Raw genomic sequence first — 52,820 nt, forward strand, 5'->3', positions numbered from 1 at the left:
TCTTATGTCTTCCCTTTCGACTCCGGGCCGCAGGCGACCCTGCGCGAAAGCTCCAGAACCTGTCGCGGCTGACCAGGGAGCTTGCGCTTTTCTTATTCCATCGGATTATCAAAATCTAGTCACAGCTTTTCCAAGCAAGCAGATAATATCTAGAGATTGGTGATATAAAGTGAAACTTGCTCTAATTATGATTATATGCTGCCTTAATGTTTTATCGCTTATGGGAACCCGTCCAACCGTATCGTTATTTGCTTATGATCTTGGGGCGAGCGCTACGCATATTGGGTTGATAACAAGTTTATTTTCCTTTTTTCCTCTCTTATTTGCTATTCGGCTGGGGAAAAAAATAGACCATCTTCATTCAAAGCTGGCACTCATTATCGGCGGGTACTTAGGTGTAGCAGGCATCGCACTGCCTGGGATTTTTTCAAATATCTACAGCTTATATGCATCCCAAATCATAGCAGGATCCGCTCAAACCATCTTCATATTAGCTGCGCAAGATTATGTCGGAAGGATATCGAGCAATAATAACCGAAGTAAAAATGTTTCGTGGTTTAGTTTAGGGGTTGGCGTCGGTATGTTTCTCGGTCCACTTACCAGCGGGTTCGCTGCTGATCTAACAAACTATCAAATGACCTTTCTCATGTTAGCGGGAGTTGGTTTAATTGGCAGTCTCATTATTTCTTTTATTCCAGATGAACCACCGGCCGAAACGGACAAAAACGCCAACGACAAAGAAAACGGCTCCAATTCCTTTATGAAATTATTGCATATCCCAAGTTTGCGGCTGGCGTTGATTTTCAGTGCGCTCGTTTTGTTTTCCAGGGATTTATACATGACCTTTTTTCCGTTATTAGGTGTTCATTTTGAATATAGTGATTCTGTCATAGGCACCTTTATCGCTATCAATGGTCTCGCAGGGGTCATCATTCGGTTTTATCTTTCTCGTTTAATAACCATTTTAGGAAGCACGAAACTACTAACCGCAACCATGTTCGTAATCATTGTTGCTTTGGTTGGACTGCCATTTTCTCCGTCCCTTGTCGTAACAGGCATTTTAGTATTTTGCCTAGGAATCGGTCTTGGGATCGGCGCTCCATTATCCATTACGCTCACACTTGAATCCACGATAAAGGGACGCTCAGCAGAAACACTTGGACTGAGGCTGACCGTGACACGTATGACACAAGTAGTCACACCGCTTTTACTTGGAGCTGTGGCAAGCGCCATGGGCTTAGTTAGTATGTTTATTATTAGTGCATGTGCGATTTCGTTAGGCTTAGGCACTGCTTTTAAAGTAAGTAAAGAACCGAATGCTAGCGAAGATAATAATGAAAAAGTTAGTGATAACTAACAGCTCAGTATGTTTCACACTGCAAAATAGTGAAAAGATTAATCAATCGTTTGATTTAATAAATTCCTTATGAATAACTGCTCCTAACCAAAAACTTACAAGTTAGGACAAAAGGGTGTCCAATAACCTATATTTTCATTTTGAACAGGTTGTCCATTATATTATGGGCAGCCTTTTTTTGAAAGGTAAGAAATGATAAATGTTTGACGTTTTTGATAAGCAAAACTACGACTCCTGTCATTTGGACTTGGCGGTAAACCAAGTTTTTAATAAAACAAAATCTGTCCCGAAAAATTTTTTGACAATTAGTAATTATGTGTTAGAATAACATTAGTTCAATATAAAAAACTTAGTTTATAATAATAAACCAGAAGGAAGGAGGGGCGTCAAAATGCCTAAATATTGGGTTCCAGCTTTAGAAAGAGCAAATATTATTATTGATTTAATTGCTAATCATCCTTCTCAATTAAGATTAATTGACCTTTCCAACAAATTGGAAATTAATAAAAGCTCTATGTATTCATTACTGAACACATTAGAAACCTTAGAATGGATCCAAAAAGACAAAAGTGAAAAGTACACGCTCGGTCCTGCGTTAGGTTCTTTTAGTTCAGCATATTTTAGGCAGTTCGATATTTTGGAAACGTTTTCTATGGAGGCAGCAAAAGCGATTGAAGTAGTAGATGAACATATTCAATTGGGGAAACTCTATGATGCTGAAGTGTTTTATTTAGCAAGAGAAGAAGGGAGTTCGCCTGCTCGGTTAGTTACAGACCCAGGAATGCGGTTTCCGGCTCATGCATCTGCTATCGGAAAAATTCAATTAATCGACCACACATATGAAGAACTAATAGAGCTTTTCCCAGAAAAAGATCTGCCAAAGCAAACGAAAAATACGGTTGCTGACGTAGAGGAGTTGTGGAAACAGTTAAAACAAGCAAAAGAAGATGGTTATGTAGTGGAAGAACAAGAAGGCTCCATTGGATTTTGTTGTGTAGCGGCTCCGATTTACAACAAAGATAATCAAATTATAGCAGGTGTCAGTTTTACGATGCTTGAAAACAATTGGCCTGAAAAGAAACAACTTGCTGCTAATGAAATTATGAAACTAGCAAAAAAATTATCGACAAATCAAACATTGTAAAGATCAGAAGGGATGAAGAGTATGCATTTACTTACTTTTAAAGCAAAAAATGAATCAGAACAAGTTGGAATTCTGGACAAAGGTAACGTTTTCTCTTTGGATGGGTTAAGGCAAGTTTATAATTCTGAGAATGCCAAAAGTTTAGAAAAGAAAAATGATTTATTATCTATCATTCAATATCATGAACAAGTTCTTAAGGAAATTGAGGAAGTATGGGAATGGGCTCAGAATCATACAGATAAAGTTTCATCTTTCCAATACAACATTGAAGAGATAGATGTTAAAGAACCTATTTCCCATCCTGGTAAAGTTGTTTGCGTAGGTAATAACTATATGGACCATTGCATTGAACAAAACGTTGAGCCTCCGAAAAAGCCTATGATTTTCTCTAAATGGGCGTCGTGCTTAATAGGAGATGGTGATGAGATCGAACTGCCAGAAGAATCAGAACAAGTTGACTACGAAGTAGAATTAGCGGTAGTTATTGGAAAAAGGGCAAGAAACATAACAGAAGAGGAAGCTTTGGATTATGTGTTTGGTTACACAATTATGAATGATGTGAGTGCCAGGGATATTCAATTCGAAGATGTTCAATGGGTAAGAGGAAAATCATATGACACTTTTGCACCTATTGGACCAACAATCGTGACAAAAGACGAAATAGAAGATCCACATAACCTTGCTATTTCCCTAGAGTTAAATGGAGAAAAACTACAAGACTCCAACACAAAAAATTTAATATTCAAGATTCCTTATATTATCTCGTATTTGTCAAAAGGTTTCACCTTTGAACCAGGAGATATAATTGCAACCGGTACTCCGCATGGCGTTGGCGTATTTCGTGATCCAAAGGTGTTTTTGAAATCGGGTGATACGTGTAAGCTCGAGATCGAATCAATAGGTGTATTGGAAAATAACGTTCGATAACAGGAGGCTGACAATGAAAGTATTAGCATGGAATGGACCAAAACAATTAGATGAAGAAGAAAGAAATATTCCAGAACCAGGGGAAAAAGAAGTTCTTATAAAAGTTGATGTAGTCGGTATCTGTGGTTCAGAGATAGAAGGTTTTTTAGGTCATAATAGTTTAAGAGTTCCTCCATTAATTATGGGTCATGAATTTTGTGGACGTGTAGAAAGGGTAGGACAAGGAGTTAAACAAATCTCAGAAGGATCCAAAGTAGTCATTAATCCTCTAATAAATTGCGGTCATTGTACGAAATGCCGAAAAGGATTAGAAAATTTATGTGATCACCGGCAAATTGTTGGGATCCATCGTTCAGGTGCTTTTGCAGAATATGTGGCGGTTCCGGAGAGTACGGTAATTGAGATTCCAAGTTCTTTGGATTCGTATACTGCATCTTTAGCAGAACCATTGGCATGCTGCTTCAGAGCTGTTAGAAGAGCATTAGAAAACCGTCCCCTTTCAAACGTTTTAATTTATGGAGCTGGTACGATAGGTGTGCTGAGTGCTTTTGTCGCTGATATTCTTGGTGCAAACCGCATTATCATGACTGATATTAATGATGAAAGGCTGCAGACAGTAAAAGATGTAGGGATTAAGTATACATTAAACCCTGATAAAGAAGATGTAGAACAAACGCTTTCTGACATCGCCGGACCTAAAGGAATTGATGTGGTAATTGATGCTGCCGGCTTTTTGCCAACAAGAACACAAGCTGCTGATTTGGTGAATTCCGGGGGCGTCATTATGAATATTGGACTAGGAATCAATGAAACACCGCTGCCTATCAATAATTTTATAAGAGACGAGGTTACAGTATTAGGATCTTTTTGCTATTCGAAACAAGACTTTCATGATGCTGTTCAACTGTTAGTAGAAGGTGAGATAGATTCAAAAGGTTGGTCAGAAGTGAGGCAGCTCCATGAAGGCCAGCAAGCATTTATGGATTTAATTGAAGGTAAGGTGAAAAATAGTAAAATTTTTCTTCAAGTAAATCAATAAAACGTTTTGGGAGGTAAAGGAAGAATGGGAGTAACCGGACATAAGATTGCAAGTATACGAGCGTATGTTGTAAGCGGAGGGGGAGGCGACTATCATGATCAAGCCCAAGAGCATTGGATTGTAAAACAAATAGCCACTCCAATGAGTATCTACCCTGAATATAAACGAACACGTACAAGTTTCGGTATTAATGCATTAAAAACGTTAGTGGTAGAAGTAGAAGCAGACAATGGGGAAGTAGGAGTCGGGATTTCAACTGGCGGATACCCAGCTGCTTGGATTGTTATGAATCATTTAGACCGGTTTATCGTGGAGCAGCCGGTAGAGAACATTGAAAAAATGTGGGACCAAATGTATAGAGGTTCTCTTTTTTACGGCCGGAAAGGTATCGTTATGAATGCGATATCAGCGATCGATTTGGCTCTTTGGGATTTATTAGGAAGGTTAAGACAAGAACCAGTTTATGCCATGATTGGTGGAAAAGTACGAGAAGAATTACCATGTTATGCGACTGGACCCAGACCTGATTTAGCAAAGGAAATGGGCTTTATTGGCGGAAAAATGCCATTAAAATATGGACCAGGTGATGGAGAAGAAGGCCTTCGAAAAAACATGGAACAAGCGGAATCCATGAGAAATAAGGTGGGAGAAGATTTTTGGCTGATGTGGGACTGCTGGATGTCACTAGATTTGCCATATGCCCAAAAATTGATGCAAAAGTCGGCAGAATTGGATTTTAAATGGGTGGAAGAGTGTTTTAACCCCGATGATTACTGGGCGTATCGGGATCTAAAAAAACGAGCACCTAATAATATTTTAGTAACTGGAGGTGAACATGAAGCTACAAGGTACGGCTTTAAAATGCTGCTAGAGTTTTGTGACATGGACATTTTACAAGCTGATGTCGGCTGGTGCGGAGGATTAACGGAGCTAATCAAAATAGGAAATCTTGCTGAAAGCTATGGAAAATACGTTATTCCTCACGGCAGTGGTATTTATAGTTACCATTATGTAATGACAAAAACGAACAGTCCTTTTGCAGAATATCTCATGATGAGTCCAAAAGCTGATAAGGTGATCCCTCAATTTTACCCTTTATTAGAAGGGGAAACACTTCCAGAAAACGGAAAAGTGAAATTGCCTGATACACCTGGGTTTGGAGTAGAATTGAATCGAGATAACAATCTAGAACAGGTAGAAAAAGATTAGATTCATTACTGTAAGCGTTATCAATAATGTGAAGGAGTTGAAAAAATGAAAAAAAGCTTCATTTTTACATTGATGTTGGTACTCATATTGGCTTTAGCAGCATGCAGTTCCTTAACAGATGAATCCGGTGATGAGAATGAAACGGCTACAGGAGCAGATAGTGAAGAGACAGAGGATACGGCAGCTGAGGAACAAGACAGCGGTGAAAATGCTAATAGTGAAGAAGAAGAAATAAGTATTCGTCTTGGTTCTCATTTGCCGCCTTCCCACTCAGTAATTGCGGTGACAGAAAAATTTGAAGAGATTGTTGAATCTCAATCAAACGGACGCATCGGTGTCAATATTCATCCATCTGGTGAATTAGGAGGACAAAGTGAACTTATTCAATCGCTGCAAGTAGGTTCATTAGAGATGACAATTAATGATGCAGGAGTCTTATCAAACTTTGCTCCAAAAGTAGGTGTTTTAGACTTACCATACACTTTCAGCAGCTATGACCATGTGCATGATGTATTGGATAGTTCCGTTGCTGAAACATTAGAAGAGGAATTGGCTGCTGTTGATATTAAATCGATTGGCTGGGTAGACTCAGCGTTTCGCGATTTACTAATTAATGAAGAAATTAGTGGAATAGAAGATGTAGATGGAATGAGTCTGCGCGTACCGGATGCCCCGCAATATTCCCGTACGGTTGAATCCTGGGGAGCTTCCGCTACTTCTATACCTTGGGGAGATTTGTATAATTCTCTTGAAACAGGTGTAGCTGACGGATTTGAAGGATCAGCTGAAAGTATATATTCTGATGGTTTGCACGAAGTCGTTGAATATCGTGTTCCAACGGAGCATATCTTCACTGTCCTATCTTTGAACATCAGTCAGCAGTTCTATGATGAATTATCTAGTGAGGATCAAACATTAATTGAAGAGGCTGGGCGCGAAGCTGCATTGTACGGCCGTGAATTAGCGATGGAACGTGATGAAGAATATAAGGAACAACTATCAGAAGAAGGACTCGAAACACTAGACATTGATAAAAAGGAATTTCGTGAATCTGCTATGGAATTTGTAGAAAGCTATGCAGAAGAAGAAGGAATGACCGATCTATTAGAACAGATTGCTGAATTGGAGTAGAGAATTAGAGGCTGTCTCAAAAGGTTAGTTTAGGCTATGAAAATCATCTAAGCAGCTGGAATATGCGAGACTCCTGCGGGATAAGCGAAGATAAAGGAACTTCTACTAAAACCGCACACGTCAACGTAGAAGCCACCACTTCCTGTGAAAGTAAGACGTTTTTTCTCACGAGGAGGCTGAGCCGCCGCCCGCTGCAAAGAAGACACTACGAGAACGATCAAAGAGAGTTTGAGTAGATGTCGCACTTGTGCCCTTGAGGGTAAAAGCGAGCATATTCCAGTTGCGTTTTCTCAGAACTGACTTATGGGACAGCTCCTCCTTTCAAAAGGAAGGGATGAGGATTAATGGAGAAAGTGTTTAATAAAGGCGTAAGAGTAGTCTTAGTATCGCTATTTAGTATCATAACACTTTTAGCTGTACTGCAAATATTCACCCGATTTATTGGGTTTCCATTGAGTTGGCCTAATGAAGCGATGAGATTTTTGTTTATTTGGTTTGTAATGCTAGGTTCCGCTTATGCATTACGGGAGAAAAAACATATTGTAGTTGACTTTATAGGTGACTCTGTTCCGAGAAAAGTAACAAGGATCATAGATATCTTAGTGAATGTGACGATCTTAGTTTTTATTGGGATTTTAATTAAGTATGGTTTTCAGGTCGTAGAAGTGACAAGTATCCAAACATCTTCTGTATTAAGAATTTCAATGGGATATGTATTTCTTTCTATTCCGATTGGCGCGATACTTATGCTTTTATATACGGTGTTAAACATTATTGACTTAGTTAAAGAAAAGGGGGTAAGTTCATGACTTTATTATTAATGTTCGGGCTGCTGTTTTTATTACTCGTTTTACGAATGCCTGTTGCATTTGCCATCGGAGTTTCCTCTATTGCTACCCTTTTTTTAACTACGGATGTGACGCTTGCTCAAGTGATGCCGCGTATTGTAAATACATTAAACAGTTTCACTTTTTTAGCCATTCCTTTCTTTATGTTAGCTGGCTCTATAATGGAACATGGTGGTATATCTAACCGTCTTGTGCGCTTTGCTAATAGTTTACTAGGTCATATTAAAGGCGGTCTCGGGCATGCTACTATCTTCACAAGTACTACGTTTGCAGGGATTTCGGGTTCGGCTTCTGCTGATACATCAGCCGTTGGTTCTGTCATGATCCCATCCATGATACGCCGCGGTTATCCCAGAGGTTATGCGGCAGCATTAACAGCATGTGCTGGAGCGATTGGACCGATCATACCTCCCAGTATTATTATGATTATTTATGGTTCATTAACAGGATTGTCTATCTCAAAGCTATTCTTGGCTGGGGCTCTTCCTGGTTTGGTCATGGCAGCAGGTCTTTTAGTCATTAACTATGTAGGAGCAGTTAAACATAACCTGCCATATGAAGAAAGGGCAACTTTAAAAGAAGTATGGCAAAGTTTTTTAAGTGCATTCTGGGCGCTGCTGGCACCTATTATTATATTAGGCGGTATCTTGTTTGGAATATTCACAGCTACCGAAGCAAGTGTTGTCGCTGTTGTTTATTCGTTAATTGTAAGCATATTTATTTATAAAGAGTTGAAGTTAAAAGACCTTTATAAAGTGCTTGTTCAATCCACTCATACGAGTGTTATGGTATTATTTATTGCAGCCACAGCCTCGATATTCGGATGGATCTTGGCTAATGAACAAATTCCACTGCAAATATCTGCTTGGTTAAATGAGTTTACTGGTAATCCTTATTTATTGATGCTGTTGATCGTTATCATTTTATTAATTATAGGTTGTGTGATTGAAACTATTGCCGCTACAATCATCTTTATTCCAGTGTTATCTGTTATCGCAGAAACGGCAGGATTTGATCCTTTTCACTTTGCTACCGTCGTAGCGATCACTCTTATTGTTGGCGGTGTTACACCTCCAGTAGGAGTGCTGCTGTTTATTACCAATGGAATTGCAAAGGCCAATTTTAAAGAGACATTACGTTATTTATGGCCATTTTTCACGTTAATTGTCCTCGTGATCATGTTTGTAGCATATTTCCCGGATGTATCAACTTTTCTGCCTAGTTTAATTGATTAATAAAAAGAAGAAATCTTTGTTCATTTCTTTAAAAGTAAGAAATTATAAATATTTGTCGTTTTTGATGTCTAGCTTCAGCGCCCAGCCGCTCGGGATTTCTTCCCTTTCGACTCCGGGCCGCAGGCGACCCTACGCGAAAGCTCCAGAACCTGTCGCGGCTGACCAGGGCGCTTGCGCTTTTCTTATATTTGAACAAAGATTTTTGTGTGCTGCTTTATTCCTGCTCATCCCGATAAATAAAATATTTGCTTCCAAATGTTTTTGGCATGTCTTCTTTAATCGCTCGTGTAAACGAAATAATCAGCATCACCATAATAAAAATCAAAGGAAAGCCGCCGACAATACTAGCTGTTTGCAGCGTTTCAAGCCCGCCAAGAAACATAAGCACAAGCGATGGAGCGGCTAAAACAAACGCCCAAAACAACCGGTTCCAGCGCAATGGCTCGTCATCAATCTCTTTTTGCGTCACCGATGCTAAAATATAGGAACCAGAATCGAACGTGGTGGACAAGAAGATGATCGCTAAAATAACAAATATCGCAACAAACAAATTGCTTGCCGGCAGCTGGGCAATCGTTCCAATAATTGCAGCGGGCGCGCCTTGTTCGTTTAATACATCAACGACAGAATATTGTCCGCTTAACTGTAAATAAAGCCCGAAGTTGCCTAGAATGCCGAAATACAGGGCACAACCGATCGTACCGTAAACAAGCGTACCGACAATCATTTCACGAATGGTACGTCCTTTTGAAATACGTGCAACAAACAGTCCGACAAAAGGAGCATACACCAGCCACCAGGCCCAGTAGAAAACGGTCCATGCTTCTGGAAATCCCGTTCCTTCTACGCCGCCGACACCTGCAAAAGGCTCTGTCCACATACTCATTTTAAAAAAGTTATCAGCGAGCCTTCCAATGCTGTTAAACATCGTATTTCCAAGAAAAACAGTCGGTCCAACAATAAAAATAAAGCCTAATAAAACAAAAGAAAGCCAAAGGTTAATGTTACTTAAAATACGAATACCTTTACGCAGTCCGCTGTAAGAACTTACAGCAAAAATAATTGTACTTATAACGAGCACCACCGTATTTAAGGCCATATTTGGTTCTATCCCGGTAAAATAATTTACTCCCTGAGCGATCAATGGAGTAGCAAGAGCCATCGTCGTACCGGCACCACCGAGCAGACCAAACATAAATAAGATATCAACTATTATTCCAACTGGGCCATCTGCATATTTTTTCAAAACCGGACGGCACGCTTCGCTAATTTTTAAAACCGGTCGTTTACGCACGTAGTAAAAATAAGCGATTGGCAGAGCAGGCAAACAATAGATTGCCCAGGCAATCGGCCCCCAATGAAAAATGCCGTAGGTTGTCGCCCATTCCACTGCTTCTGCTGATTCAGCTTCCAGTCCAAATGGAGGTCCTGTATAGTAGTACGCCCACTCAATCGTTCCCCAATACAGAACACTTGAACCAATTCCAGCCGCAAAAAGCATCGCTGCCCAGGTAAGAGTATTAAACTCCGGAACCACCCCGCGACTCCCGAGAACAATTCGACCATAGCGGCTAAATGCAATGTAAAGTAAAAAAATAAACAAAACCATTCCAATTAATAGGTAAAGAACACCAAAGTTTTCGGTTACGAACGTGTTAGCCGCTGTTACCACGGCTTCTCCATAATCTGGAGTAATAACGAGCGGCGCTGCAATCACAATTAATAAAAGCAAAGCCCCAAAAAACGTTGGCCAATCCATGATATTTTTATCCATAGCAATCTCCTCACGTTTATATGTATTATTCAAGTTTCCCTGTCCGGCTCTGTAATATGTGTGTATACCAAAAAGAAGGAAAATGAAAAATGAAATTTTTTCTAAAGCAAAGGGAAAGGAATTTATAAGAGAATGTGGAAAGTTGTAGAATAAAAGGAGGGGAAGGGCATGCGTTTATTATATAAAGATGATGTAAAAAAAGACTTTGTCGATTACAATAAACATATGAATGACGCAGCTTATTTTAGAGTGTTCAGCATTGCTGGAGAGCATTTCACCAGTTCACTCGGGCTTGACGAAGAAGGACGAAATCATTACGGTGTCACTATTTTCACACTCGAAACCCATGTTGTCTATATAAAAGAAATATTAGAAGGGAAAGCGTTTCAAGTTTTAGGAAAGCTCCTTGATTATGATGAAAAACGTCTTCATTTGTTTTTGGAAATGCATAATGAAAATGGTGATAGGCTGGCGACTTGTGAAACAATGATGCTGGCTGTTAATCAAGCCGAACGACGAGCCGGACGCTTTCCAGAAAAGGTGCTGCAATTAATACATAAAGCAAAAGCCGAACATGAAGGAGAAGAATGGCCGCAAGAAGCTGGTCAGCGTATTGGAATTCGCAGCAAAAAAGAGAATGAACAAAATTAGGAGGGGTTCCTCCTTTATTTTAGATGGTCTAGACAACTATATTAACAGTTTGCTATCATGAAGGTAAACAGGTATAGACCAATCGTGTCCAAAAGAGGGGGTACTACAAGTGACGAAGTCCTTTTTACTTCGAAACGTTACCATCATAAACCCAGCGCAAGAATTAAAACACGCGTATATTTTCGTGGAAGACGGTAAAATTACGGCAATTGGTGATGATAAAAATGTTGAAAAAGACTTTAGCAAGAAAGAATGGAGCAGCATAAAAGAGATAAAAATAAACCCGGACACGGTTTTAGTACCGGGAATGATTGATGTGCACATACATGGTACAAATAATGCAGATACGATGGACGCGACACCTGAAGCATTAACAACGATTGCCAAATCCCTGCCATCAGAAGGCACGACGTCTTTTTTGGCCACTACACTAACGCAAAGTGAAGAGGCCATTACAGACGCATTAGAAAACGCAGCTGCTTTTGCCGAGAAACAGCAGCCATCTGATCTAGCAGAAATGCTCGGAGTTCATTTAGAAGGGCCTTTTTTCACCGAAGAAAAAGCAGGCGCTCAGCCAAAAGAGCATTTGTGCGAAGCCGATATTGAATTGTTTAAAAAATGGCAGGAGGCGGCAAAAGGGTTCATAAAGTGGGTCTCTCTTGCACCTGAAAAAGATCCAAATCATGAAGTTATTCGTTATTTAAAAGACACTGGAGTAATAGCATCGGCTGCTCATTCCAACGCTTCGATAGAAGAAATAGAACAAGCGATCGACCACGGATTGACTCATGTGACTCATTTATTTAACGGAATGAGCGGGCTGCACCACCGAGAACCGGGACTTGCAGCAGCAGCTCTTACTCGGGATGAATTGACAAATGAAATCATAGCGGACGGCGTTCACGTGCATCCTTCTATGGTAAACATGGCTTACCAAATGAAGGGGCCTTTCGGACTGTTAATGATTACCGATTCGATACGAGCAAAGTGTCTGCAAAACGGAGAGTATGACCTGGGTGGACAAACTGTCACCGTAAAAGGAAATCGTCCGTATTTAACGGATGGAACAATTGCTGGCAGTGTATTAAAGATGAACGATGCGATGAAAAATATCATTGATTTTACTGGCTGCCGTTTAGAAGAAGCAGTAGCCATGACATCGTGGAATGCCGCCTGCAAGCTAGGGGTTGAAAACAGAAAAGGAAATATTGCAGTCGGTAAAGACGCTGATTTTGTTCAGTTAGGCCCTGATCAAGAGGTTATTCGAACGTGGTGCCGCGGTACGCTTGCATACGAAAAGTAAGCATAAAAATTTGAAGGAGGTGGGCCGATTGGAAATTGTTCGGGTCACGAATTATAAAGAGATGAGTGAATATGCAGCCGAACTTCTTTTTAGAAAAGTACAGGCTCAACCTAACGTGGTCTTGGGCCTTGCGACAGGCGGTACGCCAGAAGGAACGTACGAAGCCTTTATCGAGAAAGCAAAACAGAATGATCTAGATCTTTCTCAAATAACAACATTTAATCTTGATGAATATGAGGGTCTCACGCCCGATCATCCGAATAGTTATCATGCATACATGAAAGAGCATTTGTTTCATCGATTGGATTTGAAAGCAGAGCAAACGCATCTTCCTAAAGGCAATGCTGCTGATTTAGAAGCAGAAGCCAATAGGTATGAACAATTGATTGATGAGCATGGCGGCATTGATTTACAGCTGTTAGGCATCGGAGAAAACGGTCATATCGGCTTTAACGAACCCGGAACACCTCATCACTCCCGCACTCATATCGTGGAGCTGAAGGAATCAACGAGAGAAGCAAATGCCCGTTACTTTGAAGATAAAAACGAAGTTCCAAAACGTGCTATCACCATGGGTATTGCTTCTATTATGGACAGCCGCCGTATCGTACTGCTCGCTTCAGGGGAACGAAAAAAACAAGCAATGAAAAATCTGTTGGAAGGCGATGTAGAAGAGGCATTTCCTGCATCCATTTTAAGAAGTCATCCGTATGTTACAATCATAGCGGATGAAGAAGCGCTTTCAGCTGTTTCAGAAAATGAATGGAAAAAACATGACAGCTTGAATGTTTTATAATGAAAAGAGGTGGAAACCGGATGATTGACAAAAGTTCACCGCTGCCCATTTATTATCAAATCCAAGAGATGATACGGAAAAAAATGAACGCCGGAGAGTGGGAGCCCGGAGATATGCTTCCATCCGAACGCATATTTGCAGAAGAATTTGAAGTGAGCCGTATGACGGTGCGCCAAGCAATTATAGAGCTTGTTAACGAAGGGCTGCTAAGGCGTGAAAAAGGAAAAGGTACATTTGTGGCAGAAAAAAAACTAGAACAAACGCTGCAAGGTTTAACGAGCTTTACTGAAGATATGAAAGCACGCGGGTTCGAACCCGGAAATATCCTCAACTATTTTCGTGAAACCCAAGCGAGCAGCGACGCAGCAAAAGCTCTAAACATTAACGAAAACGCCAAAGTATATGAAATGCAGCGTATTCGACTGGCAGACAAAGAACCAATGGCACTGGAAACCACTTATATTAATGCCAATTTAATAAAAGGACTGACCGAAGAGCATGCCGGTAAATCGCTTTATCAATATATTGAAAAGGAACTGAATTTAAAAATAGGTTTTGCCGATCAAACCCTTGAATCTGCTGTCGCTGGAAAAAATGAAGCAGTGCTATTAAATATAAAAAAAGGCGACCCTATTTTATGGATCTCCCGCCTGACTCATCTGCAAGATGACACACCATTTGAATACGTTAAATCCGCTTACCGAGGGGACCGCTATAAATTCAGCATTCATATGCCTAGAGATGAACATTCAAGCTAAAGGGATATGTCGCATACGAAAGGATCGGTCTAATGTTTTTAGATTATTTTCATGAAATCAAGCAGCTTATAGATGAAGTGGAAAGAAAGGAAGCGCAGACAATCCAAAAAGCTGCAAAACAAATAGCGGAAAAGGTGTCAGAAGGCGGATTACTCTATGTGTTTGGCTGCGGCCATTCGCACATGATGGCTGAAGAACTTTTTTACCGCGCAGGAGGACTCGTCCCGGTATATCCCATTTTTGAAGAGAACCTTATGCTTCATAAAGGTCCTGTGCAATCCTCGCAGCTAGAACGTAAAACAGATTACGCTGCTTCGTTTATGGAGGAGCTTCCGCTGACAGATAAAGATGTTCTCCTGGTCGTCTCTACTTCAGGCCGAAATGGAGTGCCCGTAGATGCTGCCTTGCTTGGAAAACAAAAAGGCACCACGGTAATTGCCTTAACATCAAAAACCTATGCAGCGTCCCAGCCATCAAGACATGATACCGGCAAACATCTCCATGATACAGCAGACATCGTCCTCGATAACCATATTCCTAAAGGTGACGCGCTGCTGCAGGCTGAAACAGAACCTGAGCTTCGGTTTGCACCAGGGTCTTCCCTGATTAACATCGCTATACTGCAAGGCATGATCGCTGAAATTCTGCACCTGCTCGAACAAACACAAACCGAACTGCCCGTCTTTAAAAGCGCGAACATCGAAGGCAGCGACGCACACAACAAACGTATGGTAGAACTATATAAAAACCAAATTCCGCTATTAGAGAGCTGAACGCCACTTGAGGCACAGCTCTTAATTTGTTTTGAAGCAGCATTCACCATCTGTGTTTGTGTGGGGCCAGACCCAGAGGAGGGGAAGTGCTGGATCAAGGGAAAGGGTGCAAAAGAAGGGAAAAGAGGATCATAACCAGGAGAAAGAGGTGCATAATATTGGGAAACCGCTCAACTCAAGGAGGAAAGAAAACATATAGAAGCCGTTCGCAGTTAATGCATTACAAAGTATGTGGGGCCAGACCCCGAAGAGGAAGATGTGTGGGGCAAGGCTGGCGCAAAAACAGTGGAAAGTGAATCATAAAAGTAGGAAGAGGACTCAGATCAAAAAAAAGATCAAAAAAAGGAACCCTGCAGAAAAGTGTTACAAAAGGTGTAGGGCCAGACCCCAAAACGGAAGACACCGAAAAGGAAAATTCTACATACGAAAATCATAAAAAATCTAACCAAAAGAGAAAGTTGTTCATATTTTAGCGTATTACACTTAAGAAGAATAACAACTCACAAATCTAACAAGGAAATAAGATCGTTGCAATGTCACTATAAATCATGTACCTTTATTGTAAACCTATATAAAAAATAAGTTTACATACAGGAGGTGCATACATATGACAACACATGTAACAAAAACACGAGAAGATGCAAAACAACCCTTTTCGCTAACTTCTACAGCTTTTTTTGAAAACCCTTATCCTTTTTATGATCATCTACGTTCTATTAATCCTTTATACAAAGGATCCTTATTGAAAAATGCAGGGTGGTATGTAACCGGTTATGAAGAAGCACTAGCTATTCTCAAAGATACGAGGTTTCAAAATCGAATCCCTCTTCCTCAAACATCCAAAAAGTATGAATTTCTTAAGCATATTCAAAACGACATGATGGTATACAAAAATCAACCTGACCATAAACGATTACGTTTTCTTGTCAGCAAGGCATTTACACCAAAGATGGTTGACAGTTATCGACCCTGCGTAGTAGAAACGGCTAATGACTTACTAAATGGTGTACAAAATAGAAAAAGAATGGACGTGGTTTCAGATTTTTCTTTTCCTTTAGCTAGTCTCATTATAGCTAAGATTTTAGGAGTACCAGCAGAAGATCGTTATCTATTTAGAGAATGGTCTATTATTTTACTGCAAACGATTGATTTCACCAGATCAAGAAAGGCATTACACAAAGGCAATAACGAAATAATAAAATTAATAGATTACTTCCGTGTTTTAATAAATAAAAGAAAACAAAATCCAAAAAATGATCTTATCAGTATGTTAATAAAAGAAGAGGATAAAGTAAGTAAGGAAGAATTATTGTCAACTTCTATTTTGCTTCTCATTGCTGGTCACGAGACAACGGTAAACCTTATTAGCAATTCCATTCTTGCGTTAATAAACCATCCTGACCAGTTTGAGAAATTAATAGAATACCCATCGCTAATAGAAAAAGCTGTGGAGGAATTTTTACGCTTTGAAAGCCCTACACAAATGATAGCTCGTTATGCCTCAGAAGACATCGAAATCAACAAAAAAACGATAAAAAAAGGGGAACAGGTTTACATCCTATTGGGTGCCGTTAATCGTGACCCGAAAAAGTTCATTGCTCCTAATAGGCTGGATATAACCAGAAAGTCTAATCCTCATCTTGCGTTTGGCCATGGTATTCATTTTTGTTTAGGTGCCTCATTAGCACGTATGGAGGCGCAAATGGCCATTCATACCCTCATACTTAGAATAACTGATCTTCAACTGGATGCGATTGAATTGCAATGGAGAAAACTTATGGGGTTTAGATCATTAGAAAAACTGCCTATTACTTTTGAAAACGTATAGTTAAATTGAAAAACAACCAATGAGGTTCATACATTATCCACTAATCTCTCAATCAACCAATAAACAAAAGGAGGCGTCTGAGCTACATTTTAAAGTGTAGAGGGCCGGCTTTGGAAACGGAAAGATATTAAAAAAGGAGATCAGTGCAAAAGAGACAGGACGTGAGTTATAAGTGAGAAAAAGCGGTGCATAAGACATGAAAAGTTAGTCATAAACAAAAAGAAATGGTTCACAAACTGGTAAAGCGGCTACAACCGCTCATAAAAGATAGAAAGTGATGCATATCTCTCAATCATCAGTGCATAGACGCAAAAAAGGAAATCAAACCATCATCAAAAAGAGACATAAATCAGTATGATCCCGGGTACTTCCAACAGGAGCATTACTTATACCCCGATCCCTGCAAACAGTGCGGCACATTTTGCAAACCGTGTCTTCATATTAACCTTCCTTGGATGCATAAAACGTCTAACACTGCTCATCCAAACAAAAAATGGGGGGTCTGGCCCAAACAAAAGAAACAAGGCCAGACCCCCGAAACGTTATGCAGTAGTCTATTTTGATTAATCTTCAGGCTTCGTTCGCCGCATCGCATCGGCAACAAATTCAACATCGGTGCCGACTATGATTTGCAAGTCAGTGCTGTTAATTTTCATCACCCCGCGGGCGCCGTTTTGCTTGATTCGTTCTTCATCGATTTTGTCCATATCATTTATTTTCAAACGAAGACGGGTGACGCAGTTGTCAATGCTATCGATATTTTCATATCCGCCAAGCGCTGCCACGTATTCATTGCCCATCACTTCATATTTGTCGTCACCTTCATTTGTGTTTGTCAGATCTTCTTCATCTTCACGACCGGGTGTCTTCAGGTCAAGTCCTTTTATTGCTGCATAAAAGACGATATAGTAAACGACAGCAAACACGATTCCAATCCCTGCTAATAGCAGTGGTTTCGTTGCGATATTGAAGTTTAGGAAATAGTCAATCGCACCGGCAGAAAACCCAAATCCATGCAGAGTGCCGGCAAAATAAGTGGCTACCATGGAAGCTGCTGTTAAAGCAGCATGAATGACATACAAGAGCGGAGACAAAAACATAAACGTAAATTCAATTGGTTCGGTAATACCGGTAAGAAATGATGTGAACGCAAGTCCTCCGAGAAGACCAGCCACCTGAGCCCGGCGTTCTGGTTTTGCAGCCACAATCATGGCTAAACATGCAGCCGGAAGACCAAACATCATAACCGGAAAGAAACCAACCATAAAGGTTCCCGCGGTCGGATCTCCTGCAAAAAAGCGGTCAAGATCTCCCGTTGCTCCTTCAAATGATCCAAATTCAAACCAAACGAGACTGTTTAGAACGTGATGAAGTCCAATTGGGATAAGCAAGCGGTTTAAGAAGCCATACGCTCCAACTCCAACTGCTCCTGCGTCAATAATCCATTGGCCAATACCGTCAATGCCCGCTTGAACAGGAGGCCAGACAAACCCGAAAATCCCTGCCAAAACAACCATCGTAGCAGCCGTTACTATCGGAACAAAGCGCCTTCCGCCAAAGAAACCAAGCCAGTTTGGAAGTTTCACGGCGTGAAAGCGGTTATATAAAAGCCCCGCAACAACACCAGACAGAATACCGCCAAGAAATGCCATATCAATCTCTTCATTAACAGCAGCTGTTCCTTCCTGCAGCACCAAGAAACCTATCGCCCCGGCAAGGCCGGCCGCCCCATTTCCATCTCGTGACAACCCAACAGCAACACCAATAGCGAAAATAAGCGGTAAATGGTCAAATAAGGCCGATCCTGCTGCTGCCATAAATGGAATATTCAAAAAGTCATCTTGTCCTAAACGAAGCAATAATGCCGCAGCAGGCAGGGTAGCGATTGGAAGCATTAATGCTTTACCGATTTTCTGAAAAAAACTTAGCATCTGTTTAACCCCCTTAAATAATGAATGTAAACGTTTTGGGTAAGCGATTACAATAACGTAAAAATAATGCCAATCATATGGGCATTATAGCATCATTAAATATAGTTGTCTATACCACTAGAACACTAAAAATTAAAAAAACCGGTTATAATACTTAAATAAACGGAAATAGATAGTAACTACTCTTTTTATTATGAAAAGGAATGTTATAATAAACTAGGACGGAAAAAAGAATGTTTCTGTCTATAAAAAGGAATGGCGATTTATGGAGAAAACGTCTGTGCAAGCTGAAATAGCTAGTTATACTGGTAAGCTTTTAAGAGATAACTTTGGAAAAGGTCCTTCTTCTGTTTATGTTTCGATAAAAAAACCGTTTGTAACGCTTCATTTAAGAGATTTCTTGGCCCCAATGGAAAGGGTGCTGGTCTCACAAGGAAAAACGATGAAAGTGGAAGAAACGAGAGATATTCTTATGCAAGAACTTCTTCCGGAAATTAAAGCAACTTTAAAGGTGACTGCGAATTTAGCGGTGAATGAAATGTATTATGATTGGTCCCTTCAAAACCGCACAGGCATCCTAATTGGAATCATCAATGAAGATGAGGGCGAAGACGATGCAGCCATATTAGAAGAATATTCCGGAAAAGAAGCCATTCACAATGAAATTGCCCGTGTAAGCAAGCAGGCCGAGAAATTACCTGCGTCTCTTGATTCCTGTATGATAAATGACAGAACCCTTATTATTACGAGAGAGGGCATTTTAGTTCGGATTGAGAAAGAATTAATCCGATCTGGCTTTGAGGAAGAGCTTAAATTAACAAAAAGACATCTAGAAAAAAGGCTTTTGCATGCGAGTAACTTTGAGGCCATTCTCCAAACAAACGTAGCGGACATTTTCGTGGATTGGGACTTTAAATTAGATAAAAGCTATATCATTATCATATTACAACCAAATAAGCACTAAGGTGGTAATGAGTCAGACAATTTGAGCTGAACATAAGCCGAAAAGAATGAAGAAAACATTCTTTTCGGCTTTTTTAATGTGAAAAACTACGACTCCGCTATAAGGACTTGGTGGCAAGCGAACTTTTAATTCTTTTATTTTCCTAAATCGCTCCAAAACATTTGAAAAAGGGGGGAACTCAACTTGAAATTTCTAATTGATCATACGACGATGCAAATACACCGCACCCCCTATGCAGGGGATGCCTGCGGTCTAAACACTACGCCTCTTGAAAAAAGGGAAGGATCTCACGATGAGAAATATGTAAATAAATTAGTGGAGGAAAAACAGTATAAAAAATGCAGCCATTGTTATGACGAAAAAATCTACCCTTCTTAGGAGAGGTGAATTTTTCGTCCTGGCTTAACAGGTCTATTTACATAAAAAAATAATGAGTTCTAAAAGGGAGGGGCTGTCCATTATCTATGGAAACAGCCCCTCCCTTTGTTAAGGGAAGAAAATATAAATATTTGGCGTTTTTACATGTCTAGCGCAAGCGCCTACTCACTTGTGAGCAAGGCGCTTGCGCTTTTCTTAGCATAATAAAACTGTTTTAATATGTTCATTATGCTCTGGGTCCTGTTCATAAATAAAAGCGGTTAACATAACTTTCGTTTAAGAAATTTTTGTAAGGAGAAATATATGGCGGCTGCATAAAAGGTAAGTATGTTATATTGCTAGTAAAGAAATAGATGAAGTGAGGATAAAGGGATGAAAAGACGGGAATTCGATGAGAAAGTACTTCGAATAGGCATTGATTTAGGCGGTACGAAAATTCTTGGCGCGTTGGTGGACGATGCCGGAAATGCAGTTGCAACCAGACAGCTTCCCACTTTTGCAAAAGAGAAACATTCGGAAAAAGAGATTTTACAAACGATCAGCACTATCGTTCAGGACTTACTAATATGGGCAGAAAAAGAAGGTAGGACTCCGGTTGAAATTGGGATTGCTTCTGCCGGAATCATCGATACAAGCACGCGAACCATTCGCTATGCTCAAAGCTTAGGCGTGAAAGATTTTCCCATCGGGGAGCAGGTAGAAAAAGCTTTACAAATGCCAGTTCATTTATGCAATGATACGGATGCGGCAGCTATGGCAGAATGGCAGAAAAAGAGCAGAAAAAGTGATCGTTTTATGTATGTGTCGGTTGGAACCGGCATCGGTGCCGGCATAGTAAAAGAAGGGAAGATCATGCAAGGAGCCGGGGAATTGGGTCACATGACGGTGAATCCAAAGGGCGAAAACTGCACGTGTGGTAATTATGGATGTTTAAAGCATTATGCATCCGGTCCAGCTATGGAAGAAAAGGTTCGTATGAAGGGCGGTAAATATAGAGAAATGGCGATGCCTGAAATAGTAGAGCTTGCCGAAAAGGGAGATCTGTGGTGCCAGAACGTTTTAAAAGAAAGTGCCCAATACCTTGGACTAGCTCTTGTAAACTCGATACATTTGCTCGCTGTAAACGAAATTGTTATTGGTGGAGGGGTTTTACAAAAAGGGGATTTCTTTTTCAGTCAAGTAGAGGCCTATGTAAAGCGCTTTACTATGCCTTACATGGCAGAGGGAATAACGGTGCAGCCTGCACGGTTTAAAGCAGAAATAGGAGCGGTCGGTGCAGTTTGTTCAAGGAGATAAGTCCTACTGCACTGGATTTTACAATAAGCCTGATATACCGGAAAAAGAAAACGCTTTATTTTTTGATGGCCATAACAATGTCTTTTGTGTACAATTAAATAGTAACAAATAAGAAAGGGGGAGTTCAGACATGTCTTCTCTATTGCATGAAAAATTGCAAGACATTCTCCAGACGTCGATTGATACCCATCAATTCGACCGTGCCGAACAGGCTGTTTCGTACATGAGACAATTGGCCCGTATCGAAGCTTTTATCGCAGGGGAACCCTTCCAATCCAGTGCTGCGTCTGTCAGTGCTTCCGTACAACAAGATAAAATAGAAAACAGCCCTAAAGATCTGTTATCCCCTGCTGCAGACTATGCTTCTATCCAAAATATCAACGACCACCAACGTAAACCGGATAACTTAATGCTGTACTACATAGAAGAGGATAATCTTTTGAAATTCAAAAAACCTCCTCAAACTTACGCAGTTAGTGTCGAGTTTTTTCGGAAATTTCTAAACAATCTAGAAAGTTGGAAAGGAAAAGACCCATTTTCTTCAAAGACTTTTTATGAGGCATTTGCAAACGACCTGCAAACATTTACAACTTATCAATCATCGACTCTCCGGCAATTTATAACCTTGCTTTTCCGCTATTGCCATAAGCTTGATGTTCTAATGAAACCAAGACCTCCTCAACGAAGCAGATATTATGTGAATGACGCATTAAATACAGAAGAAGTAATTGAGGATATAGTAAATCAGAGAATATTGACATTATAGCTAAGAAAAGAGCAGTAACAATTGTAACACTGCTCTTTTTTGTACGCTTTTTTTCATACAAAGGGTGAAAGTATAAGCAAAACGACGACTTCCGCCATAGGACTTGGCGGCAAGCCGAGTTTTCTAAGGAGTGGAGCGAGCCCGTTTTTATTATAGAATATGGGGCCATGCACTCCATATTTAACGAAAATAAATCACTAAGGAAGAAATAGGCATACCTTTCATGAATAAATGCGTAAGAAGATGAAACATATGAACCAAATGAATAACGTCGGACTGCTTTTTAAAAGGAATGGATCATTCTCATTGATAAATGCACAAAAATAAAAGGGGAACCAAAGCGGGGAAAAAATGAACAATAACCTGATTCAGCCGAATAACTGAGCACCTTTCGAGAGTGCATCCATGCTCTAGTCGATCCTAAAAGAAATAGGGGAAAAGTTCTATTATTTATTAGACTTTTCTATCAATCATTACAGTTGCGTAACAAAAGCAGGTAATCTATTGATAGCAGACAAAACCCGACATATAATTTGATGGTGCAAACGGTTGGAAAATCTTGCATAAACAACAATGTTGAAAAAATATACGGAGGTGTATGGTTCGCCTTTCTCCGCAAAACCTATCCTGTATGAAAAAATAGATGAACAAAAATTTTTAGATTGATCGCTCAGTCAAAATCTGAGAATACTATCATTCTATCATTACGATGCAGCATTCTAGCCACCTAAGAGAAACAACAGGAAGAGGCGATACAGACAATCATGAAAAAATATTTGTTATCTACAGCACTTGCTGCAGCGGTTCTTTTTACTCCAGCCGCGGCTGATGCCGCCCTGGGTGATCAAACGTTAAAACAAGGAATGCATCACGCGGACGTGACTGAACTACAGCAATGGCTGAAAGGCGAAGGGTTCTTGCATGGATCCATTGATGGAATATTTGGTCCTGTTACAGCAAAAGCCGTTCGTTCGTATCAAAACAGCACAGGCATTGGCGCAGATGGAATTGCCGGACCTCAAACATTTCGTTCGATGGGGATAGAAACAAGTTCTGTTAACGCGAGTGCATCTGCCCCGAACCAAGCTGCCTTTTCACGAACGCTTCGTCAAGGAGCACGTGGAAACGATGTTCGTCAGCTGCAGCAGACTCTTAAAAGAAAAGGACATCACAGCGGAAGCATTGACGGTGCATTTGGACCAGTCACGGCAAGTTCCGTTCGCTCATTTCAGCGTTCGGCCGGTATTGGTGCGGACGGAATAGCTGGTCCGCAAACGTTTTCCGCATTAAGCAGCGGGAACGTAAAATCATCGACAAGCAGCCAAACCACGTCCAATTCGTCTGCTGGCTTTACGGACAAGCTGGTATCAAACGCACGCAATTACATAGGGTCCCCGTATGTATGGGGCGGCACGTCTCCAAGCGGGTTTGACTGCAGCGGGTATTTACAGTATGTATTTAACAAAGCAGGAAAAAGCATCCCCCGCACGGTAGCATCTATTTACAAGGCAAGCTCCAAAGTATCGAATCCAAGTGTTGGAGATCTTGTGTTTTTTGAAACGTACACTAGTGGTCCTTCTCATGCTGGAATCTATCTTGGCGGAGGACAATTTATTCACGCGGGCAGCTCTACAGGAGTGACAATTGCAAACATGTCTTCTTCCTATTGGAAGCAGCGTTACCTTGGCGCAGGTCGTCTTAGCTAACGAAAAATATACATTCCAAGCGGTCCTTATTAATCATTAGGGACTGCTTTTCTTTTATAAAGGTAAGAAATGATAAATAGTTGACGTTTTACATGTCTAGCGCAAGCGCCTACTCGCTCGAGATTCCTTCGGTTCGTCAATGGAAAGCAAAGATCAGCTTTCCATATGCCGCCCCTCCAGGACTTGTCGCTCGTGAGCAAGGCGCTTGCGCTCTTCTTAACTTTAAAAGGTTTAAATTTTCTAATTTTCTTTATTGCAGGAAAAAATTAGGTTTTTTATTTCCTATTTTAGGAAAACATAAAACTATGAACCTGGGAAAAAGGAGAGAAACTGCGGTGACAATAGATACGAAAAGAAAATTAATTATTGTTGGAAGTTTTTTAATGGGATTTGGCACATTAGGCGCTTTAGACGGTATTATTTTTCATCAGCTTCTTCAATGGCACAGTGTCGTGATGGAAACGAGCCGGCAAGGACAAATTGTAAGTGACGGTTTGTTTCATTTAGCCGTGACCATAACATTAATTGTCGGCGGCATCGTATTATGGCTTGGCGGAAAGCCAACCGATATTTCAAAAGGCATTCGCCTATTATCTTGTTTCTTTTTGATAGGCGGAGGGATGTTTAATGTGATAGAAGGAATCATTAATCACCATCTCCTTCAAATACATAGGGTTAAACCAGGAGACCCGAATGCCCTCATGTATGATTTAGCCTTTTTGGCGAGCGGAATTTTCTTATTTGTAATAGGCTATATTATTCGGCGAAACACGAGGTCCAAATATGCGGTATAGAATCATCAGTGCTATTGTCATTTTTTCGTTCGTTTCTGTGATGGTGTATTTACATCATGAAAACAGTCACTATGCTGGGGCTGATGACCATTCTCATGAAGCGGTAGAAGTTCCAGAAGGAGAAGCAGTGCCTGCAATCGACGGAGAGCTGAGACAAGATGATAGAAACCATTGGCTTCTCATCTTAGAGGTAGACAACTTTTCTTTCACTCCGGAAAAAGCAGGGTCAGAAAAAGGCAGCTTTCAAGAAGGACATGCTCACTTATATGTTAATGGTGAAAAAAAGGGCCGCATTTATAGTACGTATCATGATGCAGGCAAGTTAGAGACGGGAGACGTCGTACAAGTCTTTCTAACGACAAATCACCATAAAATGCTGCAGCGTAATGGGCAAGATATTTTCTATGAAGAAAGAATAGAAAAAGAGTAACTGATTTATCATCATGCTCTCTAAAACTTTCCTCATAAACTTTCCAATGAAGGCACATTTTGGTGTTCACATATGCTATAATTCCTAATAGTTTATTTGATTTTTGTCAATCTCCGTCGAAAGAACCTATTATATGAGGAGAAAATGACTAGGGAATATAAAAACCTGGAGGAAGAGCATGGAAGAAACAATCAGTCTTCAAGAAATTTTGCAAACGTTAAAAAAACGCCTAGGCATGATTATTATTATCACTTTTTTAGCAACCGCTGCAGCAGGAGCGGTCAGTTTTTTTGTCTTGACGCCAATTTATCAAAGCAGTACCCAGATGCTTGTCAGCCAGCAAGCAACGGGGACAAGCTCAGCTCTAGAAGCAGCAGGATTTGATACAGACTCGGAATACATAGAAACATATAATGTTATAATGAAAAGCCCTTACATATTGGAACAAGTGGTGGAAGAAATTGGGAGTTCTCAAGATGCATCCGTTATTAATGAAAAAATTAATATAACTCGTGAAGGGGAATCACAAGTAATAACCCTTACGGTTGAAGATCCCAATCCGTCCCGTGCAGTAAATATTGCAAACACGACAGCTGCTGTATTCGAACGCGAAATTGCAGACTTATTGCGCGTTGATAACGTGGTCGTCCTTGCTCCAGCAGAACTTGATGATTCACCTGCTCCAGTAAAACCGAATCCTATGCTTAACATGGCGATAGCGTTTGTAGTAGGTTTAATGGCAGCGGTTGGTCTGGCCTTTTTACTCGAATTTCTTGATAATACCTTTCGAAATGAAGAAGACGTGGAAAAAGAACTTGGACTTCCTGTACTTGGAAGCATTCCATTGATGGAAAAGAATAATAGTAAAGGCACTGTTTCCCAGCAAGCCTCATCAAGCCGTAGTCGTCAAGAGAGAGGACGTGAAAGAATTGGCTCGTAAAAAGCAAAACACCGAACAGCAGCGTAACTTAATAACGTGGACGGATCGCAAGTCACCAGTATCGGAACAATATCGTACGATCCGAACCAACATTCAATATGCATCCGTCGACAAAGACATGCAGACAATTCTTATTACTTCCGCAGGACCGGGGGAAGGGAAGTCTACGACAGTGGCAAACCTGGGAATTACAATGGCACAGCAAGGGAAAAGCACTTTAATTGTTGATGCCGACCTTCGAAAGCCTACAGTGCATTACACGTTTCGCACGATGAACACACATGGAGTAACCAATGTGCTTACTCATCAATCCCGCTTTTCCGAGGTGGTACAAGAAACAGAAGTGGATAACCTTCATATTGTACCAAGCGGCCCGATTCCACCGAACCCAGCCGAACTGCTGAGCGCAAAAAAAATGGAACAAATTTTCGTAGAAGCCAAACAAGAATTTGATGTCATTCTTCTTGATGCGCCGCCTGTACTGCCGGTTACCGATTCTCAAGTGCTAGCGGCGAACTGCGACGGAAGTATTCTTGTAATAAAGAGCGGCCAAACCGACAAGCAAGCTGGTTTAAAAGCAAAAGAATTACTAGAAAAAGCCGGTGCTTCTATTTTAGGCACAGTTTTAAATCAACGAAAAGCCTTACAGCAGCAGTATTACTACTATTACGGAAACCCATAATACATTTCTGCAGGTGCTTAAGACATATACATGATAAAAGCTTCCGATAAGGAAGCTTTTTGGCTGTCTAGAAAATTATACTGTGAACATCGCTGTATAGCGCGTAGAGAACGTGTGAAAATCAGAAGTGGCGGCAAGTCGAACTTTTTAAAGGGAGAATATTACAGTGTAGGGGACAGGCACATTTTCTGTCCCTAGAATATTTAACATGTTTATAGTTATGTTTATTTCATGCGGGTGGAGGAAAATTCTTACTGATTAATATAAGAAACCAAAGGGTATAGCAACGGACGTAGCTAATCGATCTCTTTTAGAAGGAGCAATCATGATGAAAAAAACGACGTCTACGATTATTATCCTTGGTGCATCTTTCTTAGCAGTAACCATTGGCGGATATGTTTACTATCAGCACAAGTTCGTCAGTGGTCCCTCTGTTGAAAACACCCCTATAAACGAAAAACAGATTTCTTTTGAAGATGATGGCCATTTTCGTAATGACACGAAGATTGCTTTTGTCGGAAGCAGTGTGACTGAAGGAACCGGGGCAAGCGCACCGGACAAACGGTGGACAGAGCGATTTACATCCGTGCTTCAGCAAGATTACCCTGATCTTGAGAGTAAAAACTTTGGCGTCGATGGATATTCTACGAAAAATATTATCGAAGAAGAAATTACAGAGGAAGTTACGGCATACAAGCCAACCTTAATTATCTTTGAAACAGCAGCCCTAAATGATTTTTCAAGGTTAGATATTTACGCAACGAAAGAAAATATCGATACGATCATGGAAACGTTCAAAGCAGAACTCCCGGAAACGCACGTTATCATTCAGCCTTCTAATCAACGAAGAAATGGAGAAAAATATACAAACAACGGTATGACGTACCCCGAGTATGTGAAAGAAACGGAATCGCATATAAAAGAGAATGGCTGGGAATATATAGATTTTTGGCCTTACTTTGACAAAACGTATGAAAGAACAAGTATCACGGTTAAAGATACTCTGAATGTGGACGGCATTCACCCTAATGATCTCGGAAATAAATTATGGGCAGAAGCATTGCTCGACTATTTTAGTAATCAAGCAGCGGAAAATAAAGAGAAATAACAAGGGATTTCCCGGGAAATAGTTGTATTTTGTCAAAAAGAACCATCATCTTTCTCTTCTAGTCTTTTCATTTCCACAAGAAATAGGCATACTGAAAGAAACAGAACTTCAAAAGGGAGAGAGTTTCGTGGTGCAATTTGAACAATCGAAGGCATTAAAAAGATTGCCAGAACAGTTTTTTGCCGGCTTAGTAAAAAAAGTGGAACGGCTAATGACAGAAGGGCATGATATCATAAACCTTGGCCAAGGTAATCCCGATCTGCCAACCCCTCAGCATATTGTTGAAATGCTGCAGCAAACCGCAGAAAATCCGAAGAATCATAAATATTCTCCGTTCAGGGGCCGCGCGGAATTAAAACAAGCTACAGCGGATTTTTATAAAAGAGAATATGATGTAGAACTAGATCCGGAGACAGAAGTAGCGATCTTGTTTGGTGCAAAAACAGGCTTGGTTGAGATAAGTCAGTGCCTTTTAAATGAAGGTGACACTGCACTGCTTCCAGACCCCGGTTATCCTGATTATTTGTCCGGCACTGCTTTAGCAAATGCCAACATAGAAACGATGCCGCTGCTTGAGAAAAATCATTTTTTGCCCGATTATACGATTATTCCCCAAGAAATACTAAAAAAGGCGAAATTATTATTTTTAAATTATCCGAACAATCCAACCGCTGCAACAGCAAATAAAGCTTTTTTTGATAAAACAGTAGATCTGGCAAAACGGCACAACATATGTGTGGTGCATGATTTTGCGTACGGCGCGATCGGTTATGATGGGAAAAAGCCGCAGAGCTTTCTTCAATCAAACGGAGCAAAAGATATTGGCGTGGAAATGTACACCCTGTCGAAAACATACAACATGGCAGGATGGCGTGCAGGCATGGCTGTCGGAAATTCCTCTGTAATAGAAGCTATCAATTTAATTCAAGATCATTTATATGTCAGCTTATTTGGAGCGATTCAAGAAGCTGCAGTCCATGCGCTGACCGCTGACCAGGAGCCGGTCCGGCAGCTGGTCGATACATATGAATCCAGACGAAATGCATTTGTTGAAAAAATACGTGCCATCGGCTGGGATATAAAAGCTCCTCAAGGTACTTTCTTTGTCTGGCTTCCGGTCCCAGACGGTTATACGTCCGAACAATTTTCAGACCTGCTGCTAGAAAAAGCGCATGTGGCGACAGCACCCGGCCGAGGATTCGGGGAACACGGAGAAGGGTACGTCCGTGTCGGACTGCTAGATTCAGAAGAAAGACTGCGCGAAGCGGGTGAGCGTATAGCGCAGTTATCGCTATTTGAAAAAAACTGATAGTTTGGTTGAAATTGCTTGAATCGGCAAATTTTTCGATGATAGGAAATCACTTTGCCAATACAGATGGGAGCGAAAATATAAATAATAAAAGCAGCTCCCATTTAGGCAGCTTAGATTATGGAGGGCCAGACCCCGCTTGGCAAAAAAGGAAGTCAAAAAAGCGGCTTATAACAGAGGTGGAATAGCGCAAAACAGAGAGGAAAAGGATCAAGCGGCCCTGCCTTCAGACCGAGCGGATCAAAAAGGAAGAGAGAGTGCGCATAAGTCAAAAAAGCGGCTCATAACAGAGCTGGAACGGCGCAAAACAGAGAGGAAAAGGATCAAGCGGTCCTGCTTTCAGACCGAGCGGATCAAAAAGGAAGAGAGAGTCCACATAAGTCAAATAGCGGCTCATAACAGAGCTGGAAAGCCGCAAATCAATAAGAGATGACGCATACCCGCTCCAGCGTCCGCGCGGTCCATAAAGGAAGGGGAAAAGCACCTCATAGCGACGCAGAAACCATGCAAATCAGTGACAAAACGCTGTACAAAACCAAAAGCCAAACCGGTTAATAAAATGTGTGGGGTCTGGCCCCCGTCCGGGTCAGACCCCACACATTTTTGCGTTTTTACGCTGCTGCTGTTTGTTGTTTAAGGTACCATACCGCATGTTCAAAAGGAATACGGGTATGCCTGATGTTGATCCTGCGCCGATAAGGTCTGAAGTTTGCCTCAATCAGCCAGGCATTTCCTTGTTTATCAACAGCCATATCCAATCCCAAATCAATCACTTGTGGGAATTTGGCTTCGATTGTCTTCGCTATCCGAAGGGCAGCTTTTTTAATGTTCCTGCGTCCTTCTTTACTAGTTAAATGTTTTAACTTATATTTGACGCGCCCGCCTTGATCAAGGTTGGTAATGTTGTCACATTTTTTGGCTACTCTGGCGATCATTCCAGTTATCTGCCACTTACCATCCTTATTTTTTTGCGGGGATACTCTGAAGTCAAATTTTTTCCCTTTATATTCGTCGGAAACGATACCTTCCTGTACGAGAAATTTTTGAGGAGAGGTAAACGTCTTTTGATAGTAGTCGTACAATTCGCCTCTGGCCATCTTTACGACTTTCTCTTTGAAATTCGCGACGTGGGTCATGGTAAAGCCTTGTTTTGTTTTTTCTAAAACATAAATGTTTTTCCCTCTAGAGCTGCGGATCGGTTTAATATAGAGTTTTTTGTAGCGGTCAATCATTTTCACCATGGTTGAATACGACAGCATGGCGGTTTCCGGTAAGAATGGGGCGGTTTTTGGGTCCGATGCTAAATATTGATAGACTTTATATTTGCTTCGTTCATAGTTGGTGACTGCATGAAAAAACATGATGCCTTCATTTTTCCTCAACTGTTTTATTTTTTTAATAGACTTTTTATTTCTTAAATAAGATCCAACTCGGTATACGTTTACTTTTGGAACAGGGAAGTTCTTTTTAACGAGTTTGTTTTCTGCATGGTAATACACACAACCTGTGACGTCTTTGGTTTTCAGAGATACTTTTTTCATTGCATAAAAACAAATATCAACGTTATTATTTCGAGAAAGTTTTTTATAATATTGGACCGTGGGATGAAGTTCATCACCTCGCATAAGCTGCTTCATCACACGAGCTGGTAAAATAATACCTATCATAGATTTCCTCCTTTCAAATGTTGGTAAATAATCGGCTAGTTTGCCTTTTTCATTTTTGCTCTTTTTTCTCTTTGAATCGATTTCGCATATAATAATACATTGATTAAAGATTGCTCTAATGCTTTGTCACCATGGGCTTTGTATAAGGACACTTTCGCACTTTGACTGTTACACTCAATAAACTTAATGTTAAGGTCTTGGTCTAGTGCAAAGTCTATGCCCATTTCGGCGAAGGTGCCGTATTTATTTTCCGTTTCTCGGTAAACTTTGTATAAAAAGTTTTCCATTTTAATTACTAATTTTGCTTCTTCGGCAGGTGACAATTTTAGAAACTTAAACAATCCATCCATATTAATAGCATCTGCATGTGTAGTGACAGGGGATTTAGGTCTGCCTAATCTGGCGCTTATTCCGCAAATGGAAATCGATCCAGTACTTGTTCTTTGCAGTTCTGCGCGTAAATCAATCCGTCTATTATTAATTTCTAGCAAATCAATCGCTTTTTGAATCATAAATTGTTTCCCTTTGTAAAAATTACTGATAAAGGGAAGCATTTCTTCTTGTTTGTTAAAGGTAATCGTTTGAACTTTTTTAGCGGAGGCGTTGTAATACCTGTATCTGTAACGTTGGTCCGACGTCTGTTCAATACGGGTCACATTTTTTGCTTTTCGGCCGGTTAGTCCTTTTAAATAGACAATCCGGTGTTTTTCGAGCATGTTAAATAAATCATCGGGTTCCTTATATAAAATCGTTTCTTGTAAATATTTTTTCAGGGATCCAACCCTATTAAAATAGTTGTACACTTCCCAGTTTCCTAAAGAAGATGGGTTTAAGAAACACGTATCTTTTTTCTTGCATTGATGAACAAAGGAACGGTAACGTCTTTTATATTTTTTAGAGACACCGCCGCGTCGGTAAAGGAAATTGGGATAAGGGTAAATGTCCTTTTTCCATTTTCCATCGGAAATGTCATAATATATCCCTGTAATGAGCTGATTTTGTATATCAATCGAATTAATAGAGAAAAAATATAATTTGAAACGAGCATCTTTATGATTAATTTTAATTAATTTTTTCGTGCGAAAATGAGGCTTCTGTTCTGATAGAGATTTAAAGTTTTTAGGTGATACCAACACCCCAAAATGGTCGTTATTCTTTGCCTTTTCTTTTTTAACAGCTAATTTTTTTGCATCCTCTACATTACTGCTTCTAAGAGCACGCTGCAGTGTAGTGATAGTATTATTCAAAGGTTCTTCTCCTCCTGAATGTTTGTTTTCATCCACATCCATATTTTATATTCACCCCTTTGCATTAGACTTAAATATCCTATGCCGATTAGACGTTTCACGGATGGATTCTTATAGGGGGGCAAACGCCCATTTTTCCTAGAAAAAGCAAAAAAAATCCCGGAAACAACCTGGTCGAAGGTTCCGGGATATACGATAAGGTAATGGGAGCATGTCTTTAATTCGTCTCGGCGTATCCAGAGAAAATTTCTTTAATATGGTCGTGAACCGGGATACCGAGTTCTTTTTCAATGTATTTCTTATATTGAATCGATACTTTCTTTGCTTGTACATAAAATTGAGCTTCTAACAGTTTTTTCATAAACTCTTTATAAAGCTGCTCTTGATAAGGGTCTTCGGTAATTATTTTTTCGTAGTAAGCCATTCCTTGTTTGTATTGAGAATGCTCCCAATAATAGGAGGCAAGAGTGTGCAGCGTTTTTAAGTAGCGGTTCCGGTATTTTTCTCTTTCAAGCTCTAAAAAATGTTCGTAGGGGAATTCCTCTAAATAATCTCCGTTGTATAATTGTTCGGCTTCTTCTAAATAAGGCACCTGCTCCGAAATAGGATTGTTTTCATTTGTAGGAAGCAGTTGATTAAAATGATCGGCATCAAGTTGGATGTTTTTCATACACAGATAATAGTGTTCCCCGTCGCGTTTAATAAATCTAGAGTCTTTTCCTTTTTTTAAATCGGGCTCTAATGTTTTTCGTAAGTGCGACAGTGCTACGTAAAATTGATTGTTTAATGACTGGGGCAATCCCTCTCCAAAAACGTCATCTAAAATCGCTTCTTTGTTTATTTTTTTGGCACGGTTTGTAATGAGGTAGAGCAATAGACGAAGGCTTGTTTTTCGTTTTATATGCAGCTGTCTGCCTTTATAAGTCATCTGAAAACTGCCCAGCGTGCTAAGGTGCAAGCGTTCGTCGTCTGGATGTTCCCCGTGCTCCGCTTCTCTTAGTTCAACGAGCTCTGGGATGCTCAGCCAATAATAGTTATGCTTCGCTGCCATATTTTTTAATGCTTGTATGATCGGCTGGGCGTCTTCTGTTTTTCCAAGAGATAGCAAAAAAGTAATTTGCTGCTGATAGATTCTGCATTTTAAATAATCAGCATGCTTTGCATAGCGCAGAGCTTGGGCTAAATAGTCCTCTGTCTCTTTCCAATCCCTGCTGCTTTGATAAATGAGAGCTGTTTCTTTGTATATCCACGCCAAATCAAATTCAAGGTGAAATGATTCCGCTAATGCTTTCGCTTCGTTGGCCCATTCTAAAGCGAGCTGATCTTCGTTTTTTAACCGGTACAGTTTTCCCATCGAGCCGTATGGGTACACAATCGAGCAGTCATGGCGCCGCTTCGAAATTTTTAGCGTTTCTTTTAACAGAAACTCTGCTTTTGCTAAGTGACCTTGGTCGAGGTTGATTTCAGCTAGTACCCATGTCGCCAGGTGATGAGGGTGAAAGTGCTCTAAAGCTTCTGGATAAGATAAAGACTCCTGAGCAGAATTCTTGGCATGTTCATGGTTATCCATGTACCATTCTATTAAGGCTTTTAATGCTAAATTAATCGCCATCATTTCATCATCTTTATGCTCTTTTGAAAGGTGAAGAGATTGGCTGCATAACCTGAGCGCTTTTAACACATCGCCGCTGTAAAAACAAATTGCCGCCAGCTGGTGTTGTAAAACGGATTTGACGCACGGATTAAGGCTTTCATCGGGTTTCTCGATATTTTCTTCTAGTTTTACCGCTAACTTTTTTTGAATCGTCAGTGGAATGCAGCGAAATAAAAATAAACTAATGCTAGCTGTTTTCATTTGAGGCGAAATTTCTTCGAGCAGCCCATCAATTAAAACGAGAAATTGCGGGGGGTTGTACAGCTCTTTCATATTGGACATTAACCAGGCCGCTTGAAGAAACTGATTGCTGGCGATGGCATGGCCGAAAGCGTAAAAATAAGAACTGTTCTGTTCGTAAATAGCAGCCAGTTTCGCATGCAGATCAATAATATCAGAATTTGAAGAATGTTTAGATAACTCTTCGTATAAAAAAGATTTAAATAGATTGTGATATTTAATTGTCCCGTCCTCGTTTTTATAAATAAACAAATTATTTTTAAGTAAATGTTCTAAAACTACTTCTGCGTCATTTCGGTTCAAATATTCATTAATAACTTTCGGTTGAAGATCAGCCAAAAGGGAGGTTTTGTAGAGAAAAGCCTTTATGTCTTCAGGCTGAGCTGCAATAATTTCAGAGCCAAGATAATGATATATGTCTTCGGTGCCGCTAAAAGAAGACCAAAAGGAAGGCCGGTCTTTTCGTTCCATATTTTTGATCAGGTCTTTTAAAAGCTGCAAGCTGGCTGCCCATCCTTCCGTTTTTTGCAGGACTAGATGGATTTCATTTTCCAAGAGCGAAATTTCATGCAGGTTGAGAAAAAATTGATAGATTTCTTCTTTTGTAAAGGCAATATCTTTTGTTGTTAATTCAGCAAAGCTGTTTTGTAATTTTAAAAAGGAAAGCGGAAGATTAGGACGAACCCTGCTCGTAATAAGAAACGTCACATGATCAGAGAGCTGCCTGGTAATAGCAGAAAGCATCTGTTCTATTTTTTCTGATTGATCAATGGATTGATAGTTGTCTAGCACGATCACAAGCTGTTTAGGCCAGGTCGATAAAATCGCAATAATTTTATCAAGCTCTTCTTGCATGTTGTCGGCCGGGATATCATAGGTCATTTGTCCGCCTGAGATTTCTCTTGCTATCGCTGTTTTTAAATAAGAAAGAAAGGTTTGCGGATCTCTATCAGCATACGTGAGCTGATACCAGACAGCTTGAACGTTTCTCTCTTTAATAAAGCTTGATACTAACGTCGTTTTCCCGTATCCGCCATCACTTGTTAAACAAATAAGCGAACAAGACAGATGGTTTTCGAGAAAGTCATAGAGACGGTTTCTCATTAAATAAGGAGTGTGATCAGGGATGCTTAACTTTGATTCGTAAAAGACCAAGGAAAGCAGCCTCCTCTGTAGAAAAATTTCTATATATTGTAAGCGCATTCAAAAAACGCAAATCCTTACATACAAATCGTATGTTTTCCCGTATGGATTGTCAATAACCTATTTATCGTATGAAATCATCGGGCTGTGTAAGTTTATTGTAAGAAATATATAGTATGATCACTCTTAAAAAGAATGCTAAGGAGGTACTGGGATGTTCGATTTTACTTATCAGACGGAGCCGCAAAAAGTTGTGTTTGGACAAGATAAACGAAAAACGATAAAAGAAGAAATGGCAGAATGGGGAGCAGAGCGAGTACTAATTGTATCTACACCAGGCCGGAAAAAGGAAGCAGAAGAAGCAGCACGTTTGTTAGGAAATAAATGTGTCGGTATACATGACAAGGCTGTTCAACATGTACCGGAAGAAACAATCGACGTTTTAGTAAACGAAATCAACGAAACACGGGCTGATGCCTTAGCTGCCATTGGCGGAGGATCTCCGATTGGTTTAGCAAAAGCAGCTGTTCTGCAAGTTCCTCTTCCAATACTGGCTCTGCCTACGACGTATTCCGGATCAGAATTAACGACCGTTTGGGGAATTACAAAAAACGGCCAGAAACAAACGGGAAAAGATCCGATTGTCAAACCGAAAACGATTATTTATGATCCGGAACTAACGAAATCCATGCCCGCTTCTTTATCACTAGTGAGCGGTGTGAATGCGATGGCTCATTGTGTGGAAGCATTATACGCGGAAAATCGCAACCCGGTTACCTCCATTATGGCCGAGGAAGGAATACGCGCTTTAGCCGCCAGTTTAGGGGAAATCGTCAAACAACCAGATAACATGGAAGCGAGAGCGGAGGCGTTTTATGGCGGCTGGCTCGCCGGTTCAGCGCTAAGTGCCGTTGGCATGGCGCTGCATCATAAATTGTCTCACGTGCTCGGTGGAAGCTTTCAGCTGCCGCATGCTAAAACACATACGGTCATCCTTCCCCATGCGGCTGCTTATAATGCAAGTTACGCTCCAGAAGCCATGAAAGCAGTTGCCCGGGCTTTAGGCAGGGAAGAACACGATGCAGCCGGTGCGATCTATGATTTTATTAAAGCGAACGATGGACCTGTATCGCTTGCTGAAATTGGGATGAAAAAAGAAGATGTAGCAAAAGCGGCCGATCAAGTTACGAAAAATGCGTATTACAATCCAAGACCGATTTCGAAAACAGCAATCCAAGAGCTGTTAGAAAAAGCTTACAACGGAGAACGGCCCGTACCGGAAATGACGAAAATATAATAGAAAAGAGTAAGCGTCCAGTTGAAGAGAACAACTGGGCGTTGTTTTATTCTTTAGGGAATTTAACTTTAGTAATGAGTGAAGTCCAAACTTATGTGTGAAAGTCCGTTGAAATGTTTTCTGCTGATTGAAAATTAGGGGGAGGTACGAGGAGCTATAAATGTATCCCCGCCATTGGACTTAATCTAGCGTCACATTTTTTGGGCCAGGCCCAGTGAAAAATCCCACACAATGTTAGGATGGCGAGTATTTTCCGTATAACGGCTAGTAAAAGCCAAAGTTTGGCTAGTAAATGAGTGCGAACGGCGAGTATTTCGCTAAGAACGGCCAGTATTGGAAAATAAATGGAAATAAAAAAGCGGTATCTATCGATTTAAAAAGCCAGGGATCGGTCTAACAAGCATGCTTATAACTAAATCGATAAAAAAGAATAAGAGGAACGACCATTTTATTGAAAAAAACTCATCAACGAAACAATTTCTAATCAAAAATGGAAGAGTTTAAACATGCTAAAGGATATAGCCACAAGGATATAGCGGCAATCTATTTTTTGGGGGCCAGGCCCGGCGGAAAATCCCATATATTTCCACATTGGCGAGTATTTTCTGTCTAACGGCGAGTAAATGCCGAAGTTTGGCTAGTAAATGAGCACGAACGGCGAGTATTTCGCTTGGAACGGCTAGTATTGGAAATAACTGGAAATCCAAAAGCGCTACATATCCATTTATCAAGCCAGGATCGGTCTAACAAACATAATTATAACTAAATCGATGAAAAAGAATAGGATGAACGAACATTTTATTGATAAAAACGACATCAACGAAACAATTTCTCATCAAAAATGAAAGAGTTTAATGAAAGGATCAAGTATATGCCATAAGGATTTGGCGGCATATTTTTTGCGCCAGGCCCCGTAAAAAATCCCACATATTTTTACGTTGGCGAGTATTTTCCGTCTAACGGCGAGTAAATGCTGAAGTTTGGCTAGTAAATGAGCACGAACGGCGAGTATTTCGCTTGGGACGGCTAGTATTGGAAAATAACTGGAAATTATGAAGCGGTATCTATCGATTTATCAAGCCAGGACCGGTCAAACAAGCATGCTTATAACTAAATCGATGAAAAAGAATAGGATGAACGAACATTTTATTGATAAAAACGACATCAACGAAACAATTTCTCATCAAAAATGAAAGAGTTTAATGAAAGGATCAAGTATATGCCATAAGGATTTAGCGGCAAGTTATTTTTTGGGGCCAGGCCCGGCGGAAAATCCCATATATTTCCACATGGCGAGTATTTTCCGTCTAACGGCGAGTAAATGCTGAAGTTTGGCTAGTAAATGAGCACGAACGGCGAGTATTTCGCTTGGAACGGCTAGTATTGGAAAATAACTGGAAATCCAAAAGCGCTACATATCCATTTATCAAGCCAGGATCGGTCTAACAAACATAATTATAACTAATTCGATGAAAAAGAATAGATTAACGAGCAAATTATTATCACTTTTGGCAGAATTATAGACAATATTGCAGCGGGCGATATTGGAACCTGGAATGGAGGTAATATTTTTGGAGCATGGGGCCGTTCATAAGTGGAATGGCTATTTTCCTGCTCTCTAAGGTACCATTATTTTATATTGCAATTTTAAGTTTGAAAATAAGGCGTACCCCGTTGAAAAAGCGGGGTTTGTTTTATATTTTAGGAACTTCCGCCATTAGAACTAAGCGGCAAGAATAGTTTTTCAAAAATTATTAATTGTAAGAAAACAATGGTTGATCTGTAAGATACGCGTAAGGTGTGGTGTGTATAGTGGCGGTAGTGGAAGAGGCCACACAAATATAATCAGCACAAGGGAGGAAGAAGGATGGAAAACATTATTCAAGGAATTCACCATGTGACATCAGGTGTGGGAGCAGCCCAAGAAGACATCGATTTTTTTGCTGAAATTATCGGGCAGCGGATGATTAAACAAACCGTCCTGTTTGACGGCGGCGAAAGCATTTACCACTTATATTATGCAAACCGCAACGCTGAAGTAGGAACTGTTATGACAACGTTTCCATTTAAACAAGCCGGCAGATACGGAAGAAAAGGATCTGGTCAAGTGCACACCACTTCCTATACGGTGCCGGAAGGATCACTCCCATTTTGGGAAAAGCACTTTACCAAACATAATGTAGAACATGAAAAAGTAGAAGAGCGCTTTAGCCAAAAGAGAATCGCATTTTATCATCCAACTGGCTTACGGTTTGAAATGGTGGAAGACAATGAGGATACAAGAGACGGCTGGACGACCGATGAAATTTCCGAGGCCGAAGCAGTTAAAGGGTTTCACAGTGTCACCATGTCTGTAAGAGAAGTCGAAGAACAAGAACGTTTTCTAACAGAAGGGTTAGGCTTTAAGCATACCGGACAAGAAGGGCCTTACTACCGTTATGAATTAGGAAATGGCGGAGCGAAACAGACTGTATTTTTGCTGCACGAGCCTGATGTGCCGCAGGGAAGCTGGACGTTTGGAGCAGGCACGGTACATCACGTCGCATTTGCGGTAGAAAACGATGAAGAACTGAAAAAAGTAAAAGCATACCTCGAAGGAATTGGTTATACAGACGCTTCCGATGTCAAAGACCGTAACTATTTCCACTCAGTGTACGTTCGATCTCCAGGCGGTGTGCTTTGCGAGATCGCAAGCAGTGACATTGGGTTTGCGATTGACGAATCAATGGAAGAGCTGGGACAGAAAATATTGCTTCCGCCTTGGTTAGAAGACCGACGTGAAGAAATTTTATCTACTTTAGAACCTATTAAAAACCCGCAGGCACCAGCAGTGAAATAAGGATTGAATGAGTTTTGTACTGCTTTCAAGGAAATATGCATGAGCTGGCCGTAGATATAAGCCGCTTTTGCACAGGTATGAACCAAATAGCAGAAAAATAGCGCCAACATCGCAACCTTACACAAAACAGCTGCCTTCCTCGAACAGTTGAAATGAGGTGGTAAATAAAAATGAGTACTCACTTAGAACAACCCGTCATTCGCCAGGGGGCATCTCTTTTACAGAGCAAAGCTGTTGTCGTCATGATGCACGGAAGAAGTCAAACGACAGATGATATTCTATCACTCGTCGACCGTATTGATCTGCCAGATGTTCATTATATGGCACCGCAAGCAGCCGGCAACAGCTGGTATCCGAAAGGTTTTATGGAAAAACTGTCAGAAAACGAACCGCATGTTAGTGATGCGCTCAAAAGCTATCATGCTAGAATCACTTCTCTCCTAGAAGAAGGGGTACCTTTAAACAAAATAGTGTTAGCAGGGTTTTCGCAAGGAGCATGTTTAACCGCAGAATACGCCCTTCGGCATCCTGGGCGTTATGGGGGACTGCTGCTGTTTACTGGCGGAGCGCTTGGACCAGAAGGAACCCGCTGGAAACCGAATGGATCATTTAACGAGACACCCGTTTTTCTCGGCTCAAGTGATGTAGACAGCTGGGTGCCGGAAAAAAGAGTACATGAGACAGCAGCTGCCTTTGAACAAGCGGGAGCCCATGTAACAAAGAAAATTTATAAAGGCATGGATCATTTAGTCAATGACGAGGAAATAGCGGCTGCACGTGAGATGATCCAGAAAGTTCAAGCCTCAGGACTTGCCGTCAGTCCATAATTGTCTTCATCCAGACATGCAGGGCCCTGCAGAAAAGCAGCCGGTCACATGAGCAAGTAAAATAAAGGGGGAAACAACGTGAAATTTATATATCAGAATCTGATGCCGTACCGTGAGCTTCCGAAGGACTTTAACGAAAAATATGAAAGCGTGTTCATTTCGGTGCCGAACAGCTTGTATGATCCGGAAAAAGGCCATGAAATGTATAACGATTACATCGATCAATATGAACGCGCCATTGATTTAGGTTTTGATGCAGTCAGTGTTAATGAGCACCACAGCAATGCCTACGGACTCATGCCTTCTCCAAACATTATTGCCGGAACCATTGCCCGCAAAGTCCGCGAGTCAGACAATGCAGCACTCGTTATTATGGGCAACAGCTTGGCTCTTTACAATCCGCCGATCCGGGTCGCAGAAGAAATGGCGATGCTTGATGTAATTACAGGAGGCCGCCTCATAGCCGGTTTTCCGGTCGGAACGTCAATGGATACGAACTACGCCTATGGAGTCGCGCCTTCTGAATTAAGACCGCGCTATTACGAAGCGCATGATCTTATTAAAAAAGCCTGGAATGAAAGAGAGCCGTTTTCTTTTAATGGGAAGTTCAATCAGCTGCGCTACGTCAACGTCTGGCCGCGTCCCGTACAGCAACCGAACCCGCCAGTCTGGATTCCGGGCGGCGGCGCAAGTGTAGAAACGTGGGATTTCTGTGCTAAAAACGATTATCAATATTCATATCTCAGCTTCTACGGCCATGCCTTTGCCCAAGATAAGCTTGATAACTTCTGGAAGCGAAGAGAAGAACTTGGCATGGACCAAAATCCTTACAGAGCTGGATTTGTGCAGATTATCTGCGTATCAGAAACCGATGAAAAAGCGCAGCAAGAATACGAAGAGCACATCAATTACTTTTTTGAAAACTCTCTGCACGTCTCACCGAAATATGCTGAAGCGCCGGGATACCGAACAGCAAAAAGTGTGGCGCGCGGCATGCAGAGTCAATATGGATCAGAAAGTGCCGGCTCTCAGTTAAGAAAAGGTTTGAACTGGCAGCAATTGATTGAAAAAGGATTTATTATCGCCGGCTCTCCGTCGAGCGTACGCGAACAGCTAGAAGCAGCGGTGCGTAAACTCCGGGTTGGAAACTTGCTTGTAATGCTCAACCACGGCTCGATGCCGCAAGAGCTAGCCATGAAAAATATCGAATTGTTCTCCAAAGAAGTCATGCCGCAACTCCGCCATATTTGGGATGATGAGTGGGACGTAAAAAACTGGCCTGAAAAACTAAAAAACAAAAAAACAGAGCCTGCTAAAAATTAAAAGGGGGATAAAAGATGAGTAAGCCGATAGAAAAAGAACTTTCCATACCGGGACGTCCAAATGTCACAGGCAAAGTTTTGATAGCTGGCGAAGGAGAACCCCTTGTCTTTTTGCACGGAGCAGGAGGATTAGTCTGGGACCCTTACTTGGAAAAGCTTTCAGAGCATTATAAAGTTTATGCGCCGTACCATCCAGGAACAGGCGGCACAATAGGAAGTGAAGAAATAAGAGACTGGTGGGACCTTGTTCTCTATTACTATGATTTGTTTGATGAACTTAAACTTGACACCGTTAATGTGATTGGTCACTCTTTTGGTGGAATGGTCGCAGCCGAGCTTGCCGCAACCGATCCGAAACGAGTTAATCAGCTTGTGCTGCTCAGTGCTACTGGTTTATGGATGGAAGACGTGCCGTCTACAGACGTATTTACGTTAACCAACACACCAGATGCTTTGTTTGCCGCCATGTTTGTAGATCCCGAGTCTTCAGCGGCTCAAGTGATGAAAGAACTGCCAGAAGACCCGGATGAACAGCTGAAAGCACTCGTTGAAAACAGAATGTCACTTGCGGAAACAAGCAAATACATGTGGCCGATTCCAGATAAAGGACTAAGCCGCCGCATCCATCGTATCCAAGCAGAAACTTGTATTATCTGGGGAGAAAAAGATGGATTGATTCCAGTAGACTATGCGTACGAGTTTAAAAGATTAATCAAAAACGCAAAACAAGTAAACGTTTTCGAAAATGCTTCACATTTTCCACAGTTGGAAGAACTGGACAAAACGGTTAAAACGACCCGAGACTTTCTAGCTTCAAAAAGCGCCGTGAAATAAATAAGAATCGGAGAAGGGAGCGTGCGCGAGCGCTCCTTTCTTTACACTTTAGGAATGGTTTAACGTTGTTCTTCCACCATATAACTTGGCAGCAAGTCGTGTTTTTCTAACAACGCACGAGGTGAATCATAGGGGAACTGCTAGGCATTTCAGAAATGATGATTGGAGAAAAAACAACAAAGCCGCGTCAAAAAATTTTAAAAGAAAAAATAGAAATTGAAATGCTGGTTTTGAAAGGCGGTGAGCCTGATGAATCAAGAAAATCCTATTCATCTGCCGGATCTATTGTTTACAACGTTTTTGAGCGATCATTTTGGCGTCAACCGCGGGGTGTACAACACGGTAGATGAGTATTTATATAAAGCCGGATTAAAAGATATTACCGAACGACGAAAAACCGTAATAGATTTCTTCACCTATCTTCAACGTGTCAACGGGGTAAAAGCAAATGGAAGGATCAATATTGGCCGTCACGGGCTTTCTTCGAGGCTTCAGGAATATGGAGAAGCACTTATGCAAGCTTCCGGGTAAAAGGAGAAAAACTTTCTAAGAAAGAAGGCGGGAAACATGAAAAAACAGCATCTATTCGTTTCACAAGAAGGTCCGTTCATTTTATACGATGATATGCATAGCGGCATCGGTTATTTAACGCACCCAGCAGCGGAAGTAACGGCTGAAACGGTAAATTTCATGATTAAGGTTGGAAAAGGCCTGGTGTATCTTTGTGTCACATCTAGTCTTGCAGATAAACTTCGTTTACGCGAAATCGGCGACCGATTCAATCAGCACGATAAGACCGTCACTGTTTCGATTGACCATCACGAGGTAACCACCGGCATCTCAGCCTCAGAAAGAGCGTTCACCATTAAAGCTTGTATGGACCCAGACGCAAAGCCAGAAGACTTTCAGCGCCCTGGCCATATTTTTCCGATTATCAGTAAAGACCGAAAAATGCTGGAAAGAGCAGGTATTGCAGAAGCCGCCGTTTTTGCAGCAAATCAGTGTGCGTACGCTTGTGAAATCCTGGATGAAACAGGAAACATAGCCGATAAACAAACCATCGATGACATTAAAGAAACATATGACCTGCCTATGATTCTATTTAGCGAATTAGTATCAATGCAGTATGATGAAGTCAATTGGCTGAAGGTAAGGAATAAAGAATCGGTTGGAACGGCCGATGAAACCTGGATGTATACCGTTCATAATGAGCTCGAAAACAGCGACTGCACGATTTATATGAAAAAAGAAACAAACAAACCAGAACGAATCGTTTTTTATAAAACTTGTCAGTTAGGAGACATGCTTGGAACGAACCAGTGCTCCTGCGAGTATCATTTTGCCGATCACTACCACAAACTGTGCCAGCACCATATCGGTGCGCTTGTTGTGGAGAATGATGACGCTGTTGGAAATGCTGTCATAAAACGGCAAATGACAGCATTAATTAAACATCTAGCCGCCGAAAGCAAGCTGCAAATCGCAACGAGCTAACAGAAGGGGGGAGCTGACTTCTCCGTTTATAAAAATTTTTGACATTTTATGACGTAAAAAAACAGGAATTTAACATGTAAACAAAGAAGTATAGAAGTACGGGTTATTCTTTAGCAATCAAATGTGTAGATTTTACTGCCATTAATAAAAAAATAAGGGAGGAGAACATTATGCAAACCCAAGAAAAAGAAACGCTATTTAAAGAAGCGATGGGGAATTATCCTACTGGGGTGACCGTCGTTACATCCAGTAATGAAAAAGGGGAGCCGGTGGGTTTAACTGTTAACTCATTTGCTTCGGTATCGATAGATCCGCTGCTCGTGCTGTGGTCAATTGATCATAAAGTGTCTTCGCTCGATGCCTTTAAACAAGCGGACGGTTTTGCGGTTCACATTTTAGCAGGAGAACAGCAAGAACTTTGCAAAACATTTGCGAGCAAGGATACAGACCGCTTTGGTACATGTGAATGGAGTATTTCCGAACATAACCTGCCAGTGATCTCCGATGCTTTTGCTGTGCTCGAATGCAAGACTTTCAAACAAGTTGAAGCAGGCGATCATACGATTTTAATTGGAGAAGTTCAGAATATTCAAATCGATAAAGAAAAAGACCCAATGCTTTATCACCGCCGCTGCTTCGGACCAATCCCGGCTGAATTTTATGGAAAATAAAATAGTTTGACGTTTGAAGGCCAGGCCCCTGCAAGAGAGGGCCTGGCCTTTTTGGAAAGGTAAGAAATTATAAATAGTTGGCGTTTTACATGTCTAGCGCAAGCGCCTACTCGCTCGAGATTCCTTCGGTTCGTCAATGGAAAGCAAAGATCCGCTTTCCATATGCCGCCCCTCCAGGACTTGTCGCTCGTGAGCAAGGCGCTTGCGCTTTTCTTAGGGGAAGATCCATGCCTATATCCTCTTCCTTTCAGCTTATAATCCAAAACGTGGTAAGCGCACAGCTTTTGAAATAGAAAAGTGCACGGCATAAAGGAGAAAAAACAGCACATAAATGATTTAAAAGAAAGCATAAATGCATTAAGTCAACGCACAAAGGAGTGCAGCTCCAAAAAGAAAAACGCCGCCTCCACTTATTATATGGAAGAGTACTTCCGAAAAAAAAGAGGCGCATTCCCAGAGGATCATAAAAAGAGAAAAGTGCGGCATAAAGGAGAAAAAGCGGCGCATAAATGCTCCAAAAGAATACATAAATACATCAAGTCAGCGCACAAATCAAATAGAAAGCAAATAATACCAATGCAGAACGCGTCCCTACCCATCATATGGAGGGCCAGGCCCCCGATAGAGAGTGTTCTTGTTATAGCGTTCGCTGGCAAAAGCTAGGATAAAAGGTGCATAAATGTAAGAAAGGGAGTCATACATTTGAAAAGACAGCGCATAAACGCTTCCACCTGGACCATACCCACTCCATTTATGCTCACATTTCAAAAAAGAAATCCTTCCCCTTCCAGCAAAAGCGGGTCAGACCCTAAAAAAGCACATCATAAAGAAGCATTCAAACGGTCTTATGGCTGGCCACTGCTCCCACAAACCATTCCATCCTCCCAAGCACCATAAAAAAAAGAGCACTCCACATGGAGAGCACCCAAAACGCAAACATTTGTATCAATCAATCGTTTGATTAACCGCTGTGGCACCGCTTTCATAGTGCTGCAGGACGAAATCACGTCCGCGTAGAATATGTTCCTGCATCGCCGTTTTGGCTCGGTCGGGATCATTGTTTACAATGGCACGGGCGATCGTTTTGTGCATTTGAAAAGATTGATCAATATCGGTTTGATCAAAATGATAAAAGGAGCGGAACATTAGCGGGAGTACGACGACTTTGTCAATTAAATCACGGACATGATTATTGCAGCTGGCCTCTATGACTCCTTTATGAAAGCGGCTGTTTGCTTCTACAATGGCTTGGTTTTGATCCATGTCTTTTTCTTTCATTAGCATTGCTATTTCATATGCACGGATTGCTTCTTGAATAAACAGAATATCTTCTTCTGTCCGGTTCATAGCGGCTTGCGCGGCGGCATAACTTTCAAGCAGGGCGCGCAAATCGTAGACTTGCTGCAAATCTTCTTTGGAAAACGTCCGCACAATAAACCCTCGTTTTAATGGAGTAATCAACCCGTCAAACTCCAATTTCTTTAATGCTTCACGGATAGGGGTGCGGCTTACGTTCCAGTCTTTTGTCAGCGCTTCTTCTGTTAACCGAAAACCAGGAGGATATACTTCCGTAATGATGGCATGTTTAATATTTTCGTAAACTCCCATACGAAACACCTCAACCATAATGTATACAATTTTGAAATTTCAAAAAAGAAAAGTGAAAGAATACTAATACTATTATAATGGATATATATAGAAACGGACAATACAAAATAGCAAAAAGGTATCAAGTTGATAGAGAACCCATCTCCTACAAAAATCATAATGTAAAGTGTTTGTATACAATAGATAGATTGATAGATTAAATACCCAACATGATAGAGCGCCGTGTTGTATAATGGAAACATTATGGTAAAGAAGGCAGGACGTATGGAAAATCAAAATCTAGCAAAACACCCCACTGATTCAAGTGTACGGCACGAGCCGTGGCGCATGCTGGGCTGGCTGCTTTTCACCCAGGTGCTGGTTGCGTTTGTCGGCCGAAGTCTGGCGCCGCTTGGTGTGTTTATTGGTGACAGCTTAATGTTAACGAACGCCCAGATCGGGATGCTGCCGGCAGCTCTTTTTTTCGGGCAGTTTGCTGTTTCGATTCCATCCGGCATGTTAGTCGACCGGGTCGGAACGAGACCGCTCTTGCTTGCGCTCTCCCTATGCCTTGCGCTCAGCTTTTTCTTTGCCGCGCTTACGTCACATTTCGTGCTGCTGCTTCTATTTGTCGTCATTGGCGGTCTCGGGTACGGGGCGATGCATCCAACATCCAACCGCGGCATTCTCTATTGGTTTGAGCGCCGCAGCCGCGGTACGGCGATGGGGATCAAGCAAATGGGCGTTACTGTCGGTTCGGCGCTTGCATCACTTCTTTTAGTACCACTCTCCGCCGCTTACGGGTGGCGTCCGGTATTTATCGGCGCAGCTATTCTGCTAAGCGCTGCCGGTATTATCAGCTTTCTTCGTTACCGCGATGCCAAAGCTACCTTAAAAACACCAGGTGCCAAAAAGGAAAACACGTGGAAAACATTATTACGTATGGGGAAAAACAAAGCGGTGCTGCTTGTCAGCATAGGGGCGGTTGGATTAAGCGGTGCGCAGATGATCGTGAACACGTATATCATCATTTACACGACCCAAGTAATTGGCTTATCGGTTGCGCTTGCCGCGATACTGCTCGTTATTTCAGAGATAGCAGGCTCGATCGGCCGGGTTGCCTGGGGTGTAGTAAGTGACCGCCTATTCAAAGGGAATCGTTTTATCCTTTTGAGTGTCATTGCCATCATATCATCTGCCTCTGCTGTAATAATGGCGCTGCTTCCCCCTGGCACATCGTTCACATTCGTAGCGGTGCTTGCGTTTATGTTCGGTTTATGTGTTGCCGGCTTTAACGGTCTATGGATGAATGCAGCAACAGAACTTGTGCCGCTGAAGCAAGCTGGTCTTGCGAGCGGATTCAGTATCAGCCTCGGTTCCTGGGGCGTTATTATCGGCCCGCCGCTGTTTGGTTTTATCACCGATATGACCGGCACATTCACCGCCGGCTGGTACGCGCTAGCGGTAGTACTTGTAATCACCGCTGGACTCTTCCTATACTTACATTTATTTGAGAAAAAGAAGGGAGAAATATACGATGCCAAATAATCAAGCCCATGTTTTTAACCCAGATGAACTGGAAACCCAGCAAATGTACAAAATTTTAATTGGATCGGTCGTGCCGCGGCCGATTGCCTGGATATCTTCTAAAAGCAAAGACGGCGTTTTAAACGTAGCACCTTTCAGCTTTTTCACCGTCGCTTCGAGACAACCGCCCACACTTGCGGTATCGATCGGACCAGGCGTGCAGGAAAGAGAAGGGACTATCAAAGATACACTCACAAATATTAGGGAAACAGAAGAATATGTCATAAATGTCGTCCCGGAAGCCCTCGCCAATGCCATGCACGAATCATCCATGCATGTCGCGCCGGAAATAAACGAATTTGAAACAGCAGCGCTCACCCCCGCACCATCTGAAACGATCAGTGTCCCGGCCGTCCAAGAATCACCAATCGCATTTGAATGCAAACTTGACAAAATCATCCCGGTCGGAACCGACCACATGGTGCTCGGTCAAGTACAGCGCGCCCGCGTGGACGAGGCAGCTTACGCAGGCAATTTTAAAACCGACATTGAAAAATGGAAACCGCTAGCCCGTCTAGCTGGCGACTACGCAGCCCTCACTCCATCTTTTCGTCTGCCAAAAGAATAACAAAGCAAAGGATCTGGGTTTCCAGGTCCTTTTTATATAAGAAGACGTTTTTGCTTTGAGTGCCGGTTTGTACGGTTTTCTTTTCAACCAACCTGCAGCAAGTGCTGTTCCGATCCTACAAAAAGCATCCTTCCCTTTCGCTTCTTTTCCCACCACCTGAATAATCTGGCCAGAAATAAAAATAATAAACAACAACACCATAACTTGCTTGTAGAAATGGGGTCATGACGGATGTCGATGATTAAATTTGAAGACGTGAAAAAAGTGTTTTCCGATGGCTTTGAAGCATTAAAAAATATTAACTTTGACGTAAAAGAGGGCGAACTTGTTACATTAATCGGACCGAGCGGCTGCGGAAAAACGACTACGATGAAAATGATTAACCGCTTATTAGAACCGACAGACGGAAAAATTTACATAGATGGAAAAGACATATCCAAAATGAATCCGGTTACCTTACGGAGGAACACAGGATATGTCATCCAGCAGATCGGGTTATTTCCTCATATGACCATCGCCGAAAACATCGCGCTAATCCCTAAATTAAAAGGATGGGAAAAACAAAAATATGAAAAGCGCATCGATGAACTGTTAGATCTTGTCGGTCTTGATCCATCTGTTTTCCGAGAAAGATATCCGGCTGAATTAAGCGGAGGGCAGCAGCAGCGGGTTGGTGTCATTCGCGCTTTAGCAGCCGAGCCTCCCGTCATTTTAATGGATGAGCCGTTCAGTGCGCTTGATCCCATTACAAGAGATCAATTACAAGATGAACTTGTACGGCTTCAGGATGAAATCAAAAAGACGATTGTTTTTGTCACCCATGACATGGATGAAGCCATGAAAATTGCCTCCAAAATTGCCATTATGAAAGATGGAGAAATCGTTCAATTCGAAGAGCCGGAACGATTGCTTCGTTACCCGAAAAACGATTTTGTCAAAGATTTTATCGGGGAAGAACGCCTGACCCAAGACGATGCCCCAACTGCAGAAAAATTAATGATGAAAAAGCTTGTCACCTCGAAACCAACAAGAGGAATGGCAGAAGCACAAACGTTCATGAAGCGGTATGCCGTTGATACGTTGCTGATTACCGACAAAGATAAATTTCTGGGCGTCGTTTCTTTTGATGACGTCGAAACTCATTACGATGAGGAAGACAAAAAAGTGCAGGATATTTTAAACGATGAAGTACCAACCGTTTCACCAGATACTGCTTATACAGACATAGCTGAAATCTTTGCCACCGCAAAGGTACAAAGTATCCCGGTGCTTACGGATGACAAATTAGTCGGCTTAATCACGCGCTCTAGTATGCTGCGCGGATTAGCAGGCATGAAACAAAAGCCTTATGAAAAAGAGGAGATTCCACAATGAACAAATTCATGGATGTACTTAACAACCGCTGGGAAGAAATTTTAACCGCGACGCAAGAACACCTGTTTTTATCATTTGTAGCGATAGCAATTGCTTGTATGATAGCGATTCCGCTCGGCATTTTGTTAACAAGAAATAAAAAACTAGCCGAACCGGTCATCGGATTTACCGGGTTGTTTCAAACGATACCAAGCCTGGCGCTGCTTGCTTTTATGCTGCCGCTGTTTGGCATCGGCACAGCGCCTGCTATTATTGCTCTAACCGTTTATTCGCTTTTACCGATCCTGCGAAACACGTACACAGGCATCTTAGGAGTAGACCAATCTGCGGTTGAAGCGGGAAGAGGAATGGGGATGACCAACATGCAGATTCTCTACAAAGTAGAACTGCCGCTCACACTGCCTATTATTATGGCCGGGGTAAGAACCGCAACCGTATTAACCATTGGGGTCGCAGCCCTTGCAGCTTTTATCGGTGCAGGCGGATTAGGCGATTTAATTTTCAGAGGCTTACAAATGATTCGAAACGAATTAATACTAGCAGGCGCAATTCCCGCCGCGCTTTTGGCGATATTTTTTGATGTGATCCTGCGTTTTGTTGAAAAAAGAGTCACACCGAAAGGATTACAAAAAGAAGATTAAGGAGTGAAAAATGTGAAACAGGTATGGAAACGAGCACTTGTATTGATTACAGCTTTTTCTCTTATCGTATCCGGCTGCGGCACTGGCGGTGAAGACGCAGATGAAGGCGGCGGCGCCGATGCCAGCGATGAGCCGATTGTTATTTCAGGGAAAAAATGGACCGAGCAATATATTCTTCCTTATATATTAAAAGGATTCATCGAAGACAAGACCGATTATGAAGTAAACATCAATGAAGGTCTCGGGCCAACGCAAATATTGCACACCGCACTGACAGACAGAGACATTGATATGTATGTCGATTACACCGGAACCGGCCTGCTTACGGTTTTAAAAGAAGAACTGAATCCAGGTGATACACCCGATGACGTGTATGAACGTGTGAAAGAAGGATACAAAGATCAATTTGATATCGTTTGGACCGAACCTTTAGGGTTTAACAACACGTATGCTCTTGCCATGCGAGAAAAACAAGCCGAAGAGTTAGGTGTAGAAACGTACAGTGATCTCGTACCGAAATCAGATCAAATTGCATTTGGAGCAGCCCCCGTTTTTTACGAACGAGAAGACGGATATGATGCAATGGTGGAAACGTATGGCTTTGACTTTAAACGAACGATTGACATTGACACCAATATTAAATATTCCGCACTACAAGAGGGAGAAGTCGATGCGATTGACGCCTTCACCACCGACGGCCGTATACCGCGCTTTAACTTAAAAGTATTAGAGGACGATAAAGAATTCTTTCCTCCTTATTATGCGTGCCCGCTTGTAAGACAAGAAACGTTAGACGCTTATCCAGATCTAGAAGAGACGTTGAATGAACTGGGCGGCACTCTTGACGAAGACACAATGGCAGACCTTAATGCCCAAGTTGACATTGATGAAAAAAGTCCAAATGATGTAGCAATGCGTTTCTTAGAAGAAAACGGGCTGATCGGAGAAGAGGAAGCGTAAGGATTAGTGGAAATCGTGGGAAGACCTGCCCGGTCTTTCTACTTCCACTGCTGCATGAAGCACCTTATCAAAAATACGAGGTGAGCGATCCATGTGCGGAATATTTGCGACAACAGGTCATATTTCAGATGAATTAATGAAGAACGTTTTACAAAGTATGGAGCACCGCGGACCTGATGAAGGAAAAGATCATATGCTCGATCATTTTCATTTAGGACATCAGCGCCTTTCGATCATTGGTCTTCATGACGGGATTCAGCCGATTGCCAATGCCGATCAATCGAAATGGATTGTTTGTAATGGAGAAATCTATAACTATCCTCAGTTAAAAAAGGAACTGCAGCAAAAAACGACCTTTTTGACGGAGTCCGACAGTGAGGTTGCCCTGAAAATCTATGAAGAAGAAGGACTAAACGGCGTTACCCGGTTAGACGGGATGTTTGCGTATTTTATTGCCAATGAAACCGACAATACCTTTTTCGCTGTGCGCGACACCCTGGGTATCAAGCCGCTTTATTATGGAAGAGATGAACAAGGTCATTATGTGTTCGCTTCTGAATTAAAAACGATATATGAAGTAGTAGAGACGGCTCACGAATTTCCAGCTGGCCATTATTTCACACCAGAAACTGGTTTTGTCTGCTACCGTTCCATCAACAGCCCGGATGTGTCTTCAATTCTGACAGAAACCCCGATGGAAGACATCACAACACAAATCCATCATCATTTGACCAATGCTGTGGACAAGCGGTTGTTAGCCGATGTTGAAGTAGGGGTTTTGCTTAGCGGAGGGTTAGACAGCAGTCTAATTGCAGCACTTGCTAAGAAACTACACAAAGAAAAACATCCTTTAAAATCGTTTTGCGTCGGTTCAGAAGGAAGTGAAGATCTCAAGCGGGCAAGAGACGTGGCAGAAGCGATTGGCACGGAACACTATGAGTACGTGTACACAAAAGAAGAGCTGCTTGAGATCATTCCAACGGTTATCTACTACTTGGAATCTTTTGAACCATCTCTTGTCCGGAGCGCACTGCCGAACTACTTCGTTTCAAAGCTTGCTGCCCAGCACGTAAAAGTGATTTTATCAGGAGAAGGAGCAGATGAGCTATTTGCAGGCTATGATTACCTAAAAGATTTTACAAAAACGAAAACATTAAACGATGAAATCATTCGCATCATTAATACGTTACACAACGTAAACCTGCAGCGGGCCGATCGAATGAGCATGGCCCACTCGCTGGAGTTAAGAGTTCCTTTTCTTGATCTTAAACTAATCGATTATGCCTTGAAAGTACCAGCTGAGCTGAAATTACATTCTGATCAGCGCATGGAAAAATGGCTGCTGCGCAAATCATTTGAAGGCATGCTGCCTGAACATGTTCTCTGGAGAAAAAAGGAAGAATTCTCCGAAGGCAGCGGTGCATTAGATATTTTAGAAATCCATGCAAACAACGCCATTAGTGAAGAAGAAATGAATAGACTAAACAAGCTGGCGCCTGTAAACTTGCGCAGCAAACAAGAAGCGATGTATTACCGAATATTTAAAGAACATTTTCCGCAAGAATCCGCTTTGGAAACCGTAGGACGCTGGGCCACTACTTAACCTGGATGCACACATACTGCATGCAGGTATTTCTACAGGTATTTCTATGAAAGGTAAGAGATTATAAATAGTTGGCGTTTTTGATGTCTAGCTTCAGCGCCCAGCCGCTCAGGCGCACACGATAAAGAGGAACTTTTGCTAAAACCGCGACGTCCTGTCGCAACGCAAAAGTCAACACCTCCTGTGCA

At 41.5% G+C, this 52,820-nt stretch carries 46 protein-coding genes; 40 read left to right on the forward strand and 6 right to left on the reverse strand.

The annotated features are described in order from the left end of the window. Window positions 1-169: 169 nt before the first annotated feature. From FZF09_RS06145 to FZF09_RS06180, 8 genes are all read left to right on the forward strand, one after another. Window positions 170-1,357, forward strand: coding sequence for an MFS transporter (locus FZF09_RS06145; RefSeq protein ID WP_158735710.1), 1,188 nt, complete (start codon window positions 170-172; stop codon window positions 1,355-1,357). Window positions 1,358-1,748: 391 nt separating this feature from the next. Next, on the forward strand, window positions 1,749-2,501 hold the full coding sequence (locus FZF09_RS06150; RefSeq protein ID WP_158735711.1) for an IclR family transcriptional regulator: 753 nt from the start codon (window positions 1,749-1,751) through the stop codon (window positions 2,499-2,501). Window positions 2,502-2,522: 21 nt separating this feature from the next. After that, complete coding sequence (locus tag FZF09_RS06155; RefSeq protein WP_158735712.1) at window positions 2,523-3,428, forward strand: fumarylacetoacetate hydrolase family protein; 906 nt, start codon at window positions 2,523-2,525, stop codon at window positions 3,426-3,428. Between the two features lie 13 nt (window positions 3,429-3,441). Beyond that, complete coding sequence (locus tag FZF09_RS06160; protein ID WP_158735713.1) at window positions 3,442-4,467, forward strand: galactitol-1-phosphate 5-dehydrogenase; 1,026 nt, start codon at window positions 3,442-3,444, stop codon at window positions 4,465-4,467. Between the two features lie 24 nt (window positions 4,468-4,491). Then, a complete protein-coding gene (rhmD, locus tag FZF09_RS06165; RefSeq protein ID WP_158735714.1) occupies window positions 4,492-5,676 on the forward strand; it encodes an L-rhamnonate dehydratase in 1,185 nt (394 codons plus the stop codon). A gap of 45 nt (window positions 5,677-5,721) precedes the next feature. Continuing rightward, window positions 5,722-6,807 (forward strand): TRAP transporter substrate-binding protein, encoded by a 1,086-nt coding sequence (locus FZF09_RS06170; RefSeq protein WP_158735715.1) that lies wholly within the window; start codon window positions 5,722-5,724, stop codon window positions 6,805-6,807. 344 nt (window positions 6,808-7,151) lie between these two features. Beyond that, complete coding sequence (locus tag FZF09_RS06175; protein ID WP_158735716.1) at window positions 7,152-7,616, forward strand: TRAP transporter small permease; 465 nt, start codon at window positions 7,152-7,154, stop codon at window positions 7,614-7,616. After that, window positions 7,613-8,890, forward strand: coding sequence for a TRAP transporter large permease (locus FZF09_RS06180; RefSeq protein WP_158735717.1), 1,278 nt, complete (start codon window positions 7,613-7,615; stop codon window positions 8,888-8,890). The genes FZF09_RS06175 and FZF09_RS06180 overlap by 4 nt, the downstream gene beginning before the upstream one ends. Before the next feature lie 214 nt (window positions 8,891-9,104). Here FZF09_RS06180 and FZF09_RS06185 read toward each other — a convergent pair whose 3' ends face one another. Beyond that, window positions 9,105-10,664 (reverse strand): BCCT family transporter, encoded by a 1,560-nt coding sequence (locus tag FZF09_RS06185; protein WP_158735718.1) that lies wholly within the window; start codon window positions 10,662-10,664, stop codon window positions 9,105-9,107. A gap of 168 nt (window positions 10,665-10,832) precedes the next feature. Here FZF09_RS06185 and FZF09_RS06190 point away from each other — a divergent pair, with 168 nt between their 5' ends. From FZF09_RS06190 to FZF09_RS06215, 6 genes are all read left to right on the forward strand, one after another. Then, window positions 10,833-11,315, forward strand: a complete 483-nt coding sequence (locus tag FZF09_RS06190) for a thioesterase family protein (protein ID WP_158735719.1) — start codon at window positions 10,833-10,835, stop codon at window positions 11,313-11,315. A gap of 109 nt (window positions 11,316-11,424) precedes the next feature. Then, the gene (gene nagA / locus FZF09_RS06195; RefSeq protein ID WP_158735720.1) at window positions 11,425-12,618 is read left to right on the forward strand and encodes an N-acetylglucosamine-6-phosphate deacetylase; all 1,194 of its coding nucleotides are present in this window, start codon (window positions 11,425-11,427) and stop codon (window positions 12,616-12,618) included. Between the two features lie 28 nt (window positions 12,619-12,646). Next, on the forward strand, window positions 12,647-13,414 hold the full coding sequence (nagB, locus tag FZF09_RS06200; RefSeq protein ID WP_158735721.1) for a glucosamine-6-phosphate deaminase: 768 nt from the start codon (window positions 12,647-12,649) through the stop codon (window positions 13,412-13,414). A 20-nt stretch (window positions 13,415-13,434) separates the two neighbouring features. Continuing rightward, window positions 13,435-14,172, forward strand: coding sequence for a GntR family transcriptional regulator (locus FZF09_RS06205; RefSeq protein WP_158735722.1), 738 nt, complete (start codon window positions 13,435-13,437; stop codon window positions 14,170-14,172). Between the two features lie 32 nt (window positions 14,173-14,204). Beyond that, window positions 14,205-14,945, forward strand: a complete 741-nt coding sequence (locus FZF09_RS06210; protein WP_158735723.1) for an SIS domain-containing protein — start codon at window positions 14,205-14,207, stop codon at window positions 14,943-14,945. A gap of 607 nt (window positions 14,946-15,552) precedes the next feature. Beyond that, window positions 15,553-16,773: a cytochrome P450 gene (locus FZF09_RS06215; RefSeq protein WP_158735724.1), complete on the forward strand. Its 1,221-nt coding sequence runs from the start codon at window positions 15,553-15,555 to the stop codon at window positions 16,771-16,773. Between the two features lie 563 nt (window positions 16,774-17,336). On the opposite strand, the gene nagE is transcribed toward FZF09_RS06215, so the two are convergent. Beyond that, window positions 17,337-18,704 carry an N-acetylglucosamine-specific PTS transporter subunit IIBC gene (nagE, locus tag FZF09_RS06220; RefSeq protein WP_158735725.1) on the reverse strand — a complete coding sequence of 456 codons (1,368 nt, stop codon included), beginning with the start codon at window positions 18,702-18,704 and terminating at the stop codon, window positions 17,337-17,339. Between the two features lie 265 nt (window positions 18,705-18,969). Between nagE and FZF09_RS06225 the strand changes: the two genes are divergently transcribed. From FZF09_RS06225 to FZF09_RS06275, 11 genes are all read left to right on the forward strand, one after another. Beyond that, entirely contained in the window at window positions 18,970-19,668 is a 699-nt protein-coding gene (locus tag FZF09_RS06225; protein ID WP_158735726.1) for a Na-translocating system protein MpsC family protein, read from the forward strand. A 183-nt stretch (window positions 19,669-19,851) separates the two neighbouring features. Further along, a complete protein-coding gene (locus FZF09_RS06230) occupies window positions 19,852-20,046 on the forward strand; it encodes a hypothetical protein (protein ID WP_158735727.1) in 195 nt (64 codons plus the stop codon). Between the two features lie 372 nt (window positions 20,047-20,418). Continuing rightward, window positions 20,419-21,342, forward strand: a complete 924-nt coding sequence (locus FZF09_RS06235) for an ROK family protein (protein ID WP_158735728.1) — start codon at window positions 20,419-20,421, stop codon at window positions 21,340-21,342. Window positions 21,343-21,472: 130 nt separating this feature from the next. Then, on the forward strand, window positions 21,473-22,108 hold the full coding sequence (locus tag FZF09_RS06240; RefSeq protein ID WP_158735729.1) for a hypothetical protein: 636 nt from the start codon (window positions 21,473-21,475) through the stop codon (window positions 22,106-22,108). A 764-nt stretch (window positions 22,109-22,872) separates the two neighbouring features. Next, window positions 22,873-23,814 (forward strand): C40 family peptidase, encoded by a 942-nt coding sequence (locus tag FZF09_RS06245; protein WP_158735730.1) that lies wholly within the window; start codon window positions 22,873-22,875, stop codon window positions 23,812-23,814. A gap of 92 nt (window positions 23,815-23,906) precedes the next feature. After that, window positions 23,907-24,608: a DUF2243 domain-containing protein gene (locus tag FZF09_RS06250; protein WP_233269419.1), complete on the forward strand. Its 702-nt coding sequence runs from the start codon at window positions 23,907-23,909 to the stop codon at window positions 24,606-24,608. Beyond that, entirely contained in the window at window positions 24,598-25,038 is a 441-nt protein-coding gene (locus FZF09_RS06255; protein ID WP_158735731.1) for a hypothetical protein, read from the forward strand. Before FZF09_RS06250 ends, FZF09_RS06255 begins: the two co-directional genes overlap by 11 nt. Window positions 25,039-25,216: 178 nt before the next feature. Continuing rightward, a complete protein-coding gene (locus FZF09_RS06260) occupies window positions 25,217-25,978 on the forward strand; it encodes a YveK family protein (RefSeq protein WP_158735732.1) in 762 nt (253 codons plus the stop codon). Further along, window positions 25,968-26,660, forward strand: a complete 693-nt coding sequence (locus FZF09_RS06265) for a CpsD/CapB family tyrosine-protein kinase (protein ID WP_158735733.1) — start codon at window positions 25,968-25,970, stop codon at window positions 26,658-26,660. Before FZF09_RS06260 ends, FZF09_RS06265 begins: the two co-directional genes overlap by 11 nt. A gap of 325 nt (window positions 26,661-26,985) precedes the next feature. Next, window positions 26,986-27,768 carry an SGNH/GDSL hydrolase family protein gene (locus FZF09_RS06270; RefSeq protein ID WP_158735734.1) on the forward strand — a complete coding sequence of 261 codons (783 nt, stop codon included), beginning with the start codon at window positions 26,986-26,988 and terminating at the stop codon, window positions 27,766-27,768. A gap of 127 nt (window positions 27,769-27,895) precedes the next feature. Beyond that, on the forward strand, window positions 27,896-29,077 hold the full coding sequence (locus FZF09_RS06275; protein ID WP_304503056.1) for a pyridoxal phosphate-dependent aminotransferase: 1,182 nt from the start codon (window positions 27,896-27,898) through the stop codon (window positions 29,075-29,077). 611 nt (window positions 29,078-29,688) lie between these two features. Here the strand turns inward: FZF09_RS06275 and FZF09_RS06280 are convergent. From FZF09_RS06280 to FZF09_RS06290, 3 genes are all read right to left on the reverse strand, one after another. Beyond that, window positions 29,689-30,744: a YheC/YheD family protein gene (locus tag FZF09_RS06280; RefSeq protein ID WP_158735735.1), complete on the reverse strand. Its 1,056-nt coding sequence runs from the start codon at window positions 30,742-30,744 to the stop codon at window positions 29,689-29,691. Between the two features lie 35 nt (window positions 30,745-30,779). Then, window positions 30,780-32,033: a YheC/YheD family protein gene (locus tag FZF09_RS06285; RefSeq protein ID WP_158735736.1), complete on the reverse strand. Its 1,254-nt coding sequence runs from the start codon at window positions 32,031-32,033 to the stop codon at window positions 30,780-30,782. A 175-nt stretch (window positions 32,034-32,208) separates the two neighbouring features. Beyond that, window positions 32,209-35,040, reverse strand: a complete 2,832-nt coding sequence (locus FZF09_RS06290; protein ID WP_158735737.1) for an AfsR/SARP family transcriptional regulator — start codon at window positions 35,038-35,040, stop codon at window positions 32,209-32,211. A 202-nt stretch (window positions 35,041-35,242) separates the two neighbouring features. On the opposite strand from FZF09_RS06290, the gene FZF09_RS06295 reads away from it, so the two are divergent. From FZF09_RS06295 to FZF09_RS06335, 9 genes are all read left to right on the forward strand, one after another. Continuing rightward, a complete protein-coding gene (locus FZF09_RS06295; protein WP_158735738.1) occupies window positions 35,243-36,325 on the forward strand; it encodes a maleylacetate reductase in 1,083 nt (360 codons plus the stop codon). A gap of 1,867 nt (window positions 36,326-38,192) precedes the next feature. Beyond that, window positions 38,193-39,164: a ring-cleaving dioxygenase gene (locus tag FZF09_RS06300; protein ID WP_158735739.1), complete on the forward strand. Its 972-nt coding sequence runs from the start codon at window positions 38,193-38,195 to the stop codon at window positions 39,162-39,164. A gap of 170 nt (window positions 39,165-39,334) precedes the next feature. Continuing rightward, window positions 39,335-39,991 (forward strand): alpha/beta hydrolase, encoded by a 657-nt coding sequence (locus FZF09_RS06305; protein ID WP_158735740.1) that lies wholly within the window; start codon window positions 39,335-39,337, stop codon window positions 39,989-39,991. Window positions 39,992-40,069: 78 nt separating this feature from the next. Then, on the forward strand, window positions 40,070-41,314 hold the full coding sequence (locus FZF09_RS06310) for an LLM class flavin-dependent oxidoreductase (protein WP_158735741.1): 1,245 nt from the start codon (window positions 40,070-40,072) through the stop codon (window positions 41,312-41,314). Window positions 41,315-41,328: 14 nt separating this feature from the next. Then, complete coding sequence (locus tag FZF09_RS06315; RefSeq protein WP_158735742.1) at window positions 41,329-42,147, forward strand: alpha/beta fold hydrolase; 819 nt, start codon at window positions 41,329-41,331, stop codon at window positions 42,145-42,147. Between the two features lie 249 nt (window positions 42,148-42,396). Beyond that, complete coding sequence (locus FZF09_RS06320; protein WP_158735743.1) at window positions 42,397-42,678, forward strand: hypothetical protein; 282 nt, start codon at window positions 42,397-42,399, stop codon at window positions 42,676-42,678. Window positions 42,679-42,714: 36 nt separating this feature from the next. Next, window positions 42,715-43,641: a 3,4-dihydroxy-2-butanone-4-phosphate synthase gene (locus FZF09_RS06325; protein WP_158735744.1), complete on the forward strand. Its 927-nt coding sequence runs from the start codon at window positions 42,715-42,717 to the stop codon at window positions 43,639-43,641. 170 nt (window positions 43,642-43,811) lie between these two features. Continuing rightward, a complete protein-coding gene (locus FZF09_RS06330) occupies window positions 43,812-44,312 on the forward strand; it encodes a flavin reductase family protein (RefSeq protein WP_158735745.1) in 501 nt (166 codons plus the stop codon). Window positions 44,313-44,401: 89 nt separating this feature from the next. Continuing rightward, window positions 44,402-44,605, forward strand: a complete 204-nt coding sequence (locus tag FZF09_RS06335; RefSeq protein ID WP_158735746.1) for a hypothetical protein — start codon at window positions 44,402-44,404, stop codon at window positions 44,603-44,605. Window positions 44,606-45,257: 652 nt separating this feature from the next. Here the strand turns inward: FZF09_RS06335 and FZF09_RS06340 are convergent. Next, window positions 45,258-45,920 carry a GntR family transcriptional regulator gene (locus FZF09_RS06340; protein ID WP_158735747.1) on the reverse strand — a complete coding sequence of 221 codons (663 nt, stop codon included), beginning with the start codon at window positions 45,918-45,920 and terminating at the stop codon, window positions 45,258-45,260. Between the two features lie 264 nt (window positions 45,921-46,184). Here FZF09_RS06340 and FZF09_RS06345 point away from each other — a divergent pair, with 264 nt between their 5' ends. The 6 genes from FZF09_RS06345 (at window position 46,185) to asnB (ending at window position 52,632) form a co-directional block, all read left to right on the forward strand. Beyond that, window positions 46,185-47,447: an MFS transporter gene (locus tag FZF09_RS06345; protein WP_158735748.1), complete on the forward strand. Its 1,263-nt coding sequence runs from the start codon at window positions 46,185-46,187 to the stop codon at window positions 47,445-47,447. Further along, entirely contained in the window at window positions 47,437-48,054 is a 618-nt protein-coding gene (locus FZF09_RS06350) for a flavin reductase family protein (RefSeq protein WP_158735749.1), read from the forward strand. Before FZF09_RS06345 ends, FZF09_RS06350 begins: the two co-directional genes overlap by 11 nt. 237 nt (window positions 48,055-48,291) lie before the next feature. Beyond that, complete coding sequence (locus tag FZF09_RS06355) at window positions 48,292-49,428, forward strand: ABC transporter ATP-binding protein (protein WP_158735952.1); 1,137 nt, start codon at window positions 48,292-48,294, stop codon at window positions 49,426-49,428. Continuing rightward, entirely contained in the window at window positions 49,425-50,069 is a 645-nt protein-coding gene (locus FZF09_RS06360; RefSeq protein ID WP_370514430.1) for an ABC transporter permease, read from the forward strand. Before FZF09_RS06355 ends, FZF09_RS06360 begins: the two co-directional genes overlap by 4 nt. Window positions 50,070-50,081: 12 nt before the next feature. Continuing rightward, window positions 50,082-51,029, forward strand: a complete 948-nt coding sequence (locus FZF09_RS06365; protein WP_158735750.1) for a glycine betaine ABC transporter substrate-binding protein — start codon at window positions 50,082-50,084, stop codon at window positions 51,027-51,029. 91 nt (window positions 51,030-51,120) lie between these two features. Then, complete coding sequence (gene asnB, locus FZF09_RS06370; protein WP_158735751.1) at window positions 51,121-52,632, forward strand: asparagine synthase B; 1,512 nt, start codon at window positions 51,121-51,123, stop codon at window positions 52,630-52,632. Window positions 52,633-52,820 lie beyond the last annotated feature (188 nt).

Origin of the sequence: Alteribacillus sp. YIM 98480 (assembly GCF_009765375.1) — a bacterium.
Lineage (GTDB): Bacteria > Bacillota > Bacilli > Bacillales > Marinococcaceae > Alteribacillus.

Coding starts and splice junctions, on each gene's coding strand:
- FZF09_RS06150 (WP_158735711.1), top strand. CDS start 1,749: ATGCCTAAATATTGGGTTCCAGCTTTAGAAAGAGCAAATATTATTATT.
- FZF09_RS06155 (WP_158735712.1), top strand. CDS start 2,523: ATGCATTTACTTACTTTTAAAGCAAAAAATGAATCAGAACAAGTTGGA.
- FZF09_RS06160 (WP_158735713.1), top strand. CDS start 3,442: ATGAAAGTATTAGCATGGAATGGACCAAAACAATTAGATGAAGAAGAA.
- rhmD (WP_158735714.1), top strand. CDS start 4,492: ATGGGAGTAACCGGACATAAGATTGCAAGTATACGAGCGTATGTTGTA.
- FZF09_RS06170 (WP_158735715.1), top strand. CDS start 5,722: ATGAAAAAAAGCTTCATTTTTACATTGATGTTGGTACTCATATTGGCT.
- FZF09_RS06175 (WP_158735716.1), top strand. CDS start 7,152: ATGGAGAAAGTGTTTAATAAAGGCGTAAGAGTAGTCTTAGTATCGCTA.
- FZF09_RS06180 (WP_158735717.1), top strand. CDS start 7,613: ATGACTTTATTATTAATGTTCGGGCTGCTGTTTTTATTACTCGTTTTA.
- FZF09_RS06185 (WP_158735718.1), bottom strand. CDS start 10,664: ATGGATAAAAATATCATGGATTGGCCAACGTTTTTTGGGGCTTTGCTT.
- FZF09_RS06190 (WP_158735719.1), top strand. CDS start 10,833: ATGCGTTTATTATATAAAGATGATGTAAAAAAAGACTTTGTCGATTAC.
- FZF09_RS06205 (WP_158735722.1), top strand. CDS start 13,435: ATGATTGACAAAAGTTCACCGCTGCCCATTTATTATCAAATCCAAGAG.
- FZF09_RS06210 (WP_158735723.1), top strand. CDS start 14,205: ATGTTTTTAGATTATTTTCATGAAATCAAGCAGCTTATAGATGAAGTG.
- FZF09_RS06215 (WP_158735724.1), top strand. CDS start 15,553: ATGACAACACATGTAACAAAAACACGAGAAGATGCAAAACAACCCTTT.
- nagE (WP_158735725.1), bottom strand. CDS start 18,704: ATGCTAAGTTTTTTTCAGAAAATCGGTAAAGCATTAATGCTTCCAATC.
- FZF09_RS06225 (WP_158735726.1), top strand. CDS start 18,970: ATGGAGAAAACGTCTGTGCAAGCTGAAATAGCTAGTTATACTGGTAAG.
- FZF09_RS06235 (WP_158735728.1), top strand. CDS start 20,419: ATGAAAAGACGGGAATTCGATGAGAAAGTACTTCGAATAGGCATTGAT.
- FZF09_RS06240 (WP_158735729.1), top strand. CDS start 21,473: ATGTCTTCTCTATTGCATGAAAAATTGCAAGACATTCTCCAGACGTCG.
- FZF09_RS06245 (WP_158735730.1), top strand. CDS start 22,873: ATGAAAAAATATTTGTTATCTACAGCACTTGCTGCAGCGGTTCTTTTT.
- FZF09_RS06250 (WP_233269419.1), top strand. CDS start 23,907: ATGTCTAGCGCAAGCGCCTACTCGCTCGAGATTCCTTCGGTTCGTCAA.
- FZF09_RS06255 (WP_158735731.1), top strand. CDS start 24,598: ATGCGGTATAGAATCATCAGTGCTATTGTCATTTTTTCGTTCGTTTCT.
- FZF09_RS06260 (WP_158735732.1), top strand. CDS start 25,217: ATGGAAGAAACAATCAGTCTTCAAGAAATTTTGCAAACGTTAAAAAAA.
- FZF09_RS06270 (WP_158735734.1), top strand. CDS start 26,986: ATGATGAAAAAAACGACGTCTACGATTATTATCCTTGGTGCATCTTTC.
- FZF09_RS06280 (WP_158735735.1), bottom strand. CDS start 30,744: ATGATAGGTATTATTTTACCAGCTCGTGTGATGAAGCAGCTTATGCGA.
- FZF09_RS06285 (WP_158735736.1), bottom strand. CDS start 32,033: ATGGATGTGGATGAAAACAAACATTCAGGAGGAGAAGAACCTTTGAAT.
- FZF09_RS06295 (WP_158735738.1), top strand. CDS start 35,243: ATGTTCGATTTTACTTATCAGACGGAGCCGCAAAAAGTTGTGTTTGGA.
- FZF09_RS06300 (WP_158735739.1), top strand. CDS start 38,193: ATGGAAAACATTATTCAAGGAATTCACCATGTGACATCAGGTGTGGGA.
- FZF09_RS06305 (WP_158735740.1), top strand. CDS start 39,335: ATGAGTACTCACTTAGAACAACCCGTCATTCGCCAGGGGGCATCTCTT.
- FZF09_RS06315 (WP_158735742.1), top strand. CDS start 41,329: ATGAGTAAGCCGATAGAAAAAGAACTTTCCATACCGGGACGTCCAAAT.
- FZF09_RS06320 (WP_158735743.1), top strand. CDS start 42,397: ATGAATCAAGAAAATCCTATTCATCTGCCGGATCTATTGTTTACAACG.
- FZF09_RS06325 (WP_158735744.1), top strand. CDS start 42,715: ATGAAAAAACAGCATCTATTCGTTTCACAAGAAGGTCCGTTCATTTTA.
- FZF09_RS06330 (WP_158735745.1), top strand. CDS start 43,812: ATGCAAACCCAAGAAAAAGAAACGCTATTTAAAGAAGCGATGGGGAAT.
- FZF09_RS06335 (WP_158735746.1), top strand. CDS start 44,402: ATGTCTAGCGCAAGCGCCTACTCGCTCGAGATTCCTTCGGTTCGTCAA.
- FZF09_RS06340 (WP_158735747.1), bottom strand. CDS start 45,920: ATGGGAGTTTACGAAAATATTAAACATGCCATCATTACGGAAGTATAT.
- FZF09_RS06345 (WP_158735748.1), top strand. CDS start 46,185: ATGGAAAATCAAAATCTAGCAAAACACCCCACTGATTCAAGTGTACGG.
- FZF09_RS06350 (WP_158735749.1), top strand. CDS start 47,437: ATGCCAAATAATCAAGCCCATGTTTTTAACCCAGATGAACTGGAAACC.
- FZF09_RS06355 (WP_158735952.1), top strand. CDS start 48,292: ATGATTAAATTTGAAGACGTGAAAAAAGTGTTTTCCGATGGCTTTGAA.
- FZF09_RS06360 (WP_370514430.1), top strand. CDS start 49,425: ATGAACAAATTCATGGATGTACTTAACAACCGCTGGGAAGAAATTTTA.
- asnB (WP_158735751.1), top strand. CDS start 51,121: ATGTGCGGAATATTTGCGACAACAGGTCATATTTCAGATGAATTAATG.